The 57148-nt window shown below is 67.3% G+C and carries 53 protein-coding genes and 1 tRNA gene (2 of these 54 cut by a window edge); 19 read left to right on the top strand and 35 right to left on the bottom strand.

Going from position 1 to position 57148, the window contains the following annotated elements:
* Positions 1–852, bottom strand: partial view of an FAD-binding oxidoreductase gene (locus V9K99_RS07645; protein WP_337323098.1) — the 5' portion only. 537 nt of this gene lie to the left of the window's left edge; 852 of the gene's 1389 nt are visible here — the first part of the coding sequence; its start codon is at positions 850–852; its stop codon lies off the left edge, out of view.
* Positions 849–1298 (bottom strand): acyl-CoA thioesterase, encoded by a 450-nt coding sequence (locus tag V9K99_RS07640; protein WP_337323099.1) that lies wholly within the window; start codon positions 1296–1298, stop codon positions 849–851. Before V9K99_RS07640 ends, V9K99_RS07645 begins: the two co-directional genes overlap by 4 nt.
* A 302-nt stretch (positions 1299–1600) precedes the next feature.
* On the opposite strand from V9K99_RS07640, the gene V9K99_RS07635 reads away from it, so the two are divergent.
* The 10 genes from V9K99_RS07635 (at position 1601) to V9K99_RS07590 (ending at position 11733) form a co-directional block, all read left to right on the top strand.
* Complete coding sequence (locus V9K99_RS07635) at positions 1601–2074, top strand: hypothetical protein (protein ID WP_337323100.1); 474 nt, start codon at positions 1601–1603, stop codon at positions 2072–2074.
* Entirely contained in the window at positions 2071–3009 is a 939-nt protein-coding gene (locus V9K99_RS07630; RefSeq protein WP_337323101.1) for an ACP S-malonyltransferase, read from the top strand. Before V9K99_RS07635 ends, V9K99_RS07630 begins: the two co-directional genes overlap by 4 nt.
* Positions 3006–3749: an SDR family oxidoreductase gene (locus V9K99_RS07625; RefSeq protein ID WP_337323102.1), complete on the top strand. Its 744-nt coding sequence runs from the start codon at positions 3006–3008 to the stop codon at positions 3747–3749. Before V9K99_RS07630 ends, V9K99_RS07625 begins: the two co-directional genes overlap by 4 nt.
* 35 nt (positions 3750–3784) lie before the next feature.
* Entirely contained in the window at positions 3785–4069 is a 285-nt protein-coding gene (locus V9K99_RS07620) for a phosphopantetheine-binding protein (RefSeq protein ID WP_337323103.1), read from the top strand.
* The gene (fabZ, locus tag V9K99_RS07615) at positions 4066–4560 is read left to right on the top strand and encodes a 3-hydroxyacyl-ACP dehydratase FabZ (RefSeq protein ID WP_337323104.1); all 495 of its coding nucleotides are present in this window, start codon (positions 4066–4068) and stop codon (positions 4558–4560) included. Before V9K99_RS07620 ends, fabZ begins: the two co-directional genes overlap by 4 nt.
* Positions 4561–4571: 11 nt before the next feature.
* Positions 4572–5594 (top strand): glycine cleavage T C-terminal barrel domain-containing protein, encoded by a 1023-nt coding sequence (locus tag V9K99_RS07610; RefSeq protein WP_337323105.1) that lies wholly within the window; start codon positions 4572–4574, stop codon positions 5592–5594.
* Positions 5595–5617: 23 nt separating this feature from the next.
* The gene (locus V9K99_RS07605) at positions 5618–8044 is read left to right on the top strand and encodes a beta-ketoacyl-[acyl-carrier-protein] synthase family protein (protein ID WP_337323106.1); all 2427 of its coding nucleotides are present in this window, start codon (positions 5618–5620) and stop codon (positions 8042–8044) included.
* Positions 8044–8412 carry a holo-ACP synthase gene (locus V9K99_RS07600; RefSeq protein WP_337323107.1) on the top strand — a complete coding sequence of 123 codons (369 nt, stop codon included), beginning with the start codon at positions 8044–8046 and terminating at the stop codon, positions 8410–8412. The genes V9K99_RS07605 and V9K99_RS07600 overlap by 1 nt, the downstream gene beginning before the upstream one ends.
* Positions 8409–9191 carry an SDR family NAD(P)-dependent oxidoreductase gene (locus V9K99_RS07595; RefSeq protein ID WP_337323108.1) on the top strand — a complete coding sequence of 261 codons (783 nt, stop codon included), beginning with the start codon at positions 8409–8411 and terminating at the stop codon, positions 9189–9191. The genes V9K99_RS07600 and V9K99_RS07595 overlap by 4 nt, the downstream gene beginning before the upstream one ends.
* A gap of 133 nt (positions 9192–9324) precedes the next feature.
* A complete protein-coding gene (locus tag V9K99_RS07590; RefSeq protein ID WP_337323109.1) occupies positions 9325–11733 on the top strand; it encodes a helix-turn-helix transcriptional regulator in 2409 nt (802 codons plus the stop codon).
* Between the two features lie 350 nt (positions 11734–12083).
* Here V9K99_RS07590 and V9K99_RS07585 read toward each other — a convergent pair whose 3' ends face one another.
* The 5 genes from V9K99_RS07585 to V9K99_RS07565 all read right to left on the bottom strand — a co-directional run bounded on the left by V9K99_RS07585 (position 12084) and on the right by V9K99_RS07565 (position 21932).
* Positions 12084–15602 carry a PQQ-dependent sugar dehydrogenase gene (locus V9K99_RS07585; RefSeq protein ID WP_337323110.1) on the bottom strand — a complete coding sequence of 1173 codons (3519 nt, stop codon included), beginning with the start codon at positions 15600–15602 and terminating at the stop codon, positions 12084–12086.
* 388 nt (positions 15603–15990) lie between these two features.
* Positions 15991–17319 carry a UDP-glucose dehydrogenase family protein gene (locus V9K99_RS07580; RefSeq protein ID WP_337323111.1) on the bottom strand — a complete coding sequence of 443 codons (1329 nt, stop codon included), beginning with the start codon at positions 17317–17319 and terminating at the stop codon, positions 15991–15993.
* Between the two features lie 34 nt (positions 17320–17353).
* Positions 17354–18535: a hypothetical protein gene (locus V9K99_RS07575; protein ID WP_337323112.1), complete on the bottom strand. Its 1182-nt coding sequence runs from the start codon at positions 18533–18535 to the stop codon at positions 17354–17356.
* Positions 18532–20577 (bottom strand): right-handed parallel beta-helix repeat-containing protein, encoded by a 2046-nt coding sequence (locus V9K99_RS07570; protein ID WP_337323113.1) that lies wholly within the window; start codon positions 20575–20577, stop codon positions 18532–18534. The genes V9K99_RS07575 and V9K99_RS07570 overlap by 4 nt, the downstream gene beginning before the upstream one ends.
* Positions 20574–21932, bottom strand: a complete 1359-nt coding sequence (locus V9K99_RS07565) for a glycosyltransferase (protein WP_337323114.1) — start codon at positions 21930–21932, stop codon at positions 20574–20576. Before V9K99_RS07565 ends, V9K99_RS07570 begins: the two co-directional genes overlap by 4 nt.
* Before the next feature lie 448 nt (positions 21933–22380).
* On the opposite strand from V9K99_RS07565, the gene V9K99_RS07560 reads away from it, so the two are divergent.
* A complete protein-coding gene (locus tag V9K99_RS07560; protein ID WP_337323115.1) occupies positions 22381–23253 on the top strand; it encodes an OmpA family protein in 873 nt (290 codons plus the stop codon).
* Positions 23254–23318: 65 nt separating this feature from the next.
* Positions 23319–23465, top strand: coding sequence for a hypothetical protein (locus tag V9K99_RS07555; RefSeq protein WP_337323116.1), 147 nt, complete (start codon positions 23319–23321; stop codon positions 23463–23465).
* A gap of 120 nt (positions 23466–23585) precedes the next feature.
* Here the strand turns inward: V9K99_RS07555 and V9K99_RS07550 are convergent, their stop codons facing one another.
* The 13 genes from V9K99_RS07550 to V9K99_RS07490 all read right to left on the bottom strand — a co-directional run bounded on the left by V9K99_RS07550 (position 23586) and on the right by V9K99_RS07490 (position 37800).
* On the bottom strand, positions 23586–24641 hold the full coding sequence (locus V9K99_RS07550; protein WP_337323117.1) for a hypothetical protein: 1056 nt from the start codon (positions 24639–24641) through the stop codon (positions 23586–23588).
* Positions 24642–24948: 307 nt separating this feature from the next.
* On the bottom strand, positions 24949–25962 hold the full coding sequence (gene yjfF / locus V9K99_RS07545; RefSeq protein WP_337323118.1) for a galactofuranose ABC transporter, permease protein YjfF: 1014 nt from the start codon (positions 25960–25962) through the stop codon (positions 24949–24951).
* Positions 25959–27011, bottom strand: coding sequence for an ABC transporter permease (locus tag V9K99_RS07540; protein WP_337323119.1), 1053 nt, complete (start codon positions 27009–27011; stop codon positions 25959–25961). Before V9K99_RS07540 ends, yjfF begins: the two co-directional genes overlap by 4 nt.
* Positions 27008–28519, bottom strand: coding sequence for a sugar ABC transporter ATP-binding protein (locus tag V9K99_RS07535; RefSeq protein WP_337323120.1), 1512 nt, complete (start codon positions 28517–28519; stop codon positions 27008–27010). Before V9K99_RS07535 ends, V9K99_RS07540 begins: the two co-directional genes overlap by 4 nt.
* 64 nt (positions 28520–28583) lie before the next feature.
* The gene (locus V9K99_RS07530) at positions 28584–29570 is read right to left on the bottom strand and encodes an ABC transporter substrate-binding protein (protein WP_337323121.1); all 987 of its coding nucleotides are present in this window, start codon (positions 29568–29570) and stop codon (positions 28584–28586) included.
* A 1102-nt stretch (positions 29571–30672) separates the two neighbouring features.
* Complete coding sequence (locus V9K99_RS07525) at positions 30673–33300, bottom strand: RICIN domain-containing protein (protein WP_337323122.1); 2628 nt, start codon at positions 33298–33300, stop codon at positions 30673–30675.
* Positions 33301–33672: 372 nt separating this feature from the next.
* On the bottom strand, positions 33673–34446 hold the full coding sequence (locus V9K99_RS07520) for a hypothetical protein (protein WP_337323123.1): 774 nt from the start codon (positions 34444–34446) through the stop codon (positions 33673–33675).
* Entirely contained in the window at positions 34443–34973 is a 531-nt protein-coding gene (locus V9K99_RS07515; RefSeq protein WP_337323124.1) for a SigE family RNA polymerase sigma factor, read from the bottom strand. Before V9K99_RS07515 ends, V9K99_RS07520 begins: the two co-directional genes overlap by 4 nt.
* 128 nt (positions 34974–35101) lie before the next feature.
* Entirely contained in the window at positions 35102–36118 is a 1017-nt protein-coding gene (locus V9K99_RS07510; RefSeq protein ID WP_337323125.1) for an expansin EXLX1 family cellulose-binding protein, read from the bottom strand.
* A 209-nt stretch (positions 36119–36327) separates the two neighbouring features.
* Positions 36328–36534, bottom strand: a complete 207-nt coding sequence (locus tag V9K99_RS07505) for a hypothetical protein (protein WP_337323126.1) — start codon at positions 36532–36534, stop codon at positions 36328–36330.
* Between the two features lie 151 nt (positions 36535–36685).
* Positions 36686–36838 (bottom strand): hypothetical protein, encoded by a 153-nt coding sequence (locus V9K99_RS07500; protein ID WP_337323127.1) that lies wholly within the window; start codon positions 36836–36838, stop codon positions 36686–36688.
* Positions 36838–37191 carry a hypothetical protein gene (locus V9K99_RS07495; protein ID WP_337323128.1) on the bottom strand — a complete coding sequence of 118 codons (354 nt, stop codon included), beginning with the start codon at positions 37189–37191 and terminating at the stop codon, positions 36838–36840. The genes V9K99_RS07500 and V9K99_RS07495 overlap by 1 nt, the downstream gene beginning before the upstream one ends.
* Before the next feature lie 177 nt (positions 37192–37368).
* Positions 37369–37800, bottom strand: coding sequence for a hypothetical protein (locus tag V9K99_RS07490; RefSeq protein WP_337323129.1), 432 nt, complete (start codon positions 37798–37800; stop codon positions 37369–37371).
* A 1096-nt stretch (positions 37801–38896) separates the two neighbouring features.
* On the opposite strand from V9K99_RS07490, the gene V9K99_RS07485 reads away from it, so the two are divergent.
* On the top strand, positions 38897–39322 hold the full coding sequence (locus tag V9K99_RS07485; RefSeq protein ID WP_337323130.1) for a hypothetical protein: 426 nt from the start codon (positions 38897–38899) through the stop codon (positions 39320–39322).
* Between the two features lie 509 nt (positions 39323–39831).
* Here V9K99_RS07485 and V9K99_RS07480 read toward each other — a convergent pair.
* Both V9K99_RS07480 and V9K99_RS07475 read right to left on the bottom strand, forming a co-directional pair.
* On the bottom strand, positions 39832–40032 hold the full coding sequence (locus V9K99_RS07480; protein WP_337323131.1) for a hypothetical protein: 201 nt from the start codon (positions 40030–40032) through the stop codon (positions 39832–39834).
* 1267 nt (positions 40033–41299) lie between these two features.
* The gene (locus tag V9K99_RS07475; protein ID WP_337323132.1) at positions 41300–41881 is read right to left on the bottom strand and encodes a hypothetical protein; all 582 of its coding nucleotides are present in this window, start codon (positions 41879–41881) and stop codon (positions 41300–41302) included.
* A gap of 557 nt (positions 41882–42438) precedes the next feature.
* Between V9K99_RS07475 and V9K99_RS07470 the strand changes: the two genes are divergently transcribed.
* Positions 42439–42879, top strand: coding sequence for a hypothetical protein (locus tag V9K99_RS07470; RefSeq protein ID WP_337323133.1), 441 nt, complete (start codon positions 42439–42441; stop codon positions 42877–42879).
* Here V9K99_RS07470 and V9K99_RS07465 read toward each other — a convergent pair.
* The 7 genes from V9K99_RS07465 to tenA form a co-directional block, all read right to left on the bottom strand.
* Positions 42843–43394, bottom strand: coding sequence for a hypothetical protein (locus tag V9K99_RS07465; protein ID WP_337323134.1), 552 nt, complete (start codon positions 43392–43394; stop codon positions 42843–42845). The two genes, V9K99_RS07470 and V9K99_RS07465, sit on opposite strands and share 37 nt — an antisense overlap.
* 199 nt (positions 43395–43593) lie before the next feature.
* Positions 43594–43731, bottom strand: a complete 138-nt coding sequence (locus tag V9K99_RS07460; protein WP_337323135.1) for a hypothetical protein — start codon at positions 43729–43731, stop codon at positions 43594–43596.
* A gap of 28 nt (positions 43732–43759) precedes the next feature.
* Complete coding sequence (locus tag V9K99_RS42715; protein WP_443137117.1) at positions 43760–44239, bottom strand: helix-turn-helix domain-containing protein; 480 nt, start codon at positions 44237–44239, stop codon at positions 43760–43762.
* 165 nt (positions 44240–44404) lie between these two features.
* Positions 44405–44659: a hypothetical protein gene (locus tag V9K99_RS07450; RefSeq protein WP_337323137.1), complete on the bottom strand. Its 255-nt coding sequence runs from the start codon at positions 44657–44659 to the stop codon at positions 44405–44407.
* Positions 44660–44930: 271 nt separating this feature from the next.
* Positions 44931–45003 (bottom strand) — tRNA-Lys (locus V9K99_RS07445).
* A gap of 74 nt (positions 45004–45077) precedes the next feature.
* Positions 45078–46631, bottom strand: coding sequence for a phytoene desaturase family protein (locus V9K99_RS07440; RefSeq protein ID WP_337323138.1), 1554 nt, complete (start codon positions 46629–46631; stop codon positions 45078–45080).
* Positions 46628–47290, bottom strand: a complete 663-nt coding sequence (gene tenA, locus V9K99_RS07435) for a thiaminase II (protein ID WP_337323139.1) — start codon at positions 47288–47290, stop codon at positions 46628–46630. The genes V9K99_RS07440 and tenA overlap by 4 nt, the downstream gene beginning before the upstream one ends.
* A 94-nt stretch (positions 47291–47384) precedes the next feature.
* Between tenA and V9K99_RS07430 the strand changes: the two genes are divergently transcribed.
* Positions 47385–49121, top strand: coding sequence for an aminotransferase class V-fold PLP-dependent enzyme (locus V9K99_RS07430; protein ID WP_337323140.1), 1737 nt, complete (start codon positions 47385–47387; stop codon positions 49119–49121).
* Here the strand turns inward: V9K99_RS07430 and V9K99_RS07425 are convergent.
* Genes V9K99_RS07425 through V9K99_RS07415 form a run of 3 tightly spaced genes read right to left on the bottom strand, consistent with a single transcriptional unit; the run spans position 49077 to position 51447 of the window.
* Positions 49077–49457 carry a VOC family protein gene (locus V9K99_RS07425; RefSeq protein ID WP_337323141.1) on the bottom strand — a complete coding sequence of 127 codons (381 nt, stop codon included), beginning with the start codon at positions 49455–49457 and terminating at the stop codon, positions 49077–49079. The two genes, V9K99_RS07430 and V9K99_RS07425, sit on opposite strands and share 45 nt — an antisense overlap.
* A gap of 11 nt (positions 49458–49468) precedes the next feature.
* Positions 49469–50716 carry an amidase gene (locus V9K99_RS07420; protein ID WP_337323142.1) on the bottom strand — a complete coding sequence of 416 codons (1248 nt, stop codon included), beginning with the start codon at positions 50714–50716 and terminating at the stop codon, positions 49469–49471.
* Positions 50713–51447, bottom strand: a complete 735-nt coding sequence (locus V9K99_RS07415; RefSeq protein WP_337323143.1) for a lipoate--protein ligase family protein — start codon at positions 51445–51447, stop codon at positions 50713–50715. Before V9K99_RS07415 ends, V9K99_RS07420 begins: the two co-directional genes overlap by 4 nt.
* Before the next feature lie 31 nt (positions 51448–51478).
* On the opposite strand from V9K99_RS07415, the gene V9K99_RS07410 reads away from it, so the two are divergent.
* Together V9K99_RS07410 and V9K99_RS07405 are read left to right on the top strand one after the other, a co-directional pair.
* Positions 51479–51742: a hypothetical protein gene (locus V9K99_RS07410; RefSeq protein WP_337323144.1), complete on the top strand. Its 264-nt coding sequence runs from the start codon at positions 51479–51481 to the stop codon at positions 51740–51742.
* Positions 51735–52421, top strand: a complete 687-nt coding sequence (locus tag V9K99_RS07405; RefSeq protein ID WP_337336376.1) for a DUF429 domain-containing protein — start codon at positions 51735–51737, stop codon at positions 52419–52421. The genes V9K99_RS07410 and V9K99_RS07405 overlap by 8 nt, the downstream gene beginning before the upstream one ends.
* Here the strand turns inward: V9K99_RS07405 and V9K99_RS07400 are convergent.
* Together V9K99_RS07400 and V9K99_RS07395 are read right to left on the bottom strand one after the other, a co-directional pair.
* Positions 52418–53506, bottom strand: a complete 1089-nt coding sequence (locus V9K99_RS07400) for an ankyrin repeat domain-containing protein (RefSeq protein ID WP_337323145.1) — start codon at positions 53504–53506, stop codon at positions 52418–52420. The two genes, V9K99_RS07405 and V9K99_RS07400, sit on opposite strands and share 4 nt — an antisense overlap.
* 71 nt (positions 53507–53577) lie before the next feature.
* Positions 53578–54531 carry an SMP-30/gluconolactonase/LRE family protein gene (locus V9K99_RS07395; protein WP_337323146.1) on the bottom strand — a complete coding sequence of 318 codons (954 nt, stop codon included), beginning with the start codon at positions 54529–54531 and terminating at the stop codon, positions 53578–53580.
* Between the two features lie 137 nt (positions 54532–54668).
* Here V9K99_RS07395 and V9K99_RS07390 point away from each other — a divergent pair, with 137 nt between their 5' ends.
* Together V9K99_RS07390 and V9K99_RS07385 are read left to right on the top strand one after the other, a co-directional pair.
* Positions 54669–55856 (top strand): sensor histidine kinase, encoded by a 1188-nt coding sequence (locus V9K99_RS07390; protein WP_337323147.1) that lies wholly within the window; start codon positions 54669–54671, stop codon positions 55854–55856.
* Complete coding sequence (locus V9K99_RS07385; protein ID WP_337323148.1) at positions 55853–56473, top strand: response regulator transcription factor; 621 nt, start codon at positions 55853–55855, stop codon at positions 56471–56473. The genes V9K99_RS07390 and V9K99_RS07385 overlap by 4 nt, the downstream gene beginning before the upstream one ends.
* Positions 56474–56505: 32 nt before the next feature.
* Here V9K99_RS07385 and V9K99_RS07380 read toward each other — a convergent pair whose 3' ends face one another.
* A protein-coding gene (locus V9K99_RS07380) for a hypothetical protein (RefSeq protein WP_337323149.1) crosses the window boundary here: on the bottom strand, positions 56506–57148 show its 3' portion. It continues 137 nt past the right edge of the window; only the last 643 of its 780 coding nucleotides appear in the window; its start codon lies off the right edge, out of view; it ends in the stop codon at positions 56506–56508.

Here is a 57148-nt window from a genome sequence, read left to right as displayed (position 1 = left end):
CACCGGCCGGACCACTGCGGGATCAAGGTCAGAACCGAAGTACCGCAGGAAGATCCCGATCAGCCGTTTGCCGCGGTGTTCTTCCGGGATCACCTCGAGCGGAGGGGCGTACTGGATGACGGCGTCCGCGCTCAAGTCCTCCGGTGAGCCGGCGATGAAGTCCCGCAGAAAGGCCAGCACCTCGGGTGCTTGTTCCACCGGCCAGGCAACCATCCCCGCGAGGATGGTCGGGCCGACCGGATGGCAGCGGAACTCGAACGAGGTCACGACGCCGAAGTTGCCGCCACCGCCACGCAGGGCCCAGAACAGCTCCGGGTGGCTGTCGGCGCTGGCGGTGACAATCGTGCCGTCGGCCGTCACCACATCGGCAGACAACAGGTTGTCGCAGGTCAGGCCGTAGCGACGCTGCAGCATTCCCATGCCGCCGGTCAGTGCAAGTCCTGCGATGCCGGTCATCGAAACCTGGCCGCTCGGCGTGGCCAGGCCGAACAGTTGGGTGTTGGCGTCCAGGTCGCCCAGGGTGGCACCACCCGCGACTCGCACGGTCCGCCCCACCGGGTCGACCCGGACATCGCGCATGCCGGACAGGTCGACCAGCAGGCCGCCGTCGCACGTCCCGTGGCCGGCAACGCTGTGGCCGCCGCCGCGAACCGCGACCGGAAGCGAGTGCTCCGCGGCGAACCGGACAGAGTGCACCACATCGGCAGCGCCCCGGCAGTGTGCGATCACAGCGGGCCGCCGGTCGATCATGCCGTTGTAGACCCGGCGGGCGTGATCGTAGCCGGGATCGCCCGGAGCGATGATCTCACCGCGTAACTGCGCCGCCAGTCGATCGGTCGGGAGTTTATTCATACCTGCGCCTTCCGCTTTTCCAGGAATGTTTCGAACTTCTCGTGCCAGGAATCCGGCCCGCGCAGGCGAAGACCCTTTTTCGGGTCGACCAGTGCATGCTGTGACTTCGCCTCGGCGATCAGTTGACCACCCGGTTTGCGATAAATCTCATAATGGCAGTCGAGCCGGATCTTGAGGGGTGCTGTCCAGGTCCGGATCAGCAATTCGTCCAGGTAATGGGCGGGTGCGTGGAAACGGATGTGGAACTCGGTGGTGGTGACGAGATGGTCCAGGTAGTCGACGCCGGCGGCGAGCGCGAAGGCCTCCCGGCCGAGGTCGCACCAGCTCATGTAGTTGCCGTAGTAGGCGTGGCGCTGCAAGTCACACTCGGACCAGCGCACTCGGACACTCGTCTCGATGTATCCCTGGCGCATGATCCGGGGCGCAGTCTCGACCCAGCGCGGCATAGGCCGTTTCCTTCCGCTCGATTAGAAGATGAAATAATCTTCACATTTACTCGGGTGATGGAGATCTCAACATTTTCGGCCCGCCGGACCGGGTGCGCCCAGACTGCTGTCGGCGCCTCGTGGTGTCAAGCAATCCGGATATGGCTGATTATTGCCATGCCCAGCAGGTATCAGCCACAAGGCGATTCCTTGACAGTTCGGAGAGGCGATTCATAACATCCGTGCTGTCCCGCGCGAACAGTGCTCGGAATTTCATTGCCGAGTTCGGCCGCCCCCTCGAATTAGCGTGTTGGGAGCAATTCATGATTCCTTCTGTTGATGCCTGCCCGGGTGCTGCCGGCCGGCTGTGGGGTGCCGGTGTCGACCTGCTGGATCAGCAGCGGTTCGCGCTCGCGGCACGGCGCACCGGCCCGGCGTGGCTGCGACGGATTTTCGACGACACCGAATGGGCCGCGGCCGCCGTGGCCTCCCCGGCCGGTTCCGAGCAGTTGCCGAGTACGGCGGAGTTGGCGCGGATGGGCAGCTTGTTCGGGATCAAGGAGTGTGTGATCAAGGTGGTCGGCGGTCTGCCGACCGGGGCCCGCTACCGCGACATCGTCGTCGCTGCCGCCGGCCCTGACGGTGTCCGGCCCATCGAGTTGCGGGGAGAGCTTGGCCGCTGGATCCACGATCACCGCGTCGTCATGACCGGAGGCGTGGTGCCTGCCGATGATGCGCTCGGCCCCGGTCTCGACCTGTGCTGGGCGGTCGCGGCCGAGGCGGAGGCGGCCCGATGATCGGCCCCGATCCGGCGTTCGTGTTCCCCGGTCAGGGCAGCCAGCGGCCCGGCATGGGCCGCGAGCTGGCCGGCTGCGCCCCTGCGGCGCGCGAGCTGATCGACCGCGCAGAGCAGCTGACCGGAATCGCCGTCGGCGAGCTGATGACCAGGGCGGACGAGAAGACACTGGCCGATCCCGAGGCCGCCCAGCTCACGATCTTCGTCTGGTCCAGTGTGCTGGCGGCCGAACTGGCCGCCGCCGGCTGCCGGCCGGTCGCGGTGGCCGGGCACAGCCTCGGCGAGTACGCCGCCCTCGTCGCCGCAGGCTGCCTGAGTTGGGAGGACGCACTGGCGATCGTGGCTCGGCGGGGCCGGGCAATGGCAGCGGCCGCCCGGCGTCAGCCGGGCGCGATGGCCGCCATCGCCGGGCTGCTGGAGGAACAGGTGACCGAGCTGTGCCGGCAGTTCTCGGCCGGTCCGGGCATCGTCGTCATGGCCAACCTGAACGCACCCCGGCAGGTCGTCGTCTCCGGGACAAGCGAGGAGGTCTGCCTGGTCGCCGACGCGGCGCAGGCGCTCGGGGCCTTGCGCGTGAAACGGCTGCCGGTCGGTGGTGCCTACCACTCGCCGCTGATGGCCGATGCCGAACGTGAACTTGCGCCGCTGCTCGCGGCGGCTGACTTGCAGGCGCCGCGGATGCCGTTCGTTTCCAGCATGACCGGCGGTGTGGTCCAGGACATCGAGAAGTACCGGCACCAGTTGCTTGGCGGGCAGATCACGCAGCCGGTGCGCTGGGCCGACACCGTTGCAGCGCTCGCCCGTACTGTTCCGCGCACTTTCATCGAGGTAGGCCCGGGCCGGGTGCTGACCGGGCTGGGCCGCAACATGGTCCGGGCCGCCAGGCATCTGGCGGGCTGCGAGGCACTCGGATCGCTTGCGGTGGGCCGGTCATGAGCCCATCCGGACGCGTGGTCCTGGTGACCGGCGCCACCAAGGGAATAGGCCTCGGCATCGCCATGGAGTTGGCAGCCGCCGGCGACCGGGTCCTGCTCAACTATCGCCGCGACCTCGAGCAGGCCAAGCAGGCACTCGAGCAGGTCCGCGAGTGCCGGCCGGAGGCAGAGCTGATCCAGGCCGATGTCGCCGAGCCGGCCGAGGTGGACCAGATGTTCCGCCGCATCCGCGCCGAGTACGGCAGGCTGGACGGTCTTGTCAGCAATGCCGGCATCTCCAACGACGGCTATGCGCTGATGATGGGCGAGCAGAAATGGCGGTCTGTCCTGGACACGAACCTCACCGGGTCGTTTCTGGTCTGCCGTGCGGCGGCGCGCCTGATGGCTGTGCAGCGCACCGGAGCGATTGTCGCGGTGGCCTCCACCAGCGGTGTGAACGCACCGGCCGGGCAGGTGAACTACGCCGCCTCCAAAGCAGGTGTGCTGGCGATGGTCAGGGTACTGGCCAAGGAGCTCGGCAGTTTCGGCGTCCGGGTCAACGCCGTGATCCCAGGTTTCGTCGACACCGCGATGACGCGCTCGATGCCGCAGGACCAGTTGGCCGCCTTCCTCGAGCGGGTGCCGCTGGGCCGCATCGGTACGCCGGCGGACGTGGCCCCCGTGGTTCGGTTCCTGCTCGGTGCCGAGTCGGCCTACGTCACCGGAGCATCCGTTGTCATCGACGGCGGACTGACCTGCTGAATGCCCATCCCCAACAGAGCGACAGGAGAGGTCACATGCTGGCAACACTGGAAGAGACGAAGGCAGCTGCAAAGGCGAGACAGGTCCTGTGCGGTGAGGTCAAACACCTGCTGGTCGACCGGCTCGGTCTCTCGGTGGATCCGGAGATGATCGGCGACGACCAGCCGCTGTTCGGCCGGGGACTCGAGCTCGACTCCATCGACACCCTCGAGCTGGCGATGGCCGTGGAGGAGAAGTTCGGGGTGATGATCACCGACGACGACACCGAGAGCCTGCTCTCGCTCAACCGCCTCGTCGACCACGTCGCAGGCAATCGATGACCGCGGTACCGTCCGCGCGTCCGGGTGGCCTGTCGGCTGACGAGATCGCGCGACTGCTACCGCACCGGTACCCGTTCTTCTTGCTGGACCGGGTGACATCGGTCGAGCCAGGCGTACGGGCGGAGGCGATCAAGAGCATCACCGCCTCCGATCCGGTGCTGTCCGGCCACTTTCCCGGCCGGATGCTGTACCCGGGCGTTCTGCTCGTCGAATGTGTCGCGCAGCTCGCCGCGGTGATCTACGGCAGTGCGGCGGCGGCCCGGAGCACCGGCGAGCTGGTGGCCGACGTGGCAGAGCGGGTCGGCTACCTCGCCGAGATCAAGCAGGCCAAGTTCCTGCGCACCGTGGTGCCTGGCGATCAACTCGTCGTCCGGGCCCAGACCGGTCCCAGGATGAGCGACCTGATGTCGGTGACCGGTCAGGCGTCGGTCGGCCGCGAGGTCGTGATGACGACCCGGCTCGTCGTCACCGAACGCAACGACAGCGAATGAAGGAGAGAATCATGGAGAGCGTCCACTCCGACACCGTCGCCGAGTACGAACTGCTGCGCAGTGCATGCGGTCTGGTCGACTACACCGGTCTCGGCCTGGTCAGGATCGCCGGCAGCGGGGCATCGGCCTTCCTCGGTCAGGTGTCGACCCGCACCGTCGACTTCCTGCTCGAGGGCCAGATCTCTTCGGCGCTGCTGCTGAACTCGGACGGCACGGTGCTGGCCGAGGCCTTGATCCATTGCCGTGGCGCCGACTACCTCGTCGAGATCTGGCCGGCGCAGGCCGCCGCCGCGACCGAGTACCTGGTTGCCGCCGGCAACACCGGGACGTACGACGTGACCGTGCAGGATGTCAGCCACGAGTTCCACGTGTACGGCATCGAGGGCCCGCAGGCTCCGGCGATCGCGCAGAAGTTCCTGCCCTTCCCGATCACGTCGATGTCCTATGGCAGCTTCGTCAAGGCGCCGTGGCCGGCCGGTCCGGAGGTGCTCGTGAGCCGTACCGGCGTCACCGGCGAGTACGGCTACAAGCTGCACGTACCGGTTGCCGCAGGCAACGAGCTGCGCGAGCACCTGGTCGGTCTCGGCGCGCGGCCGGTCAGCGGGGCCGCCGTGGACGTCTGCCGGATGGAGATGAGGTTCGCGAACCTGGAGCGGGAGGCGGACGGCGCGACGCCATTCGAGGTCGGCCTGCAGTGGATGGTCGACTTCGGGCACGAGTTCGTCGGCAAGGATGCGCTCGCGGCGCACTGGGAGGCTGACCCGCCGCGCCGCCCGGTCTGCTGGATCGCCTCCGATCTGCTGCAGGCGATCCCGGAGCCTGGCACCGGGCTGGGCCTCGATGGCGAAGAGTTCGGTGCGGTCACCCACGCGGTGTTCTCGCCGAGGCTCGGCCGGGTGATCGGCACTGCCCAGGTCGACGCCGACGTGGCCGCTGCCGGTCTGACGCTGCTCCTCGAGCAGTTCGGCCGGCCGGTCCAGACGGCCGCTGCACCATTCCTGGTCGCCACCAGTTTCGGCGTACCCCTCGAATGACGGCGAAGGCGACAGGAGAGCACATGAACGCCACAGGTGTAGCCATCACCGGGATCGGGGTGACCTGCGCCCTGGGCACCGGCGCCGAGGCTGTCTGGGCCGGGGTCCGCGACGCTGGGAGCGGAATCGACCGGACCCGGCGCCTCGACACGTCCACGCTGAGCTGCCAGTACTCGGGCGAGGTCGGCGAGATCCCGGACCCGCCCCGAAAGGGCCGGGGCCGGATCGATCGTGCGATCGCCTTGGCGCTGGGTGCCGCGGCCGAGGCCGTAGAGGATGCCAAGGTGGACCTCGGTACGTTCGATCCGTACCGGGTCGGCATCGCGATGGGTACGTCGGTCGGCGGACTCGACGCCGGGGAGCAGTACCACTGGCAACTGCTCCGTAGCGGGGTCGCCGGTGCTTCGAAGCACCATCTGCTGGTGTATCCGCTGTACACGTCGACCGATGCGGTCAGCGCGGCCTTCGGACTGAAGGGGCCGAAGGTCGTGATCTCCAACGCCTGTGCGGCCGGAGCCAACTCGATCGGCTGGGCGCTGGACGCGATCCGGGAAGGCCGAGCCGATGTGATGCTGGCCGGTGGCGTGGACGTCCTCGACATGCTCTCGCTGGCCGGATTCGACAGTCTCAAGGCGCTCGACGATCAGCCGTGCGCGCCGTACTCACGCAGCAGTGGCCTCAACATCGGCGAGGGCGCGGCTTTCCTGGTCCTCGAGTCCGAGCGAGTGGCTCGGTCTCGCGGCGCCCAGGTCCTGGGCTACGTGCTGGGTTACGCGCTGACCAGTGACGCGCACCATGCGACTGCTCCGGATCCCGTGGGCGGCGGTGCGTTGAGAGCGATGCGGCGCGCACTGGAGCAGGCTGGGTGCAGCTCCGAGGACGTCGATTACGTAAACGGACACGGCACTGGGACGCCGGCCAATGACAGTGCTGAGCGCAAGGCGGTGACGGCGCTGTTCGGCGGCCGGACAGCACCGCCGATGAGCAGCACCAAGTCGCAGGTCGGCCACATGCTCGGCGCCGCGGGTGCGCTGGAGGCCGCGGTCTGTGCGCTGGCGTTGCGCGAACAGACGCTGCCGCCCACGGTGAATGTCGACGCTGCGGACGACTGCCCGGCGTACGACGTCGTACCGAACGCATCGCGGCAGGCCGAGCTCGAGCTGGTGGTGTCGAACTCGTTCGCGTTCGGCGGCAACAACTGCTCGCTGGTGCTCGGCCGTACGCTCAGGCCGGCGCCACGGCGGCCGGACCGCCGGGTGGTGATCACCGGTGCCGGCGTGGTGTCGCCGGTCGGCCTGGGACATGACGGTCTGATCACGGCCCTGCGCACAGGCACGGTCGGCATCGCTCGGGCGACCCGGATCGACACGAGCCAAGCGACGACTCGGCTCGCAGCGGAGATCACCGACCAGAACTACCAGCGCTGGATCAACCCCGCGTACGCCCGGCGGCTGGACCAGCTCGGAACGCTGGTGCTCGCTGCGGCCCGGGACGCCTTCTCCGACGCCGAATACCAGATCACCCGGCAGAACGCGACCGACGTCGGAATGGTCTTCGGTACCTGTACCGGTCCACTGGACACAGTGGCGCGATTGACCGAGACGATCGGTACCGAGGGCCCACACCGAGTCAACCCCCGGCTGTTCCCGAACTCGGTCATGAACGCGGCTCCCGGGCACGCCTGCCTGTCGCTGCAGATCAAGGGTCCGTTGTCCACGCTGGCCGTCGGCTGCGCCTCCGGCGTCGCCGGGCTCGGGTACGCGTCGGACCTCATCCGGCGTGGTGAGGCTGAGGTCATGGCTGCGGTGAGCGCGGACGAACTGACCGGCCTACTGCACCTCGGCTACGACCACCTGGGGATACTGGCCCCGGAGGTCGTCCGTCCCTACGACCGCGAGCCCAGCGGCTGCGTCCTCGGTGCAGGCTCGGTGGCCCTCGTCCTGGAGTCACTGGAACACGCGCGACGGCGCGGGGCGACAATCCTTGCCGAGGTCCGCGGGCACGCCAGCACCGGGGACGCCTACCGGGTGGCGGCCAACGACCCGTCGGGAGAGGCCTGGGCACAGTGCCACCGCAACGCGCTGGACGCGGCAGGTCTGACGCCGGCTGACGTCGGAGTCGTGTACGGCGACGCCCGGGGAACCGCCGCACTCGACCTGGCCGAGGCCAGGGCCGTTGCTGCCGTGTTTCCGACGGGTTCGACCAGGCTGGCCAACCTCTCCGGCCAAGTTGGCCACATCCACGCCACCACCGCGCTGATGTCCGTGCTGGCCGCGGCCGAGAGCGTCAGGACCAGTTGGGTTCCACCGATCGCGGGCCTGCGCGACCCGCTGCCTGGACTGGAGCCGTACGTCGCTTCGGACCACGATCCGGCCGGGCGTGCCGCACTGGTCACGGCGGCCAACTGGGGCGGTACCTACGCGTCCGTGGTGCTGACAGCGTGCCCATGATGTCGGCGCCCATCTGCGTCTGTGTCCTCGAGGTATCCACCGATGCTTGTGCGTGGCATGAACTGCTGAGCCCTGCCGAGTTGGCGTACTGCGCGGGGCTCGCCCGCGTCGGCGAGCACCTGGCTGCACGGGTGGCGGCAAAGCACGCGATCGTCGAGGCGCTGCGATGGCCCGGGCCCGTGCCGTGGCGCGAGATCGAGATCCTCCGTACGCCGTCACGGGCGCCCGAGGTCCTGCTGACCGGATCCATCGAACGGTGGTGCCGGCAGTCGAATCTCCTGGTGCCGCGGGTGTCTCTGACCCATGCCGCCGGGTACGCAGCAGCGTTGGCCTGGCTGCCTGGGCCGCGCGACGAGGCCGCAGCGTGATCGCGGGCACGACGCCACTGCGGTCGGGTGCTGGCCTGGCCGGTCGGAGCGCCCTGGTCACCGGCGCGGCCAGCGGTATCGGCCGTGCAGTCGCGGCCGGCTTGGTTGCGGCCGGCGCCGGCGTCGTCCTCGCTGATGTCGATGGTGGACGGTGCGAGGCGGCTGTCGCGGAGATCGAGTCGGCGGGTCTCACCGGGCGGGTCGTGGCGGTCCAGGCCGACGTCACCGACCCCGACGCATGGTCGAGGCTCACCCGGACCGCGCGCAGGTCTTTCGGCTATCCGACCCTGCTCGTGAACAATGCCGGCGTCCTCGGCGGCCATGGCCTCCCCGGTGTCACGGCCGGTGAATGGGATCGTGTTGTCGACGTGAGTCAGCGCGGCACCTGGCTGGGTATGCAGACTGTCCTACCGTGCATGCATCTGGCCGGTGGCGGAGCGATCGTGAACGTGTCGTCGGTTTTCGGGCTGGTCGGCTCCGGCGCCGCATTTGCCTACCACGCGGCCAAGGGTGCTGTCGCCGCAATGACCCGCGCCGCTGCCGTCGAGCTCGCGGCCGCAGGCATCCGGGTGAACGCCGTCTCTCCCGGCATGGTCGAGACACCGATGACCGCGGCGTTGCCGGCACAGTTCGTGGCCGACTTCGTGAGCGCAACGCCGCTGCGCCGGATGGCAGTACCGGGTGAGATCGCCGCCGCAGTCCTGTTTCTGTTGTCCGACGACGCCTCGTTCGTCACCGGGACAGATCTGCTGGTCGACGGTGGCTACGCTGCGCGATGAGGCAGAAATGCCTGCGGGAGTGGGGGTTGTCCACTAGGGCAACGCGACCGGACCGCAGCTACTCTCACCGAGTGTGATGAAACGATCGTTGGAGGCGATGCCCAGAATTTCCAGACACGACCTAGGAGGACTGGTGGCCAGGGGACGCGAGACGGCAGGTCCGGGCCTACCCGGCGGCCCGCAGTTGGGCGGCCATGGTTCCTCGGAACGGATCGGCCCGGCGCCCTGCGGCTGGGCGGCCGACGCGCACCCGCCCCACGAGATGATCGGACGCAACACCGAACGCCTGGCGCTGCGGCAGATCATTCAGGGCGCCGCACGTCTCGTCACCCTGACCGGCCCGGCAGGTACCGGCAAGACCCGGCTGGCGCAGGCGGTGGCCGGCGATCTGCGAGCCGGCTTCCGCGACGGCGTCCGGCTGGTCGACCTCGCTGCGTTGTCCGAGCCCAGCCAGGTCACCGGCGCGGTCACAGCCGCTTGCCGGCAAGTTTTCGGCGGTGCCTCTCCGGAAAACATCCGCGACGGGTTGCGAGATCGCGAACTGCTGCTGGTGCTCGACAACTGCGAGCATGTTGCGGACGGCGTCGCCGACCTGCTGGCAGGCCTGCTGTCGCACTGCCCCGGCCTGAGGGTCCTGACCACGAGTCGTCAGCCGCTGCGGATCTACGGTGAGAGGCTGTACCCGGTCAGGCCACTGCCACTCGTGCACTCGTTGCGCATGCCGTTGGCCGAGATCGCGGTGATCCCGTCGATCGCGCTCTTCGTCCAGCGCGCCCGGGCCGTGGCGCCGGATTTCCTGCTGACCGATGACAACGTGGGCGACGTCGCCGAGATCTGCCGCTTGGCCGACGGGCTGCCGCTGGCCATCGAACTCGCCGCGACGAGGCTCCGGGTGTTCGGTCCAGCAGCGCTGCTGGCCAGGCTGCGTGACGGCATCGACATCCTGCGCCTGGAACTGACCGACGTGCCAAGGCGCCAGCAGACCATGCGGGCAGCAATCCTGTGGAGCTACCAGTTGCTGAGCAAGGATGAGCGCGACTTACTCATCAGGCTCGGCGTTTTCGCGGACGGCTTCACCGTGGCGGCCGCGGTCGATGTCGCCCAGTTGGCTCGGCCTCGCGGTGAGGCACTGCTGGAATCGCTGCTCGACAAGGGGATGTTGACGGCATCCGTCGGTGCTGACGGCGAGCCGAGGTTCTATCAGCTGCACACGATCAGGGCGTTCTGCGTCGAACAACTGCGCAGTACCGAAGACGAGCAGGAGGTGCGCGACCGGCACACCGAGTACGTGCTGCGCCTGGTCGCCGATGCCGAACAGGATCTCCGCGGTGGACAGCAGGCCGCATACATCCGCCGGTTGACGGCGGACCAGGCCAACGCTCGAGCGGCTTATCAGCATCTGCGCGCCCGCGGTGACGCAGGCGCGGCGCTTGCGCTGGCAACGGGGATGTGGCGGTTCATGTTCAGCCGGGGCCGTCTGAGCGAGGGTCTGCAGATGTTGGAGGAGACGCTGGCAGACGGCCTCGTCCTCGCGGGTGACAAGCGCATCGCTGAGGCACTGCATGCGGCCGGCGTGCTGGCGATGGCGCTCGGGGAGTACACCCGCGCGGAGCACTACCAGCGCCGTGCGATTGCGGCGTTCCATGAGTTCGGCGACGCCGCGGGCGAGGCAGCGGCCTTGAACTGCCAGGGGAATCTTGCCCGAGTTCGCGGAGACCTGGATCTGGCCCGGCGGCTGTGCGAGCAGAGCTTGTCGTTGTGGCGGGCAGTCGAGGCGCCGAGGGCGGCGGCGCTGGTGCTCATCGACCTGGCAATGATCTCGATGAGCCATGGCGATGTGTCGATGGTCGACGAGGCGATCGACTTCGCGTTGCCGCTGTTGGAGGAGGATGGTGCCGACTGCAACACTCGCAGCGTCCGCGCGCTGGCGGGCCTGGTCGCCTTCCGGCGCGGCGATCAGCAGGAGGCCGAACGGATCTGCCGGACCGTGGCGTTGGAGGCAGCCGAGACGGACACACATCCGAGCACGCCCTTTGCGCTGGAGGCGCTGGCCCTGGTGCTTGCCGGCCGTCGCCGGCCTGCGACGGACCGGGCAGCGGTTCGCCTGATCGCGGCGGCAAGTGCGATCCGGGCCGAGACGCACAACTACGCCTGCGCGGAGATCCTGATGTACGTCGACCGCGCACTGCAGCACCTGCGCGAACGTGTCGGGGCTGTTGCCTTTGACAACGCCTGCATCGCGGGCAAGACGTTGCCCTTGTCAACATTGCTGGACGAAGGTGCCGGACTGATCGAACAGCCGGCCGCACACACCGAAAGGACACACACGCCGACCGACGCCTTCCACGGCACGTCGCTCACCGCCCGCGAACGGGAAGTCGTTGTCCTCGTCGCCGACGGAATGACCAACCGCCAGATCGCGAACCGCCTCAACATCGCCGAGTGGACAGCGACCAACCATGTCCGCCACGCAATGCGCAAACTCGGCATGCCATCACGCGTCCACGTCGCCCAATGGGTAACCCAACGCCACCTGTCCTGACGAGCTGACGCCCTGGCCGGCGTCGAGCAGTCGCCCAAGCCCAGGAACACGGCGTACTGGGGACGACTCACACGCTGGCCTCCCGACATCACCTGGGTCGCACCCGGCGAGTGCTCGAGCCCCAGCGACTATCCGATCCGGAAGGTAGCTGTCGTGGCCGCGGAACCGATGTGAACTGAACAGACTTAGCTTCACGTCCCGAGCTCAGGTAGCTGCGTGGGTCGTCGAACGGCGTGGAGCCGTCGAACGCTTGCCGAAGGTCCCGAGTGGGGAGTTGCTGCACCGCGCGGGGCACACGGCCAGGCTCAGCTGTGCCTGGCCGTGTCGCCGACGGCTAGAAGGCGACCTGGCTACGAGGTGATGCCTGTGGCCATGTCGGTTTGGATCTCGGTGGGGGTGAGGGCTCGGTTGTAGATGCGGATGTCGTCGATGAGGCCGCGCCAGCGTTCGCTGCCACAGAAGTCGCAGGCGGACTGACCGAATACCAACGGCTGGGTGTTGGGTACGGGTGTCGTGGTCTCGGTCGCGGTCAGGATCGCCACTCCGTTGAGGTAGAGCGTGTAGGTGTTGGCGGCATTGTCGAAGACGGCGGCGAGGTGCGACCACTGATTGAGCGGGATGGTCGGAGCGCTGCCGACGTACTCGCGACAACCGCCGTTGTTGAACCCACTGGCGAGCTTGTTGCCCGTGGTCTGCAACCAGTACCCGCAGCCGCCGAATGACGCCTCCTTGATCAGGACGGTCTGGTAGTCACTCAGTGCCGTCGGGTTGACCCACGCCTCGAGGGTGTAGCTGGAGTTGAGGCCGAGTGAGGTCGAGTGCGGCACGGTGACGGCGCCCGATGAGCCGTTGAACGACAGGGCGGCGCCGTACTTGCCGGCCGCGTTCCAGGTCGCGCCGGCGCCGGCCAGGGTGCCGTTGTTGCTGCTGCCCGACGAGTCACCCACGCTCGTCCCGGCACCTTCGTTGAACCCCCAGGCTCCGACAAGCCCGGTCGGCACCTGCGTCGCAGTGAAGGTGGCGGTGTAACTCTGCGGGGTCGGCGGGGCCGTGATGGTGTGCTGCTGGCCGCCTCCGTCAGACCAGGAGGCGAAGATGTACGACGTGTTGCCGGCAGTCTGGTTGCGTGCCTCGACGGTGTGGCTGAAGCCCACGAGGGTGTCGGCGACGAACGGAGTCGTCTTCGCTATCCCGTCGAAGTACAGGGTGCGGCCTGTGGGCACGGTGTCGAAGCTCAGGTTCACCTTCTGCGGGTAGACCGTGACCGACTTGGTCGAGGTCAGGCCGGTCGAGTCGCGGACCGTCAGGGTGATGCGGTAGCGGGTGTTGCCGCTGTAGTCATGGCCCGATGTCGGAATGGTGAAGCTGCCACTCTTGACCCCGGTGATCGGCGTACCAGGGTGCACATGGCCGTCGTGCAGGAAGTCGATGTTCCAGGTGAACGCGCTGGCGGGTAGCGCTCCGTCGTCGGGGTCGGTGCCGTCACCGCTGTACGTGATGACGTCGCCGGCTTGGAACTGGGCGCCGTCGGTTGGTGTCAGGATCGTCGCCGACGGGACGCTGCCGGCGCTGATGGCGACGGGCGTGGAGATTGAGCTGTTCACTCCGTCGGAGACCGTCAGCCGGACCTGGTAGGCGCCGGCGGTGGTGTAGGTGTGCGTCGGATTCGGCTCAGTGGACGTCGTACCGTCGCCGAAGGCCCAGGAGTAGGTGAGCGGCTGGCCTTCGGGATCGGACGAGCCGGCGCTGGAGAACGACACGTCCAGGGGTGTCGGGCCGGAGGTCGGCGTGGCGGCGGCGTTCACGACCGGCGCCTGGTTGGACTGGACGTACTTGATGCGGCGGATCTTGCTGACGCCAAAGGTGCCGCTGTCGTCGGAGTAGCCCAGGTCGGCGTAGTAGAGGGCGCCGTCCGGGCCTTCGGCCAGGTAGACGATGTCGCCGTACGGGCCGTCCACCGATCCGTCCGCGGGTTCGAAGTTGAAGCTGCCGGTGACGGCGCCGTTGTCGTCGAGCGTGACGCCGCGGATCCAGTTCTGCGCGTAGTCGGCGTAGAAGTAGGCGCCTCGGTAGGCGGCCGGGAAGGCGGTGCCATGGTAGACGAAGCCGCCTGTGACGGCGGCGTCGCGGAAGGCGTGGGGGTAGGAGATCAGTGGGCTGGTGCAGGGTGCCGAGCACGGTCCCTCGCTGTCCGGCCAGCCGAAGTTGGCGCCCGGTGTCCCGAGGTTGACCTCCTCGATGGACGTGGAGGGATCGTTGCCGCCGACATCGCCGACGAAGTACCGGCCTGTTGGGGCGTCGTAGTAGGCCCGGAACGGGTTGCGCAGGCCGCGGGCCCAGATCGTGTCGATGTTCGGCCCGGCCCCGTCGTAGAAGGGGTTGTCGGTCGGCGCGGTGCCGTCGGTGTTGATGCGGTGCACCTTGCCGCGCGGGTTGTTGAGCAGCTGTGAGAGCGGGGGATCGAAGTGCTCGCCGGTGGTGAAGAGCAGTTTCCCGCTGTTGTCGAAGTTCAGTGCGCCGCCGTGGTGCTCGGCGTCCGCGTCCTGCGGGTCCTCGTAGAGCACGAACTCGCTGCCGGCGACCGTGCCGGTCAGAGTTGCGTTGGCGGTGAAGCGGGAGACGCGGTCGTGGTTGGGTGATCCCAGTGTGTAGAAGACGTAGTAATAGCGGTTCGTGGCGAAGTCCGGATCGAGCGCGAGGTCGTAGATGCCCTGCTGGACGCCAGCGGATCCGATGTTGCTGATCTGCAGGAACAGAGTCTGACTCGGTGTGGTGTACGGCGGCGGCAGTACCTTGATCTTGCCCTGCAGTTCACCGACGAGCATGCGTCCGTCGGGCAGGAACTCGAACGTGGTCGGCAGGTCGAGGCCGGTCGCGAGGATCTCGTTCTGGAAGTAGTTCGTGTTGGCGACGTTGAGGTTGACGAGCGCCGAGGTCCTGGTGTTGCCGGCGGCGTCACGTGCTCGGGCCGACAGGGTGTGGGCGCCGTTGGTCACGGTGCGGCTGTCCCAGCTCAGGGCGTACGGCGCGGTGCGGTCCTCAGCGCCATTTGGTACGCCGTCCACGAGGAACTGCACCCCGACAACGCCCGCGTCATCGGTGGCGTTCGCGGTGACCGCCACGATGTCGTTGACGGTGGCACCGTCTGTTGGTGCGGTGATCGCGACCGACGGCGCGGTGGTGTCGGGCGGTGCCGTGTCGGCCTTGAAGGCCACCATGTGCATCACCCAGTCCGAGCCGTTCTGAGTTGCGGTGGCGTTGTGCGCACCAGCGGTGGTGACGAGCTTGTCCTCGGTGCGGTTGCCGAAGTTGGTACGACGGGTGGTGAAGCCGCTGCCGGCAGCTGTCACGGTGCTGGCTGAAGCACCGGCGCCGAAGATCAGATCGCTGGCATTGGTTGTCGTCGCGGTCCCGCTGTTCATCGCATTTCCCGTGCCCACAGCCGCTGCCGAGACATCGAAGGGTGCAGCCTTGTCGACCCCGGAGTACTCGTGGATGTAGATGTCCGCCCAGGCTGTGATCGCCGAGCCGAACGTTGCCCGCACTGTATTGGTGCCAGCGGCAATGTTCTTGGCGTAGAAGATCTGCGAGCTCCAGGTGTTGTTGTGCCAACGTGTCACTGGCGCCGCGGCGGCGTACACATTGCCGTTGGTGTCGGACAAGGTAACCGTCGAGCTGGTGTTCCAGATCAGGTAGACGACGATCAGGTTCCCGGCCGCGTTGGCGTTCGAGAACGCCAGGCTGTTGACCGTGCCGGTGGTGATCTCCTTGGCGCGGCTCTGCACGTGCGCGGGCGTCGCCGCCTCGGCCGGAATCGGCACCGCCAGCAGCCCCACAACGGCGATCGCGACCGCCAACACTATTCCCACCGGCCTGCTGAATCCCCGGCCGAACGAATTCCGAACACAGCGACGTACCATCCCCGTACCCCCCACGCTTCAACAATTCACGCGCCCCCCGCGTGCCCCCACAGAGTCTGCGGTACATCCGAGACCCGCGACAAGGGGCTCGACGGGATTCACTTCGCCCAAGACGCAAGGCGAATGGCATCTGACCGATAACGGGATGCAGGTGGCGGCACCGAGTGCGGGGATGACACCGTTGACGTCGCAGCCACCAAATGCCAATTCGCGCAATCGTTTACTTGCTTGGATGACCAGTCGCGGGGATGCATCGACCGTTTGCAAGACAGCTTGTTCAGCCACATGGCCGGCGTCCGCCAGCCTCTCAAGCGACTGGTGGACGCCGGCCTCGGAGCTAGGCGGCGCGGCCCAATGCTCGGTAGTCCCAGGCGGCAGCGCGCCAGGTTGTGGGCTCGAGGGCGTGGCGCCCGTCGACTATGGCGCGGACGGCGACGAGCTCACCGAGCCATTCGGGATCGATCTCGCGGAACTGGTCCCATTCGGTCAGCAGGGCAACGACCTGGGCGCCGATGGCGGCGTCGGCGACAGTTGAGGCGTAGTGGAGGTCCGGGTAGACCCGGCGGGCGTTGTCCATTGCTTCGGGGTCGTAGACGCGGACGATCGCACCTTCGGCGACGAGCAGGCGGGCGACATCCAAGGCCGGGGCATCGCGGATGTCGTCGGAGTCGGGTTTGAACGCGGCGCCCAGGGCGCAGACGGTGACGCCGGCCAGGGAGCCGCCGGCCTGGTCGCGGATCAGATCGACGGTTCGTTGCCGGCGGCGCTGATTGATCGCGTCGACCTCCCGGAGGAAGGAGACGGCCTGCCCGACGCCGAGTTCGTCGGCGCGGTGGATGAAGGCGCGAATGTCCTTCGGGAGGCAGCCGCCCCCGAAGCCGAGACCCGGGCGAAGGAAGCGTCCGCCGATGCGGGGGTCGTAGGAGAGAGCTTCGGCGAGCTGCTGGACGTCTGCGCCGGTGTTCTCGCAGACCTCGGCCATCGCGTTGATGAAGGAGATCTTCGTGGCCAGGAAGGAATTCGCGGCCACCTTGACCAGTTCTGCGGTCGGTAGATCCGTGACCACGACGGGGACGGATGCCTCGAGCAGCGGAGCGAAGGTGGTCTTCAGCTGAGCCAGTGCCCACCGCGACGATGTTCCGAAAACCAGGCGATCGGGCCGCATCGTATCCTCGACGGCGAAGCCCTCGCGGAGGAACTCGGGGTTCCACGCCAGCTCGACCTGATCTCCGGCGGGCGCGAGCGATTGCAGCATGGTCGCCAGTCGAGCAGCTGTGCCGACCGGCACGGTGGACTTGCCGACCACGAGACAGCGACGCCTGAGGTGACCGGCGAGAGAGGTGACCACCTGATCGACGTACCGGAGGTCGGCCGCGGGCGAGTCCGGCGCCTGGGGTGTTCCAACGCAGATGAAGTGGACGTCGCCGAACTCGGCGGCAAGCGCGATGTCGGTGCTGAAGCGCAGGCGTCCGGAGTCGAGCGCTTTGCGCAGCATCTCCGGGAGTCCAGGTTCGTAGAAGGGGACGCGCCCCTCGGACAGCGCGGCGATCTTCGCCGCGTCGGTGTCGATCCCGAGTACTTCGTAGCCGAGCACCGCCATGCAGATGGCGTGCGTGGCCCCGAGGTAGCCGGTGCCAAGGACTGTGAGACGTGGCCTTGCAGACATGGATATCCCCCCACATCGATGAAACGGTGAGAAATCAGCGGCAGGAAATGTTGCTCAGGCCGCCGCCCGCGCCGGTGACCTTGTTGTCACAAGCAACGACGTTGGCCTCGGGCGGGCGCAGCGCGAAGCCTAGCCCGGGTCCGTCCACGGCAGCGGTGTTGCCGGTGAACAGGTTGTGGTCGCCCCAGCCCTTCAGGATCTGATGGGTCTGGAAGCCGTCCATGGTCGATTTCGTGCCGGTGTTGCCCTTGATCAACCAGTTGTTGCCTTTGACATCCACCCAGGAGTCGGCGCCGCTGAGTGCCGCTCCGTCGAAGGTGTTCCCCTCCAGTAGCCCTCCGGTGGTACCTTCCTTGATGTCGACCGCTTCGGACGTCGTCTCTGAGATCTTGTTGTCCTTGACCACGTTGCGGTCGCTGCGGTCCGGCTTGCAGTCGTTCACGGTGCACCAGTTGCTGACCGCGGAGCCGACGTACACGCCCTCGCCGAACTTCTCCCGGCGCAGGCCTGTCTTTCTGATCGTGTTGCTCAGGACGACGTTGTCCGTGCTGTTGGCGCGCAGGTGGATCGCCTCGTCGCCGATGTCGTGCACGGTCAGTCCCTGGATGACCGAACCGACGGTGGTGTCGGCCATCACGCCCTTCTGGCCATTGGTCACTGTGAAGCCGACAAGCCGCCAAAACTTCGCCCTGTTCAGGTGGAATGCATAGCCGCCTCGGACGTTTTCTCCATCCAGTACGGCGCCCGCACCGCCGCACAACCAGATCGGTTGTGCCGCAGTACCAGATGCTTCGGCGACGAACTTCCCGGCGTACCGGCCATCTGCCAGCGCGATGCTGGCGCCCGGCGCAGCGTTCTTCAGCGCCTCTTTCAGGCCGTTGGCGTCGGAGACCGAGACAGTCGCAGTGGGACAGGTCACCGGTGCGGACGACGGCAACGGGCCTTCACCGGCAGGCGGTGCATCGGCAAGCACTGGCGCGTCCTCGGGCTTGCGCTTGCCGTTCCCCTCCTCTTCCTCCTCGGAGGCAGGCGAGGATGGAGAGTCAGTAGGTTCCAGCGACGTGATGGTCGGTGCCGGCGCCACGGTAGGTATCGACCGGCCCGCACTGGGCGTCTTTGGATCGGAGGTAGGCCACACGGCCGCGACCACTCCGCCGCCGATCAGCAGTGCTGCGGCAGCGGAGGCACCGGCGATGATCATTTCACGTCTCGTCATGGTGCTGTCTGGTTGTCGATCGGTACTTCGGTCGCGGACACCGGTAGTCCGTCACTGACGGACGCTTTGTCAGCGTACGGGTGGACGATACGCCGGATCCGCCGAGTTCCGCGCGCTGCCGTGAAGATCAGCAAGGCGGCCAATGCCAACCACATCGCGGTCAAGGGCTGCAGGAACCGCTTCAGCGTGACCAGGAACGGCGTGGTGTCGTGCCAGTGGTCGTCGTCGTTCTTCCAGCGCCGCATGTTCACGTCGGCGGCCCGCTTGGTGTCGATCGCGCTGGGACCACGCCCGCTGATGGTGTTCTCTGTGACCTTCGTGGCGCTCACTACGCCGACCAGCGAGACCGCGTGCGAGTCTGCGTCGGACAAGGTGTTGCGCTGTACCGAGGCGGCCGAGTCGCGGATGTAGACGCTGGTGCCGCCCCCGCTGACGATGTTGCCGGAGACGACCGACGCCGTCACGCCGTCGCGGACTGCGATGCCTTGCCGGGCGGGTTCGGCGACGCGGTTGCCGACGACCGAGACCTCGCGTGCGCCCCCACGGACCACAATGCCCATGTCGTTACCGTGGAGGTCGTTCGCATTGACGCCGATGTTGGTGCCGCCGACCACCTCCACGCCGTACCGGCCGTTGTCGCTGAGTTTGCTGTTCGACACGGTGTTGTTGCCGTAGCTGCCGACACTCGAACCGGTCGCGCTGGGTCCGTCCGCGAGGGGCAGGCCGGACATGGTCAGCCCGTTGCGATGGTTCCCGGTCGCCTCGACCTCGGACAGGACGATGCCGGTCGTCGCTCGGGAGAGAACGATGCCGTCTCCGGCGTTGCGGTTCGCGGTACTCGAGGCGACGACGGCGTTGGTGACGTAGCGATGCATGACCAGGCCGTCGACGAGGTTCTCATCGAAGCGGCTGTCGCGGATGTCCAGGCCGTTCGCGCTGGCAGTGAACAGGCCGAACGCGTTCCGTTGAATGCTCGTGTTCTGGATCAAGGCGGAGACGTAGCTGTACTCCGGGTCGGCGATGTCCACTTCCGGCAGCGGCAACGCGCCGGCCGGCAGGACCTGGCTGAGTGTGGACTTGCCGGCCCCGTCCAGAGTCGTGGTCTTCTCCTGGTTCTTCTGGGCGGCCTGTGCGGCCGCGCGTTCCCTGGCTGCCTGCTTGCCGACTTGCATGGTCTTGCCGAGTTTGTCGAGGGAGCCACTGTTCGGGCGATCCGTGCCGGTGAGCGACAATCCGCCGGTCCGGCCGCTCCAGAACCCGAGGTCCGAGAGCTCGGCGTACCGGAACCTCACCTGCCCCCCGATCGAGCGGAGGTAGGCGCGGCCGTCGGTGGTCAGCGTGTCCTGGTTCGAGGAGTCGCGGTTCCAGCTGGTGATGATGACCGGTTTGCCCTGTGCTCCTTGGACGTTCAGTACACCGCCGTAGTTGACTATCGATACGAATCCGTCGGGGTCGCTGGCGAGCCGCAGCCTCAGGCCGCCTGCCGATGCGAGGTTCAGCGTGGCGCCTGACTGAATCACGATGTGCTCGGACAGCAGGTACCCGCCGTCCGGCTGACGGATGAACGTCTGCGGGGCGAGCCCGAGCAGGTCCTTGATCGTGTAGACCTCCCGCCGCGGCGTCAGCACCAGCGTGTACGCCGAACCGGTGGCGATCCGGTACGGCGTTTTCAGGGACGTCTTGCTCCATCGCGTCAGCGAGTCGATTGTGCGAACCTCGACAAGCCGCCGGTCCTCGTCGGCGACGTAAGCGGTCTCCGCCTCCGGATCGCCCGGGTAGGGAAGCCGGCCGATCGCTTCGTCATCGTGCGCCGGCGTCTTACCCGGTACCGACGGCTGAGTCGCGTCAGGCGGCGTCGTCGATCGGGCGGACGGCTGAGCGGGAGGCTGAGTGCCGGCCTTTTGCTTGGGACTGGGAGTCGTCGTGGCGGCCTTTGGCTTGGGAGAAGGAGTCGGCGTGGCAGCGAGCGCACCAGGCTGAGCGAGCCCGAGAACCGAGAGCGTCAGCACTCCAGCGACGAGCAACTTTCGACGCTTCTTCATGCGACCTGCTCCGTCTGCAGCGCCGCTGCCGAGCCACTACCGCGCAGCGAGGCCGCGTCCTGCCCCTCGCCTCCGATCATGCTGTCGGACCTGGTCAGCCAACCCTGCTTGTTCATCGTGACGAACGCGTACAACTTGATCGGCAGGGCGATCAGGATGACCGTCAGCGTCACCAGTGGCAGCAACAAGACCTCGAAAGGGTGTCTGCGCAGATGCGAGATTCCGCGGATGCCGCGTGCGATCATCATCCAGGCGGCTGCCAGGGCGGCGCTCTGCCAGGTCGGTTCGAGCCTGCTGAACACCAGATAGCCGATGGTGATGCCCATCGTTACCGGCGTGAGCAGGATCTGCAGCACTGTCACCTTGGTGACCAGCGGCACCCGCCACAGCCAGCCCTTCCAGACGGCGGTCAGGTAGCAGCGATAGGAATTGCGGCTCCACCGGATCCGCTGCTTGGCGAATGCCCGGAAGGACGCCGGGAACATCGACAGCGCCCGGGCAGACGACTGGTGCACGGTCTTGTAGCCGGACGCCAGGACGAGCCACGTCAGTCGTCCGTCGTCGCCCGAGACACACCGCCGGCCAAGGAAGAACTCGTTCTCCAGGTTGTCCAGGACCGGCAGTACGACACTACGACGGTACGCGCCGGTCCGGCCGGAGACGCAGGCGACCGCACCGGCTCGGCCCATCGCCGGCACGTAGTCGTAATACCGCAAATTGACCAGCCAGTCGGCGATCCGCCGCCAGACACTGGTCCTTCGCTCGTACACGTTCTGCTGGGTGCTCACGGCCCCGACATCTGAGTCGGCGAACGGGCGCTGCACCGCCTTCAGCAGGCCGGGTTGCCAACTGGTGTCGGAGTCGGTGAGCACCAGGATGTCGAACTTCGCGGCGCGGATGCCAACGCCGAGCGCAGACCGCTTACCGGCGTGCTTGAACAGGATCGGCGTGACCCGGGGGTCATCCAGGGCGACCAGCCGCTCGTAGGCGTCGGTGTCGGCGACATCCAGAACGATCAGGATCTCGTCCGGCTTCTGCGCCCGCCAGCTTTCCAGGCAGCGCATCAGGATGTCAGGGTCCTCGTGGTACGACGGGACTACCACGGAGGTCGTGGTGGTGAAGTCGTTGACGATGGGTCGTGCCAGCCGGGACAGAACGAACCGGTACAGCCACAAAGTCCACACAATGAAACCGGCCAGCGCCAGCGGAACCAGGCTTCGCCATTGCGACAGATCGTCCGTCGAAAAGCTGATTCCGGTGATTTTGTCCCAGATTTCACTTAAGCTGAGCCGAACCATGGGAATGCCAACAACAATCATCTGTTTCCCCCCACCGCATGCTGCGATCGAATTCATCTGGACCCACCCCTGGGCCTGATGACGTGCCCGGCCGAGAGCCCCTCCTGTCGACCGGAGAACGCAATGTACACAGCCGCTCCCACCGGTTCGACCAGTGGAGCGATTAGCAGATGCTAGCGGCGGACCGACGTCGGATCCAGGTTCTTAGGCCATCATTCGCGAGAGTTCAATTATTGGTAACGCAGATTGCCGGGGCGTTTCGGGAATCTCTCCGGCATGGGAGGCTTGCACAATGCACTCAATGTCACAATCGGTGAGTCAGTCTTTACTGACTCTCTGTATCGGCCTGCTCCTGGTCTCTTGTTCGGGTGGTGGCGAGGCGGCTCCCGGACCCTCGCCGGCCACCGACGGCACATCGACAACCCGATCAGCGACTCCCACGCCGTCGGCTACTACGCCGACTGTGCCCGCAGAGCGACCCGAGTGCGTTGCAGGGCCTGGCCGCGTGATTCGACAGCTCCCGGACATCACTGTGCCGCCGGTGACTGTCGCGCCGGTGAAGTCCGGCGACCGAACGGTGCTCGACGGGTTCACGATTCCGGCGCAGACAATCGACGCCGGCTGTGTGATTCAGTACGACGCTCCCGGCGGCTGCCTTGGCGCCGTCCGGATCACAGGAGCCTCGATCCCCGCCGCGACGATTCCCGAAAGTCGGGTGCAGGGCTCGGACCGAGTGTTCGCCGCAGTCACCGTGCCCGGCGTCGAGGTAGCTGCGGTCAGCTCTCCACAGGTCTGCCAGGTCGAGACGAGCGGCGTACTCCCAACTGTCACCCGCAAAGGCGTCGTACGGCGTGGCGTGTCACGCCCTGGCGCGGCTCGTCCGGGCGGCAGCGAGGACGGCGTACGGGTGGAGACCGTGAAGCTGGAGCCAGTCAGGTTGCCCGACGTGGACGTGGATCCGGCGCGGCTTGAGTCGCGAAAGCTGCCTGGGCAGGACAAGGTCGACGTGTTCACCGGCGAGGGCAAGGTCTCGTACGTCGCGCCGGGCGACGTGCTGTTCGATACCGACCAGGCGACGATCCGCCCGGACGCGGCTCGGGCACTGCACGCGATCGCGGTCAAGATCAGGGCGACCAGCCCGAACGCGCGCCTGCGGGTGGAAGGCCACACCGACGACCGCGGTGACGCGACGTACGGGCTGCGGCTGTCCGAGCGCCGCGCCCAGGCCGTCGCCAACTGGCTGATCCGCACCGAGAAGTTCAATCCGTCCCTGATCACCACCAAGGGCTTCGGCGAGGCCGCTCCCGCCGTACCCAACACCTCCGCCGCCAACCGCCAAAAGAACCGTCGCGTAGTCATCACCGTCGCCGCCCGCTGAGTCACCGAGTTCGTCTGCCGGTGAAGCCGATCGGGAGGACTCGCGCGAGCGGGCCGGCTACCCGGTTGGCGGAGGTACTGAGCTCTGGAGATTTCCGCACCCACAGGGCTGGCGATCAGACCGCTGCTGAATTTGCCCACGCCATGCTTGAGGTGCTGGCGGCGACCTTTCCGATCGACGACGCAAGTAGCGAAATCATCGATCAGGCCTGACATAGCGATCACTGTCGGCGCGGAAACCACTGAAGTTGCATCTACGTGTCGTTGCTCTGGGCAAGCGACCAGATGGGCGTAGGTTTCCTGCGTTCGATGCAGGTTTCCCCACTCAGTTGATCACGATGTGCAGGACCATGTCACAGGACGGGAACGGCCTTGTGCGTCAGCGCTGCTACCCGCGGCAGTGTTGTTGTCCGTGGCCACCGTGGCAGACGTGGAGAAGGGATCGCCGGCAACGAGCGCGGGGAGCTGTTGCTCGTGGTCACCGACCCAGATCACCGCACCGAGGTCGGGATCGAACCCCACCACCGTTCCGTGGACGTTCACCGCGTACGGCGTGGCTTGAACCCCCGGCAAGGCACGTGGCCCGGTCGGTGCCCACACGACCGGGCCTCCCAGGTCCCCGGATCCGCTGGTCAGTACGGCACTACCGGCGATGTAGGGGCCTGCGGCGGCGCGTGCGATCGAGTTGGTGCCGGGAACAGGGCCGGGCAGCGTCGTCAGCCCTTCGCGCACCGTGCCCGCGATGGCCTGCTGCCTGAACTCCTCACCGACCGTCTCGGTCCACCCCACGACGGCGCCCTGCTCGGAGACGTCGGTGAGGTAGGCCGAGCCTGCCACCACACCGAGATCCTGGATTGACTGTGGGGATTTCGCGGACCAGGCGACGGCGTGGCTGTTGTCCTCGCCTGCCGCATAGCCGACGATCAGGCCGGCGTTGTTGATCGCCGTCGGCACGGCGAAGCCGCCGCCGGGCAGCAACGGGAGGTCGATCATCTGGCCACCGCGCCAGAGGACTCCGCGCGTCGAGGTGTCCTCACCGAAAACGACGCCGACCACGTCGCCCTGGCTGTTCACGTCCTGCGCGGTCGCGCCAACGCCGCCCGGAGTGTCGAGCACCGTCACATCGCCGTCGTGCCACACCAGTGGGCGCGTTCTGCCGTCCATATCGACGCCGGAGCCGGCGAACGAGTCGTGGCGGTCGCTGTTGTACACATTCCCGCCACTCCATCCAGCCGGCAAAGGGAGCTCGTTGATCACCCAGATACAGCCGGTGCCATCCAGGGTGCCCAACTGCTCCGCCGCCATTGCCGACGGCGACATCTGCACGACCGTCACCGCTATACCGGCAATGAGACCGGCGAACTTCGGCAAGCATCGAAAGCGTCGCACTGAACGCACCATTTGTCCCCACCCCTCCACGACGGATGCGCCACTATAGCGGCCGACCAACGAGGGAGATGCGTGACTGCCCTGTTTGATCGCACTGGACGCTTCGGGAGTTGACAAGCCCGACATGTGTGAGCAGCAGCGAGACTCGAACCGAGGTCCATCCAGGTGTGATCACCAGCAGTGGTCCTGCTCTCGCGCTGATTCAGGTGCGTAAAGAGGTGCGCAGGAAGCGCTGTGCAGACCAATTGGTGTCGAGTGCCCTGCCTCTCGGTGCAACCCGGCGTAGTAGCCACGGAGCGTGAGCCCTTCACCCGCGACGACGCGCCCCGGGTGAGCGCGGCCCACGACGGCTTGTCACCCGCTGGAGGAGGATGAACGCGAGCAGCAGTAGACCGATGAAAATCTTGGTCCACCACGAGCTGAGCGTCCCCTGGAAACTGATGATCGTCTGGATGAGCCCGAGCACGAGCACCCCGAGAACGCTACCGACCAGGTACCCGGAACCACCTGTGAGCAGCGTGCCCCCGATGACCACCGCGGCGATCGCGTCCAACTCCATTCCCACGGCGTGCAAGCCGTACCCCGACAGCATGTAGAAGGACAGCAGTACGCCACCCAGCGCCGAGCAGAAGCCACTGATCGTGTAGACCGCGATCTTCGTCCTGGCCGCGGGCAGGCCCATCAGCAGTGCCGACTGTTCACTGCCGCCCACCGCGTAGACGTTCCTGCCCAGGCGGGTGTAGTGCAGAACGTAGGCCGCCACCAGCACTGCCGCGACGGCGATGACCACACTGGGCGAGATCCACAGCTCACCGAAAAGGCCCACCTTCGTCTGCGCGAGAGAGGTGAAGACCGGATCGGTGATGGGGATCGAGTCCGTGCCGATGGTGTAGCACAGGCCCCGCGCAAGGAACATGCCGGCGAGTGTGACGATGAAGGGCTGGATCTCGAAGTAGTGGATGATCGCGCCCATCACCAGCCCCAGCACCGACCCGATGACGAGTACGAGCGCTATCGCCACCAACGGCGGCCAGCCGTGATTGGTGACCAGGCTCGCCGACACCATCGTGGACAGCGCGACGACCGCGCCTACCGAGAGGTCGATGCCACCGGTGAGTATCACGAAGGTCAGTCCGACGGCGACGACGAGCAGGAAGGCGTTGTCGACAAAGATGTTGAGGACGACCTGGCCCGAGGCGAAGCCGTCGTACCGGAGGCCGCCCACGACGAACACGGCGACGAACAGGGCGGCGGTCACGACGGTGGGGAGGTACTTCTGTGGAACCGGCATCCGGCTGGTTGCCGAGGTGGTCATCGTCATGCCGGAACCTTCGCCTTCTCCTCGACCGCCGGACCTGGTGCGCCCGCTTCCTTGCGTTGGCGCCGATGAAAGGCCTTCGTGCGGAAGGCCGGAGACTGCAGGAGGCAGACGATCGTCACCACGAGCGCCTTGAACAGCAAGGTCGTCTCCGGAGGCACACCGATCGAGTAGATCGTGGTGGCCAGCGTCTGGATGATGAGAGCGCCCAGCACGGTGCCGCCGAGGGAGAACCTGCCGCCCACCAGGGACGTGCCGCCGATGACGACCGCCAGGATCGCGTCGAGCTCGATCCACAGTCCGGCGTTGTTGCCGTCGGCGCTGGAGACGTTGGAGCTGATCATCAGCCCCGCGATGCCGGCGCACAGGCCGCAGAACGCGTACGCCAGGATGATCAGGCCACGAGATCGGACACCCGCCAGACGGCTGGCCTCGGCGTTTCCGCCGATCGACTCGATCAGCAGACCGAGCGCCAGCCGGCGAGTGAGGAAAGCGGTCAGCCCGAGTAGTGCGACCACCAGGAAGATGCCGAACGGCAGCGTGAGCCAGTACCCCCCGCCGATCAGCTCGTACGGGCTGCTGTTGACGTTGATGATCTGCCCCCCGGTGATCAACTGCGCGAGGCCGCGGCCGGCGACCATCAGGATCAACGTGGCGATGATCGGCTGGATGCCGATCCCGGCGACGAGCAGACCGTTCCAGGCGCCGAGTGCCAGGGAGAGGAGCAGCGCGACCCCCACAGCCGACAGCACGCCGCCGACGGAGTTGGCGTCCTCCAAGCCGCTGATCTGCAGGCAGGCGAGTGCGCCCGAGATCGCGACCACCGAACCGACCGAGAGGTCGATGCCGCTGGTGGCGATGACCAGGGTCATGCCGAGCGCGACGAGGATCAGCGGCGCGCCGAATCGGACGATGTCGATCAGGCTGCCGTAGAGGTGGCCGCCCTTCATCTCGATGGTGAGGAAACTGTCGGTGAAGAGCAGGTTGAGTAGCAGCAGGGCGACCAGGATGACCGCCGGCCAGAACTGCCGGTGCTTCAGCACTGTGCTCATGATCCGCTCCCGCTGGCGATCGTCTCCATCAGTACGTCGGAGGTGAGGTGCTCGTCGTTGGTCAGCTCGGCGATCAGCCGGCGGTCCCGCAGCACCCCGATCTTGTGGCTCAACCGCAGGACCTCCTCCAGCTCCGCCGAGATGAACAGCACGGACATTCCGTCGTCGGACAGCTCGGTGACCAGGCGCTGGATCTCCGCCTTGGCGCCGACGTCGATACCGCGGGTGGGTTCGTCCAAAATGAGAAGGCGCGGCTCGAGAATCAGCCAGCGAGCCAACAACACCTTCTGTTGGTTGCCGCCGCTGAGGTTCTTGATCAGGTGCTCCGGGTTCGCCGGGCGGATGTTCAACGCGGTGATGTACTTGTCGACGAGCTGATCCTGCGTGCGGCGGGGAATCGGCCGGCGCCAGCCGCGTCGCGCCTGCAGGGCGAGCGTGAGGTTCTCCCGGACGGTGAGGTCGGGGATCAGGCCCTCGGTCCGTCGATTCTCCGAGCAGAAGGCGATTCCGTGGCGCGTGGCGGTGCGCGGCGTGCGGATCCCGACCGGCTCACCACCGATACGTACCGAACCGCTGCTCGCGTGGTCGGCACCGAACAGCAGTCTTGCGATCTCGGTGCGTCCCGAGCCGAGCAGGCCGGCGAGGCCGACGACCTCCCCCTCGCGGATGGTGAGGTCGAACGGTTCGATGGCACCCGGCCGGCCGAGGCCCTCGACCTGGACGAGCGGTTCGGAGACGCGCGCGAGGGGCTTCTCCGAGAGTTGCTCCAGCTCGGCCAGTTCACGCCCGATCATCTTGCCGACCAGGTCGACCTGAGGCAGGTCGCGGGTCAGGTACTCACCGATCAACCGGCCGTTGCGCAGGATCGTCAGCCGATCGGAGATCTCGTACACCTGATCGAGGAAGTGGGTGACGAACAGGATCGCCATACCTGAGTCCTTGAGCTGGCGGATCACCTTGAACAGCAGGGCGACCTCGCCGGCGTCCAGGCTGGAGGTCGGTTCGTCCAGGATCAGGACCTTGGCCTCGACGTCCACCGCACGGGCGATCGCCACCATCTGCTGGATCGCCGGCGAGTACTTCGACAGAGGCGCTGAGACGTCGAGGTCGAGATCGAGCCGGGCCAGCAGCTCGGCGGCTCGAGTTCGCAGCTCGCGCCACAGGATCCGGCCGAGCCGGCGGGGCTCGCGGCCGATGAAGATGTTCTCCGCGACCGAGAGGTTCGTGACCAGGTTGACCTCCTGGTACACGGTGCTGACACCGGCCTGCTGCGCGGCCGACGGACTGCCGAAGGCCACCTTCCGTCCGTCGAGCTCGATGTCGCCGGAATCGATGGTGTAGACGCCGGTCAGCACCTTGATCAGCGTCGACTTGCCCGCTCCGTTCTCACCCATCAGGGCGTGGACCTCACCCGGGAACAGCCGGAAGTCCACCCCGTCCAGCGCCTTGACGCCGGGAAACTCTTTGCCGATCCCCTTCATTCGCAGGACCGGGCCGGGTACCACCATGCGGCGACCTTCCTCTTCTCTCCCCGGTCGGGGCCGGCTCCGACGCGCCGGCCCCGACCGCTAATCAGTACTGGCGGCTGGACAGGACCTTCTTGGCCTGTTCCTGCGTGAAGGTGGTCTCCTCGGTCACCACGCGGGCCGGTACCTCTTCGCCCTTGACGACCTTCTTGGCCAGATCCACCAGTTGGGGGCCGAGCAGCGGGCTGCACTCGACGATGTAGTTGATCTTGCCGTCGGCCAATGCCTGGACGCCGTCCTTGACCGCGTCGACCGTGATGATCTTGATGTCCTTGCCCGGGACCTTGCCGGCTCCCTCGATCGCCTCGATGGCGCCCAATCCCATGTCGTCGTTGTGGGCGTACAGCACGTCGATGTCGGGGTTGGACTTCAGGAACGCTTCCATCACCTCTTTGCCCTTGGCACGAGTGAAGTCACCGGTCTGCGAGGCGATCACCTTGAACTTCGGGTCGGCTTTGATGACCTCGGCAAAGCCCGCCTTGCGATCGTTGGCCGGCGCGGAGCCGGTCGTTCCCTGCAGTTCGACGATGTTGACCTGGTCCTTGGAATCCTTGTACTCCTCGACGAGCCACGTACCGGCCTTCTTGCCCTCCTCGACGAAATCGGAGCCGAGGAACGTCTTATAGAGGCTCGTGTCCTGGGAGTCGACGGCCCGGTCGGTGAGGATCACCGGGATCTTGGCGGCCTGCGCCTCCTTGAGCACGGTGTCCCAGCCCGACTCGACGACCGGGGAGAAAGCGATGACATCCACCTTCTGCTGGATGTAGGAGCGGATCGCCTTGATCTGGTTCTCTTGCTTCTGCTGTGCGTCGGAGAACTTCAGCTCGAAGCCCGCGCTCTTCGCCGAGTCCTGGACGGATTTGGTGTTGGCGGTGCGCCAGGCGCTCTCCGCCCCGACCTGGGAGAACCCCATGGTGATCTTGTCGTCACCGCCGCCACCGCTACCGCTGTCGGCGCCCGCGGAGTTTCCGCAGGCGACCATCACCGACGCGATGGCTCCGGCCAGGAGCAGCGCGGAGATCTTCTTCAGCATCGTTCGTCCCTTCTGATGTTAGCGCTAACAATTTTGCCGAGGAGCACCGCTCCCGGATTACTGCCCGTTTCAGTGGATTGGAGCGGTACGGGCGCGGGTGATGAGCCGGGGCGCGACCACCACTGGTTCCCGCATAGCCGCGCCGATCACCTCGATCGCCGCCAGGGCTCCTCGCCTGTACTCAAAGACCATCCGAACCTTCAGACCGGAGCCCTCCGGGTGTCCAAGGCCGTCGGCCACCGTCCGACGGGAGACGTCCGCCATTGCTGGCGGGTGGCGCTCCTTGCTCGACTCCACTGCATTCCCTCCCTGGTCTGGGGAAGACTGTGAACGCTAACAACCGTGTCCGTCAAGGGTCTGCCGGATTACGCTCCGATCACACCGACAGCAGGACGACGTTGTCATGAGATCCGGGGCCGCACGTGAAGATCCCGACGATCTAGGCGCTCAGCCCTCGGTATCACCCCGCAGACGCGGGGTGATACCGAGGCCCGGGGCTCACGGCAGCTATGGACGCGCTTCCCCGCAGACGCGGGGTGACCCTTCAACCGGGACACCGACGCGAGGACCGACGTGTGTATCGGGGTGAACTGCAACTACCGATGCATCTACGGCTACTGGCTGACTGCCTCAGTGCCATGAGCAAGAGTCGCGTGGTGGCCAGCGCATTCCGAGGCTCAATCCCTTACTTGCAAGGCATTCTCGCGATTCTCGTGGATGCGAGTTGGATCCGTTTGAGAGCCGTTCTCATGCGCGGATCGCTCCCAAGTTTCTCCCACTCCCTGACCTTGGCGGAGGCGGGTTCTGGTCAACGTCGCAACACACGATGCGTCGTTGAGGCTAGCAGCGCGGTGAACAGCTTGGCGGGTGGGCGGTCGCCGAGGACGTCGCGGGGGCGGTTGTCGATCTCGTTCTCGACTCGCTCGCTTGTGCTCGACGGTGCGCGCGTTGACGTCTGAACCTCTCTGCTGGAGTCGTTCGGCCACACCGATGTCATCGACCTGGGCGACATCGCCACCGCCCACGGGACCGAGATGATGCTGCCCGTTTGGCTGCGGCTGCTGGGGATACTGGGCACGCCCATGCTCGATGGGTTGTGGGGTCAGGACGGGTCGCCGTACTGCAGACCGCGTCCGTTGGTGCCGATGTAGACGCGGCCGTAGGTGTCGGGGTCACCGGTGACGACGCCGACTCCGCCGATGCTGCCCCACTGGTGGGCGTCGTCGTTGATGCGGACCCAGGTGGCGCCCTTGTCGGTGGTGCGGAAGACTCCGGTGACGTTCTTGACGGTGCCGATCAGGTACAGGGCCTGGTAGTTGGCGCCTGGCGCGGCCTTGCCGAAGCCGAGGGCGGAGGCGGACTGCACCGAGGTGAGCGCGGTGAAGCTGCGGCCCCCGTCGGTGGAGTGCAGCAGCCCCTTGTCGCCGCCGGAGATCCACAGGTCTCCTGCGATGCCGGGGACGGCCGTGAGCCGGCCGGCAGGCAGGTTGCCTGCGCGGGCGGTGAAGGTCGCGCCGCTGTCGGTGCTCGCGTAGAGCGTGCCGCCGGACAGCGAGTAGAAGGTCCTGGCCGACGAGCGGTCGGCGACGACCTCGGCGTCGGTGCCCAGGCCGCCGACCTTCGACCAGGCGGCCCCTAGGTCGGTCGAGCGGTACGGGGCCTGGCCGGCCTCCGTCCAGACGATGGTAGAGCCGTCAGCCGAGAGCGCGACATGGCCGCTCTCGGAGCTGCCCACCGGCTCTGCCTTGAAGCCGTTCCAGCTGCTGCCGCCGTCGGTGGAGTAGGCGCCGTCCTGCGCGCCGCCACGGCCGACACGGACCATCACCGAGGGCTTGGACTGGGCGAAGTCGATGTCGGTGCTGCTGCTCATCAGCGGGTTCGTGAGCCGCCCGGACGGCACTGTGGCCAAGGAGGAGCCGTACCGGAAACCGCCCTGGTCGCCCATGGAGGTGATGAGGGTGGCGCCGCCGGGCGGGGCGATCGCGTCCAACAGCGCGGTCTCCTCAAGACCCCGGGCCCCCGAGGCCCAGTGGCTGGTGCCGCCGCTGTCGTTGGCGGTGACGTCCGTGCTGCGCCAGATGCCGTTGCCGGTCCCGTACAGCACATGCCCGGAGTTGAAGGGGTCGATGGCCAGGGCGGTCATCCAGTGCCCGATGCCGGTGCCGACGTAGGGGGCGCCGGAGGCGTCGCGCACCGACTTGTCGGCCAGTGCCTTCCAGGTCGAGCCGCCGTCGGTGGTCCGGTAGACCTCGTCCTCGGGATACCAGCGGTCGAGGGTGGTGACCATCACCGTGGACGGCTTCTGCGGGTCGACGGCCAGACCGGAGAACCCGTAACCGCCCTGGGACGGTGAGACGTCCTTCCACGCGCCGCCGGCCGGCGTGTACTTCCACACCGAGCCCCCCGTCACGCCGTTGGGTCCAAGGGCGTTGGTGTACGTCAGGTACAGCGAGCCTTCGCCGGAGATCACGCCGTGCTGCGGCAGCTGGCCGGTGGGCTGCCCGGAGACGGCGTGCCAGGTGCTGCCGCCGTCGGTGGAGCGGTACAGAGAGGTGGACTTGTCACCGACGCCGACGTAGACGGTGTTGCTGCCGGCCGGGCCGTACGTCACGAAGGAGATGCCGCCGCCACTGCTCGCCCCGTCCTTGACGGGGAGCGAGGAGACCTGGTCCCATGTCACGCCGTAGTCGGTGCTGCGCCACAGGCCGTTCTTACGGGTGCCGAGGAGCAGGGTGCCGTGGTGCGCGGGGTCGATCACGAGCCGCTCGCCCGCGCCGCGGCCGTCCTCGTTACCGCCGAGCTTGAAGGGCAGGCTGGTGCGCTGGAAGGTGCGGCCGCGATCGGTGGAGCGCAGGATCGCGCCGTTGCCCGCCCAGTCGTTGGTGTACGTACCCGCCGCCAGGTAGAGCCGGTTGGGGTCTACGGGGTCGGTGGCCAGCGAATCGATGCCCAGCAGGTTCCAGTCCTTCTCGCCGACCCAGTCGGTCAGTGGGATCCACTGCTCGGCCGCGGTGTCCCAGCGGTAGGCGCCGCCCATGTCGGTGCGCGCGTATAGCAGGCCCTTCTCGCGCAGGTTGAACACCAGACCGGTGACGTAACCGCCGCCCACCACCTGGGCGTTCTTCCACGCGTACGGTCCGGACCCGGCCGTCTGGGGTTGGGCCAACTTCACCAGCTTCCATTGCTGGTTGGTGCCGCCCGTACCGGGAAACTGGACGACTGCCGCGCCCTGGGCCGTGGAGTTTCCGGAGACGTCCAGGAGCTGGCCGCTCTTGCGGGAGGTGAAGGTGACGGCGTTGGAACCGCTCACCTCGCTGATTTTCCACTCCTGGGAGGCGGAGGAGCTGTCGGTCTGCTGCTCGGCGGCCGCCGCGTTGGCGGTCGAACTGCCCGCTATGCCAAGCACTTTGCCGCTGTTGCGGTTCACCAGCTCGTAGTAGCCGTTCCCGGTGGACCTCAGCTTCCACTGCTGGTTGGCGGTGTGCTGGTCGGTCCACTGCTGGATACGGGTGCCGTCGGCGGTGGAGAAGCCGTTCACGTCGAGCACCTTGCCACTGCGCACGGAAACCAGCTGGTAGTAGGCACTGCCGTCGACCGTCGCGGCCTGCGAGTCCTCCTGCGCGAACAGGAGGCACGGCACGACGATGGCGGGCACGCCGACCAGCAGACCGGTGGCGGTCCAGCGGCCGCGGAAACGCCCGCGGCGCGCGCGGTGAGTGGGGTTGTCCATAGGGGATGTACTCCTTGCATGTCATTCACCGGAGGAAGGCGGATCCAGGCAACGGAGTGGCCTGATCCGCCCCCTAGTGGTCACAGGCACTGCAAAGGGTTGCCGCGGCCCGGGATCTTTTCAGATCCGTATGTCGCCGCCGCCCTGCAGGTTTGTCCGTGATCGGTGACGAGAGGTCGTGCAGCGCCGTTCGTGTGTCTTGATGGGGCGGCGGACATAGCCCACGCCTCGGTCTACTGCGCCCGAGGCGTGAACATCACCATCGACGACGGGCCCGACCCGACCTGGACTCCGCAGGTGCTGCGCTCTCATGTGGCGGCCGAGTTCGTCATCCATCGGCTCGGTCGCGGTACCGCCGGTGCGGGACCGTCCTCACCGGGTCGGGGCGAACCCTCCCCAGACTGCGACGGAACCGCCTGAGCTCTGGGCGTGGACGTGGTAGCTGTCGCGCTTGACCTTGCGGACGCCCGTAGCGTGGTTGTACTGGGCGGCGAACTCGTGCTGTCCGGCCGGCACGGTGCGGCCCGGCTTGAGGGCCCAGCGGTAGAGCAACGCACCGCCGGACTCCTGAACGGTGACAGTGAAGTCGTCGCTCGGCAGGGTCTGCCAGTTGCCGGTGCTCCGCACGTCGCCGGTCTGGGCAATGCGCAGGTCTACGGTGAGTGAGGTGAGCGGCTTGGTGGTCTTGAGGGTCAGGTTGTTCTGGGCCCAGTAGATGGTGCTGTGCACGTCCAGCGAGCCTTCAGACCACAACGGCCCGTCCTTGACCCGGCTGCCGGCCGGCGGAGTTGGGCGCGCGCTGCCCGAGGTGGTGGCCGGGGCTGGACCGGTAGTGGTGGTGCGGGCTGATGGCGTCGGAGCGGACGTGACGATCGGTGACGGGACAGTGGGAGTGGGTGCGGTGGCCGGCGGCGACGGAGCTCCGCCGATGGCGGCGACAGCGACGGCAAGACCACCGGTCGCCAGGGTGGCGGCGGCGACGAGACCGACGATCGCCGCCCGGGGCCATGACCTCGCGATCGAAGGTGTGCGGTGCCGGACACTGGGGTCGGCCGCGCCGCGCTCCACGCGCGCCAGGATCCTTGCGCGGTTGGGCTCGTGAGCCTCGGCGGCCTCTCGCAGCCGTCGGCTGATCTCGTCGTTCACCGGTTCCTCCTTCCTGCCGCCAGTTCGCCGACCGCTTCCGCGCCGAGTAGCCGTTCCAGCTCGGCCATCCCCTTCGAGGTCTGGCTTTTCACCGTACCGACCGAGATGCCCAGCGCAGCGGCGGTGTCCTTCTCCGACAGGTCGAAGGCGTGGCGCAGGACCACGCACGCCCGCTTGCGGAACGGCAGCCGGGTGAGCGCGGCCCGGACGTCCAGCACGACCGCAACATCCGGCCCGTCCACCAGCTCCGTACTGCGGGACCAGAACAGCGCTACTCGCCGTCGCTCGCGGACCCTGCTCCGGATCCATTCCCGAGCCAGATTGGCCACCACGCCGCGGGCATAGGCGACTGGATGTTGCGCTGCCCGCAGCCGATCCCAGCGCTGCCACAGGGCGACCAGCGCATCCGCGGCGAGGTCGTCGGCCGCGTCCTTCTCGCCGGTCAGCAGGTGGGCGAGACGCGCCAGTTCGGCGTAGTGGCGTTCGAAGAAGTCGTGGAACTCTGCGGACGCGTCGTCGACCAGCATCTCCCGCGGTCGCCCTCTCCCTGCGATGTGCGCGTTAACAATCGGCCCGAGCGTAACAGTGCCCCTCACCCGCTGCCGGACGGCGATCGTCCGTGGAGGGGAGTCCTGACGATGGACGGGCGGCACGGTCAATGCCGGGCGAACTGGACCCGGGTCGGCTGCGCGACGTCCGGTTTGAGGGCGATCCCGTCGATGGTCAGCCGCTCACCGTAGATGTCGGTGACCCTGATCGCTCTGCCGCATCCATTGCCGTCGGTGGCGAGGAAGTAGTTGTAGTCCGTGCGGTGCAGCTTTCGCCAGCCTTCGGCGGTCCGGACCTCGAGCGCGGCCACCGGGTTGCGGTGGCCGATCACCTGGACGCCGCACCAGTACGGACTGGACCCGGTCTTGTACCGGATCGAGAGAGGGCCGGACGCGGCGGGGCTCAGCAGCGTCCAGGTGATCGGGAGCCGGCCGACGGAGAGGTTTGCGAGTCTGGCGAACGCCTGTTGGCTGAGGTCGAGTTGCCCGGGTGCGCAGGGCAACGGGCACTCGTTGACTATCCGCACCGTGATGGAGGCCCCGTTCGCGGCGCGGACCAGCACGTACGCTCCGCATGCCTTGGCCGACTCGTAGTCGGTGTGGTTCATCGCCGCGATCATGAGGTCGCCGGACGGGCCGTAGAGGCAGGCACCATTCCCGTCGCCCGCCTCGTACGCGGTCGCGACGCCCCGGTAACGGATGGCGGGCTTGATCCGTCCAGCCAAAGACCCTGTGGACCCCGCGGATTCCGGGCGCGGGGTGCTGGAAGGCGTGCGCGGGCTGTTGGCAGGCGTGCGCGGGCTGCGAGAAGCGACGGGCGGCCTGCTGGCGGCCGACGGCGTCGGGGTACCGCGGGGCGATGGCGGCGGGCTCGTGACCGGCGGCCGCGTCGGTGCCATCGTGGCGTGGGTCGCAACGGTCGGTGAGCCGGAATCGGCCGGGACGGTCGCCGGGGCAGTCGTAACGGACTCGTCGGCGGTACGCCGGGTATCAGCGCTGTCCCCGATGAGGAGCGCGGCCGCCAGGCAGACCACAACGCCGACGGCCAGCAGAGCCAGCGGAATGCCGATGGCCCGCAGGTGCTTGCGCAGCGGCTGCGCCGCGCCGTGCATCGTTGTCCTCATGTCCATCCGTTCGGTAGATCGAGTCGACGTTCCACAGCGCAGTTGCCGCCGGAGCCGAAAAGGTTGCCGTCCGTTGCCCGACATCGCAACCGACATGGGCGGAGCAGCGAGGAACGCCACACCGCCGCGATCGTCACCCGGTCGGTCGTCACCCGGATCCGCGGCACCAAGCGACTCGCTGATCCGCACCGGATGCCCGGGGATTCTGGTTACGACGGGCGGAGGCGGGCGATGAGTGCGTCGTCTCGCCGGACCTGGTAGCCGCGCTCCCGTACGATGGCGACGACGTGGGCTTCATCGGTCGGATCGATGTGTAGGTAGGGGAGGCCCATGAGCGTCTCGACTTGTTCGCCGACGTCGTCCGGTAGCTTGCCTAAAGCAATTGTTGCCGCTTGCAGCGGCCAGTTCCTTCGCAAGCGCGCTTACATCAAGGCTGTCCAGGTCTGGTCGTCTGCCCATCCCGTTTCGCGATCCTCTCTGGTTTGAAGGGCATACCACGCTCCTGATCAGTTTCGTTGCTGACCAGCCGCTGGTCCCCGGCTCTTCTCTCGAAGCGCCCAAGCCGTATCAGCGCCCGAGCAACTTCACGGACCGTGCCACACCGTCGACGAGCTGCGCGGCCCGGATGCAGTCGAGGAAGTCCTCCTCGAAGTAGACCCACCTGTCATGTTCGTCACCGGGACCATGCAGACGGATGACCGGTCCTCTGCTGGCGGCCATCAGAACTGCTCCGCCTGCCGCAGCTCAACCTGCGGGATCCACGTGAACGTGTCCCCCGGTCCCCGGACGCGCCCGATCCAGGTTCCCTGTTCGAAGATCCAGGCGTCCAGGAAGCCCGCCGGTTGCCAGGCCTTCTCCACCGGCTTGGGTGGGTCGACGCGCCGCACCTGGTCGGGTGACCGCGGCCCGTACACGTCGTACTGCAACTCGAGGTCCGCCGCGAGCCGATTCGCGGCCTGCTCGGACAGGCCAGATCCGCGGTTGCCGTTCGCGGCGTTGTCCCAGACCAACCAGTCCTCGTCGCCGTCACCGCTGCGCACATTGAACCGTCCACCATGAGTCCAGGATGGCACACAATCGAAAGTATGTTCCCATGGACTATGAGACCGCAGACTGACCTTGTCCGCGGCGAGCTCAGTCCCAAACCACTGCAGCATCGGCCACAACCCAAGCCAGTCATCCAAACCCAGACGGCGCGCTCTCATGCGCGCCCGCGAGTCATCGGGCCGCGTGGGTCGGCACCTTTGTATTCAGTGCGGCGGTTCCAGCGGGTACGGCGACCGGCCGGTGCGCCGGAAGCGTTGGTCGCCGTATACGAGGCCGTCCTGGCCGCCGAAGTTCGTCAGCAGGAACTGTGTCGACTGCGCGCGGCTGAAGTAGCCGAGTCCGTAGGGGGCGAACGTGGAACCCGCGGCCCAGTAGGGGACTCGGTGCCCGCTGAGATTCACGTGCCGGATCAGCGGCTCGTCGCCGGCGTTGATACGAGCGATGTCGTCGGCACAGGCCGGTAGCTCGCGGGTGCCGCGGCCGGGTTCGGTCCACAGCACGTCGGCGTCGGACGGTCCGTGTTGCGGATTGAAGAAGCACGGCAGCCGACGCTCGGGGTGGTGGCCGACCGGCGAGCGACGAGGTGTACCGCAGTACGGCGTACTGACCGTCGGCAAGCGCCCGGCAGATCGCACTGGCCGAGGCCGGAGCATCCAACAAGAGGTTGTGGGCGGACTCGTAGGCCTTGCCGGCCAGGTAGTAGTCGTCCATGCCAGGCGCGGCGGGTAGTCGTCGGTATTCGGCTTCGAGGAGGGCGAGGTCTTCCGCTATCGCCGTCCGCACCGACTCTAGCTCCTCGGCCGCCGCGCGCTTGCGCAGGTGGTGGCGCCACGCGATTCGCCCGGCAACCACGAGACCGACCACCCCCAGGCTGACGCACAGCCACAGCATCTCTTGACGATACCCCTGAGATCCGGACTGAGGTGGGCGACAGCAGCTGATGGGCGAGCGCATGCTGGTGGCTGTGACCGGCGAGTGGCATTGCGCCAAGTGCGAAGGGGCAGCTGATGTCCCGTTCAAACAAGGATGAATTGCATTTGATGCAACACTGCCCGACTCGTCCGGATCGCCGTTCGCGCTGGTCACGGAGGGGGCGCCGAGAGCGTCGTTTGACCGTCGATCGTGTCTGACCTGCGGTGATCGGGTCGAAGCAACATTGATGCATCTGATACAACAGCGACCCGCGGCAGATCGACTACGCGGTGCCCATTGATCTGGGCGACCTGCACAGGCAAACCGGACCACCTCCCCCCGTGTCAACGGCGCGCATCGGCAGGTGCGACCGGCATCCGAGGCGTGACTCGGGCACATGATCAACTTCTCAGTGATTTCTGGTCATCATGGATGCATGGCGGCCAGAGACTTGGTTTTCCAGCCGGGCGACAGAGTCCGCACCTCCGGCCGTTTCGTCTCCGGCCCGGACGGCGACTGGCTCGACCTGCAACGCGTCCACGATCTGACGATCAAACCGCCCGGCTGGAAGTCGGATCTGTCGATCCGCCTGATCGGTGCCGACGCAGCCGCCGTCCCCTCCGAGTTCGGCCCGAATCAGGTCCCGGGTCACATCACGGTGGTCGGGAGGTGGATGCCCCCGCCCCCGGTGAGCAGGTACGGCTGGGTGACGAGAGCATCGAGGTCGAGACACAGACTCCGGAAGGCCCTCCTCCACGGCTACGTGCGGACAGGACCCACCCACCATGCCCGCCACCTCCCGGGGGCTGGCCACAGAATGTGGTCTGGTACGAGGGCTGGCCACATAGCGCGGTCTCGGATCTGGACCTGGACATCCGCGACCTGGAATCGTCTGGGGCGATGGTCCATCGGGCGATCTTCCGTCCCTCGGAAGACCAGGAAGTCCTCGTCGTAGCCGCCACCGACGTCGAAGCGGTCGCCCGCAGGCTGTCCCCGAGCCTCCCGAATCAGCTCTGCGTAGTCCGAAGCCGCTTCACCCGCGCCCAACTGGACGAGGTCCGCGACGTCCTCCATGCCGATTTCCAGGAGTGGCGCTTGGAGGTCTTCGGCACCGGTAACTCCGACGCCCAAGGCCAACCCTTCGCCACAGCCGAACCCGTCCAAGTCACCCCCGAACTGGCTGCCTGGGCCGACACCCTCCCCAAAGGCCTACTCCTCCTCAGCCCGACAATCACCCCTGCCTGAAATCCAGCAGCCCAACCGACAGGCAGGAGGGTAGGAGCTCCCGGCTGGGGCTCGGGTGACGGTCGGGTGGGTCAGCGGTCCGATGTCGGTGAGGACTGGCCCCGCAGCCTTCGCTCAAGGTGTAGCCGGCGAATAGCGCAGACTTCGAATATGCGCTCGTTGCCAGTCCATCGTTATTGCCTTCACCGCGATCCGCGACTGGCTGTGGATCGAGTGGTGATCGTCGTGTGGCCGAGGTTCGGACACTCTCGTCTGGGGAGCGGTGATGGCACGGCCCGGCGGCGCACTGAGCCGTCCGTACGCGTCCCGCCAGATCTGGCCGGGCCGGTCGAGGTTGCTCTGGCCCGCTCGGCTGACGAGATTCCCGGGCCGCACGCCCTGCCGGGCGGCTCCCGCTACGAGGTGAAGTGGGATGGCTACCTTCACTGAACTTGTCAATCCGGGCAGCTGACGCCCGCGGGGCACTGTGATCTCCGAGGCGGAAACCGTCGCCTTGGGGGTGTTCGGGCTCATTTCCTCGTGATGAGCCCGAACACAAGGCTGACGAGTCCGACTGCGCCGACCGTGGCGCTCGTCGTGACGAACCCTCGAGCGACCACGGAGAACCTCTCGGTGTCGCCTCCTCCGCCGAGGAGGAAGAGCCCCGCCAGCATGACCAGGATGAGGACGGCCAAGGCGAGCAGCACACCTCCGAGGATGAGGCCGGTCATGCTGAGCCGCTTTCGTGAGGACCGGTCGCCGGGTGCCTGGTGGGGGAACGGGTGTTGGTGCAGAGGGACGTTCCCCCGACGTGGGTCGTTGGCCCCTGGATTACCCGGCGTGGACTGTGACATGCCTGGACACTACCTGCCGACAGGCTCTGCGCGCCCGCGCGCCGAGTCAGCTCTCGGGCGTGGAGTAGTGCGCCGTCCACCAGAGAATCGGAGCTGGCTCAGGTGTTGGAGCCAGGGATGCCGGCATCCCTGGCCAGAGGAGATCAGCGGACACTGGGTTCGCGACGCCAAGAAGGTCGAGATCGTGAAGTCAAACCAGTTGTGGTCGTCGAGGTGGCAGCCGACGCCGCCAAACAAGGCGACCACTACCGCCATCCATTGCGATTCCACCGCGTGCGCGCAGACCTTTCAGTGCCCTGCCGCGCACCGTGCGCTCAATCACGGGCACCCTTGCATCCGCTGCCCGATGTCTTGTCGACAATGGTCAGCCGCCGATGGCCTAGACCTCAGTCAATGATGTGGCTTCCAAATAGGCAGTGAGGTCACCGGCCTGGAGCACGTGTCGTACCCAAGCCTCGCGTTCGTGGTTGGTGATCCCCAGCTCCCAGACACATCCAACCGCGTCAGCCGGCAACGGTTCGAGGTCGGCTGGTCGCTCAAGGGGCGCCCGGAAGTAGGCCAGCGACAGGTCGACTGCGGTTGCCCACCAATAGACCAGCACAAAAGCAGGCCGGACGCGCTCGATGAGCGATGATGAAAGCTGCCCTCGACCCGTCACCAGCCGGCAAAGCCTCGGCTGCGATCCGCCGGGCTGCATTGAGCAACTTGCCGCTCAGCTCTCGACGGTCATCTCGTACACCTTTGTCGGCCACCCGTTGACCGACTCAACACCGTAGTGCGTAACGGTCCTCAGCTCATACCCAGTCATCCTCACACCTTGCCCCACCGCGAGGTCGGCACGACGAACGAGACGAAGGCGGATACTGAGTCTGCACCGCCCGCTCCGCACCGACATGTGAGCCGCCACCGCTTCGATCGGATCTCACTCCATCGATTCGCGCAGGCGCCTGGTCGTACTGGCCGCACTGGTCTGACATGTCGGCAAGGGCTGGCCACCTTTTTCCCATGAGGGGACGCCAGGGTCCCGCCCAGTTCCCGACTCGCCCTGGGTTGCTTCAGGGACATTTCGAGAGCTTGGGTACGCATCAGAAGAATCCCGGTCGAAGATCCCGACGGCAATAGCTCGCATGAGCGCAGTGATGCGTCAGCAGGTGCTTGCACGGAACGGCCGCGCGTGCTCTTTCAGCACCAATGTCGTGGTGTCGAAGGCCGATCGGTGGCTGCAGCCGCCGGAGGTCAGTACCTCGACGGAACGCGCATCGACGAACCGGAACTTCGGAATGACGGTTCCGCTGTCGCGGCCGTTGGGGCTGCCTCCGTCGTCGTACCAGACAACGGTGTCCTGCGACAGCAGACCGCGGTCACGCCGCAGGCGCACCTCGGATCCGATGACGCCCCTCACGCGCACGAGTTCGTAGCGGCCGTCCGGTGACGCCACCCGGTCTCGATCCGGCCCCCGCGGCGACAGCTCGGCGGACAGCCACGCCGTACCCCCGGCGAACACCACTCCCACAGAGCCGAGCACGACCGCGGCGATCGTGACGGCACGGCGTCGCCAGACAAGGACTGCCACGGTGGCGGCGGACGCTGCCGCCAGGCCGGTCGACGCGGCGGCCACGAACCCCGCGTACCGAAGGTTGAATGGGTCCCACCAGGTCAGCACGCACGCCGGTACGAGGATCGCAATGGCCACCGCCAGCAACACGATCACCCGTCTACGGGACACGAATCACTCCTCCATGCGGCAGTCTGCGGGGAGCCTCCGCGAAGCGCCAATGGTAGTCAGCGATCGGGTCGCGGTTCGGAGCGCACCCGAAACGCTCACTACAGTCGAACATGCATACGACTATACGGCGAGCCGATGGGGACTGGTAGCTACTGGCATGAGTGAAGGACTCGCTGAAGGTCAGCGGGACGGTGCAGACTTGCTCGGGCCACTGGTCGGCGCCGGGCATGTTCTACGAGAACGTCACCGGCAGCGAACTGATCTCTGCGGCCGGCGTCGTAACTACCGCGTCTGTGAGGAATCCGTATGCAGGCTTCCGCCGGACTCGAACTCTAGGCCCGAGGAATTGCCGGCTACGGAGTCGAACGACGCGCTCCCGACCCTGCCACGACCGGTCATCCCACTTGCCGTCAGCTCGAACTCGTGACCTTGGTCGGCCACTCAAGTGATCCAACGCGCGAGTACGGGTGGAGTACGGGCAGCGGGCCGACCACGGCGGTCCCTAGCATCATGCCGGTCGGACGGGCCGACTCAAGACATCCCTTTCAGGAGGACTGTTGAAGACACGCATTCTGGGCGCCGCGGTGGGCATCGCGGCAGTGGGCGGGTTGCTGACAGCAGTCCCGGCGCAGGCCGAGGGACTGACCTCCGCCCGCGTGGAATGGAGGACCGGCGCCGGGTCCGTCCGCACGACCGTCGACTTCACCAGCCGGACGAGGGTCGTGTTCCGGGACTTCACCGTGCGTGACATCTGTCCCGGCGACAACCTTCCGGTGCGGGCCGAGGTGACGTGGGTGCACACCGACGGATCGTCCGGTGTCGGCAACCGGAAGGCGGACACCAACGGCTGCGGCCCCAACGGCACCAACTTCGGAGACTTCATCCGTACCGGCACCAAGCCCCTCAAGTACGTCTTCGTGAAGGTGTGCATCTACAGAGTGCCGGACGGGGATCTGATCTGTCAGGCCGGCGAGGCCCACAACAACCCGTACACCTGAGCCCGCGACAGGGCGTACAGGCTCTGGGTGATCCTGGCGTGGTCGGTGGTGTCGTCCCACACCGTCTGGTCGGCGCGAGGCCCGGTGGCGCCGTGGTCGCGGTAGGTGGTCACTTCGCGGGACAGGCTGTAGAGGGTGCCGCCGCGGCGTACGAACTGGTGCGGGTTGAACTCTGGCCGCGGCGCCGTACCGGGGTTCACCCAGGGCGCGACCCGGCTGGAACCGAGACCTGTGGCCACCTGGTGGGCGGTGCCGAACACGCCGCCGCGCTGCTTCTCGGGTGCGGCGCGGACGGCTTCGACGGATTCGGCCATCGCGATGTCGCCGTGGTCGCGCAGCAGGTTCTCGGGCTGGGTGTTGTTGGCGTCGGTGAGCCAGGAGTAGACCCGGCTGACCGGTTGCCCGCCGCGCGTGGCGGCGAGGAGGCGTCGGGCGATTAGTTGGAGGCCGGAGCCGTCGAAGTAGGCGTCGACGCTGGCGCCGGTTTCGCGGGACGCGAACGCCACGATCGGCATGATCGCTGCGCTTGCCGGTCATGTTGAGCAGGGCGAGTGGTTGGGCGGGATGGTAGTGGTGATCCCGGCCCGCGCCCGTGCCCATTTTCTGCTCCGTCACTGCTCCGTGGAGAGCTGACAAGAGACGGTCAACGTTGGTGACTGATGCGCTCGTCGCGGGTCTGAGGGCGGATCGGGTTTGAGCCCGATCCGCCATCGACTACTTGATGGAGAAGGCATGTTTGTGCTTGGAGAGCCAGTCTTTGAAGGACTGCAGGGCTGGGTTCCGGGCCCGGACTGCGTCGAGGTTGCGGTCGCCGGTGAAGCGGGCGTGGTCTTCGGCGTAGAACTGGAACATCTTGTCGCCGGGCGACGAGGGTGCGTTCTCAGAGGAGGTGGGGGTCTTCGAAGGCTCGTTGGAGGGCTTCTGCTGCGGCGGGGTTGGCGGCTGCGCGGCCCATGTAGATGTCTGGGGTGATGGGGACTTTGGCTTGGCCTAACTGGTCGGCGATTTGGCGGGCCGTGTGGCCTTGTTGGTCGAGGGCGGTGGCGGTGGTTTTGCGGAGAGCGTGAGAGCGGATCCAGGCCAGCTTGTCCGCCGCGGCTGGTTGGGTCGCGTCGTCGACTTGGGTGAGAAGGCTGGCGGAGTCCTCGAGTTGGATGCCGTAGGTCTTGATGAGGTCGGAGACCAGTTGGTGGTCGATCTTGATGCGGCCGGTTTCGATGAGTTCGATTCTGGTTTGGGGCCAGTTGAGGGTTTCGGCGACCTGTTTGCGGGTCTGGCCGGTTTGGCGGCGGAGGGCTCGGAGGGTGAGGCCTAGGTCGCGGCAGGTTTTGGCTCGTGGGGCGCCGGCTCGTTCGGTGATCGTGGAGATGACGGTGTCGATGCGTTGGGTGGTGGCCTCGCCGATGCGGAGTTCGCCGAGGGCGGGCGGATGTGGTTCTTGATCGCGCCTCGGTAGCTGTCGAGTGAGGTGGCGAGCGTTTCCCGTCGGCGACCCACTGCTCGAACCTCTTCTCCCACAGCTCGATCAGATGGGAGATCTTTGCAACGCGGTCAGCTCGCCGGACTGGTTGGTCTTGGCGCGGTCCTGAAGCTTCCTGAGCAGGGCGCGCTCGGCTGTCGTCTTGTTCTTGCCGAACGCGCTCACCACGCGGATGCGACCGTCGTGGTCGCGGAACTTCGCCTTCGACCGGTAGGCGACGGGCTTTCCCTTGTCGTCGGTTCGTTCGACGCTGGTGGAGATGCTCCCCCAGGTTCCGATGGGCAGCGGTGGCCTCGACATCTCAAGCCTCCAACCTGAACGGTGGTTGGATGCTCAACGCTCGCCGCGGCCGAGAATCGGAGAAGTCGGCAGTGATGCGAACCGATGTGATGTGACGCACAGTCACGGTCAGGTCAAGGTCGAACAGGTGCGGTGGTCGAGTTCGAGGGTGAGCTGCGACAGGGAGAGGGAGAGGGAGCTGCGGCCGAAGCGGAGTTCTGGCAAAGGGGCACGTAAAGGGTCCGTGCCAGACATCAAGAAACCCAGGACACCTGCGTGACCTGGGCTTTTGTGCGCCGCCAGGGACTCGAACCCCGAACCCGCTGATTAAGAGTCAGCTGCTCTGCCAATTGAGCTAGCGGCGCCTGTGTTCTGTTGTCTTGCGTTCGAACGATGAGGATCGTAGCAGGGCTGGGAGGGAGATGCGAAATCGGTTAAATCAGGGGTGCTGGGAGAGCAGGGACATGGCGGCGTTGTGGCCGCCGAGGCCGGAGACGGCGCCGCCGCGGCGGGCGCCGGAACCGCAGATCAGGAGGTTGGCGACGTCGGTCTCGGTGCCCCAGCGGCCGACGTCGGCGTCGTCGGCGGCCCAGGGCCATTGCAGGTCGCCGTGGAAGATGTGGCCGCCGGGCATGCCGACGGATTCCTCGATGTCGTACGGCGTCTTGGCCTCGATGCAGAGGTTGCCGTCGCCGTCGCGGGCGATGCAGTCCTCGAGCGGTTCGGCCAGGTACGACTCCAGCCCGGCCAGCACCCGCCGGACCGCCTCGGCCCGGACCGCATCGTTGTCGGAGGCAAACAACCGGGCGGGGAAGTGGACGCCGAAGACAGTCAGCGTGTGGTGGCCGGAGGCAACCAGCGACGGCGACAGGATCGACGGGTCGGTCAGCGAGTGGCAGTACACCTCCGAGGGCGGCGTCGACGGGAGGACGCCTGAAGAGGCTGACTGGTAAGCCGACTCCAGTTGGCTGTAGTCCTCGTCGATGTGGAACGTCCCGGCGAACGCCCGCCGTGGGTCGTCGCCTGACTTCAGCGCAGGCAGCCGGGAGAGCAGCAGGTTGATCTTGAGCTGCGACCCCTCGGGCTTCGAACCGGCCGGCCGGCCACGCAGCGCGTCCAACGTCGCAGGCGCGACGTTGGCCAACACGTAGGAGCAGTCGACGGACCGCTCTCCGTCACCGCCGAGCCAGGTGACCGAGGCGCTGACCCCATCAGCTTCAACCCTGCTCACGGACGCGTTGGTGATCAGCGATGCGCCGGCACGCCGGGCAGCAGCCGCCAGGGCGTCCGTCACCGCGCCCATGCCGCCGACAGGCACCCGCCACTCACCGGTGCCGTTGCCGATCAGGTGGTAGAGGAAGCATCGGTTCTGGATCAGCGACTCGTCGTGAAGCCCGGCAAAGGTCCCGATCACCGCGTCCGTCGCGACCACGCCGCGGACGGTGTCGTCGGCGAATCGTCGCTCGATGCTCTCGCCGAGAGGGCGTTCGATGAGCTCGTCCCAGAGCGCGGCGTCGACCCGGGAGCGCAGCGCGCTGGCGGATTGCAGCGGTTCAAGGAGCGTAGGAGCGACAGCGGCGGCGAGAGAGCCGACAGCCCCGTAGAAGGCAGTCCAAGCGTCATAGTCCGCGTCGCTGCCAGTCAGCGCGGCAAAGGACGCACGCGTCGCCGCGCCCTCGGGCCGCTCGACCATCAGGCCGACGTAGCGGCCTGAGCGTCGTACCGGCGTGTACGACGCGACGGAGCGCGACCGGAGTTCCAGCGCCAGCCCCAGGTCCGCGACGATCTTGTCCGGGAGCAGACTGACCAGGTACGAGTACCGCGACAGGCGCGCGTCGACCCCCGGGAAGACCTGCTGACTGACCGCGGCGCCGCCCGTGTGGGCCTGTTGCTCCAGCACTAGCGTGGACAGCCCGGCCTGGGCCAGGTAGGAGGCGGCGACGAGGCCGTTGTGGCCGCCGCCGACGATCACGACGTCGTAGAAGTCCTTCATCCGACCGGCCAATCCAGCTGGTTGTACGCGGCGTCCCAGAACATCCATTCGTAGCGGCACGTCGTACTGAAGTGCCTATGGCAACGCTCCCGCTCCGACGCGCTCACGTCCAGCCCGTCGGTCACCGCCAGCACCGACTCGACCACAGCGTCGAACTCGTCCGAGCCGTAGGTCTCGATCCACTGCCGGTAGAGCGGATCCGGTGAGGACCGCTTCAGCAGCTCGCGGCCGACGTCGCGGTAGATCCAATAGCAGGGCAGTACGGCGGCCACGGCCTCGGCATACGTGCCCGTCGCGCACACCGCGGTCAGATAGGACATGTACGCCGTCGTCGTCGGACCGGAGCCGGCTGCGTCGACATCGGCCTCGGTCAGACCGAGTGTGCCGAGCAGAGAGGTGTGCAGCGAGCGCTCGACCGCGATCGCGTTGGCGGCATGCAGGGCGAACATGCTGACCGCGTCCTCGTCGGCCGCGCGGCCGGCGATCAGGGTCAGCGCCCGCGAGTACGAGCGCAGATAGTGACTGTCCTGAACGATGAAGTAGCGGAACGCGTCATGGTCCAGCGTGCCGTCGGTCAGCCCGGTGATGAACGGGTGCCGGACGATCTCGTCGTACACGGGCGCCCCACCGCGGTCCCACAGCTCGCTGGAAAGCGTCATCCCCAACTCCCTCGCCGTCGACTGCGACGACCTTATCCAGAACGCGGCACGACAGCACGAGACGAAAGTCACTCGGCCGCCTTACGCTGACGCCATGACCATCCAGGGGGAGCGGGTTGACGCGACGGTCGGTATGCCGCCCGACACCCCCTTGCTGCGCCGGATCCGGGCCTCGGTGATCGGCGATGACCAGGTCATGCCCGGGCCGTACGGTCCCCGCCGGGTCACGTACGCCGACTACACCGCGTCCGGCCGTGCTCTCACCTTCCTCGAGGACTTCATCCGCGACGAGGTGCTGCCGCGGTACGCGAACACGCACACCGAGTCCAGCGGGACGGGCCTGCAGACCACGCGCCTTCGGGAGGACGCCCGCCGGATCATCCGCGACAGCGTGGGCGGCGATGACGAGACCGCGGTGATCTTCTGCGGATCGGGCGCGACCGGAGCGATCGACAAGCTGATCGGGATCATGGGCCTGCGCATCCCGGCCGAGCTGGACGACACCTATCACTTCACCGACCAGATCCCGCCGGAGCGCCGCCCGGTCGTCTTCATCGGGCCGTACGAGCATCACTCCAACGAGCTTCCGTGGCGCGAGTCGATCGCCGACGTGGTCGTGATCAGCCAGGACCACGACGGCCACATCGACATCGATCAGCTCGAGTCGCGGTTGGTCGAGTACGCCGACCGCCCGCTGAAGATCGGCTCGTTCTCCGCGGCCAGCAACGTCACCGGGATCGTCACCGACACCCGTTGCGTGTCGGCGCTGCTCCATCGGTACGGCGCTTTGTCGTTCTGGGACTGCGCGGCGGCGGCGCCGTACGTGGAGATCGACATGTACGGCGAGGACCGGCTGGAGTACAAGGACGCGATCTTCCTCAGCCCGCACAAGCTGATCGGCGGTCCGGGGACACCCGGCGTACTCGTGGCCCGTCGGGAACTGCTCCACAACCGGGTTCCCGACGTACCGGGCGGTGGGACGGTCGCGTATGTGAACCCGCTCGAGCATCGCTATCTCGACGATCCGGTGCACCGCGAGGAGGGTGGTACGCCGGCGATCATCGGGTCGATCCGCGCCGGGCTCGCGTTCCAGCTCAAGCAGGAGGTCGGGATCGATGTGATCCGCGCGCACGAGGACTGGTATCTGCGGCGTGCGGTCGAGGCGTGGCAGGAGGAGCCGAACATCCAGATCCTCGGCAACCTCGACGCCGAGCGGTTGTCGATCGTGTCGTTCGTGATCAAGGCGCCGTCCGGGCGTTATCTGCACCACAACTTCGTCGTCGCGCTGCTGAACGACCTGTTCGGCATCCAGTCGCGCGGCGGGTGCTCGTGCGCGGGTCCGTACGGGCACGCGCTGCTCGGGATCGACCTGGAGCGGTCGCACGAGTTCGCGGCCGAGATCCTGCACGGGTGCGAGGGGATCAAACCCGGCTGGGTGCGGGTCAACTTCAACTACTTCATCTCGGAAGCCGTTTCCGCGTACGTCGTCGAGGCCGTCAAACTGGTCGCCCGCGACGGCTGGCGGCTGCTCGGCGACTACCGCTTCGACCCGACGAACGGTCTGTGGCGCCACCACCGCGGCCCGGTCGAGCCGCCGCTGCGGCTGTCCCAGGTCGGGTACGACGCCGACGGCACGCTGCGGTACCCACGCCACGACCACACGGCTCCGGAGTCAGCCCTGCAGGGCTACCTGGCCGAGGCCCGCGAACTCCTCTCCACTTGCCAGGAGAACCCTGATCACGAAGGTCATGTGAACGCGGACTTCGACCACCTCCGCTGGTTCGATCTACCTTCCCGCTGCCTGTCGGGCCGACCGGGAGGTCAGTCGTAGGTAGTAGCCGTCGGCATCGAACAGACGGAAGTCCCGCAGGCCCCATTCCTGCAGCTGTACGGCGCCCTCGACCGGCCAGCCGGTGGCGCGCACTCGCTCGTATTCGGCGTCGATGTCGTCGACCTCGAGCACGATCTCGGTTCCGGCCGGCACCCGCCTGAGCGCCGGATCGATCGGCTCCCCGGCGGCGCCGATGCCGATCCGGGCTGAGCCGCGGCCCATCCACAGGTAACGGGGCTGGCGGGACAGTTCCTCGAAGCCGAGTACGTCGCGATAGAACCGGCCGGCCTGGTCGATGTCCTGGGCGAAGACCTCGATCCGCAGTGTCATGTCCATGGCGCAGATTCTCAGACTTCAAGTCTCCTTGAGATCAAATCGGCCGCCGCGATGGCCAGGTCGTTGTCTCTGGCAATCACTTGCAGGCCGATCGGGAGGCCTGTCGTCGGTAGGGGGATCGTGATCGCGGGGTGCTTGGTGAGGTTGGCCAGGCGGGTGTTCTTGAGGAGTTGGGCGCGGACGGCTAGGGCACCGGCCGGATCGTCGACGGCGTCGATCGGTGGGGCGGTGGTGAGGACGGTGGGGGTGATGACGGCGTCGACCTCGTGGAGGAGGTCGGTCATGGCTGCGGTGATCTCGGTTGCCTTGGCGCGTGCTGCGTCGTACCGGGTGCGAGGGACGGCTGCGGCCTCGCGAAGTCGTTCCTGGACGTCGGGTTGGTAGAGGTCGATGTTGCGGCCGGCGTGGTTTGCGGTCGCTTCCGGGCCTTGGATATCGGCGGCGGTGTGGAAGCTTTCGGCCCAGTCGGGGAGGCGGATGTCGGTTGTCGACAATCGGCTGATCGCACGATTCCAGGCGGCGCCGACTTCGGGTGTGTAGTCGAGGTACTCGTCGTTGACGACCACACCGATCCGTGGGGGCGTCCGCTCGGCCTGGGCGGTGCCGGTCAGGGCTGCGATCGCGTACGCCGCGTCCGCGACGGTGGTGGTGAGTACGCCGACGTGATCGAGGCTCTGCGCGAGCGGGAAGACTCCGTCGATGGGCAAGGTGCCGTACGCCGGCTTGAAGCCGACGACTCCACAGAGTGCGGCCGGGATGCGGACCGAGCCGGCCGTGTCGGTGCCGATCGCGAGGGGAACGATCCCTGCCGCGACGGCGGCTCCGGCGCCCGCACTCGAGCCGCCGGTCATCCGTGACGGGTCGTGTGGGTTGCGGCAGGGGCCGACTCGGTTCGACGTACCGGTGCAGCCGTAGGCGAACTCGTGCGTGTGGCTGAGACCGATGATGATCGCGCCGGCTGCGCGGAGCCGAGCGACCACCTCGGCGTCGCGTTGGCCGAGCTCGTCCATCGAGGCGGATCCGCAGCGGAACGGCAGGCCTTCGACCTCGATGATCTCTTTGACCAGAACGGGTACGCCGGCGAGCGCGCCGGTGCGGGGGTGGTCGGCCGCAGCCTTGCGGGCGCCGTCCGCGTCGAGGTGCACCACGGCGTTCAGGTGCTGGTTGTCCTCGGCACGCTGCAGTGCTTGCTCGACCACTTCGACCGGATCGAGTTGGCCGCTTCGCACCTTCGCGGCGGTTTCCTCCAGGCTGATCATGCGTCGACCCGGTGGTCGGCGGCGAGCTCGGCTGCCAGTTCGAGGGTTGCGTCGTCGAGCGGTTGCGAGGTCGTCGCGCCGTACGCGTCGAGGATTTGGCGTTCGACGGTGTCGACGGTCAGCCCTGGCACCTCGGTTGAGAGCGAGCCGACCGACGCCGGGTCGAAGGGGAGCTCCAGGTGGCGGTAGACGTCTGCCAACACAGCTTGGAGACGTACGTCGTCGCCGACCACGGTCAGCGCGCTGAACAGCCAGCCGTTGCGTACGACGCGCTGGCCCGTGCCGACCAGCTTCACCACACCGCGCGCGTTGACGCTGTGCGCACCCGGGCAATACTCACCAGGCACGGCTCCGACCCGCGCGTCGATCCCGAGCTTCTGCAGTACGTCGGCGTACCTCAGACCGAACTCCTTGAACCGGGTCTCCAGCCCTTCCGGTGCCAGGCGTTCATGCTTGACGTGGTCAACCACCACGGCCTCAGTCGTGTAGGCGACCGGCCGCCCACCCACCGCCCGCACCAACGGCTCAAACCCAGCCGCCCTCGCCGCACGCACCGCCGCCCCAAACCCCGGCAGCCGCGTATCCCGCCGCCCGAACACCACCACCGGCGCCCCCGGCCGATACACCCGGAGCGCCTCCATCACCTCGCCACTCGACACCCGCCGTACCAACGCATGCCCAACAGCCAACTCGAGGCCCTCATCGCCAACCCCACCAGAAAACACCAACACCCCGCCATCGTGTCATGTGAAACTGACGCCCATGACGAGGTGGGGAATCGGCACCAGCGAGCGAGCCTGGGCGCATTCGTTCAGGAAGGGCTCGTGGGTGGAGATTCGGGAGTTTCTCGGTGGGATGGCCGCCGACCATCCCGACTTCGGCTATCTGGTCGACGTGGTCGACAGCGTGATCGACTCCGGCGCGGACCAACTCCTGGCCGGCGCCACGTCTATGCACGACCTGATGGTCGTACTTCGCCCGATCGGTGCACCGGTTCGCGACACGGTACGGGCAAGGCATGAGTGAGCCCAGGCGGGTGATGGGAGTCGATGCTTGCCGGAAGGGGTGGGTGGGGATCACTGATGACCTGCGGGGGTACTTCGGGGTGACTATTGGGGAGGTGGTTGCGGCGGCGGAGGGGGATGGGGCTCTGGGGGTGGTGGGTGTGGACATTCCCATTGGGTTGCCGATCACGGGGCCGCGGCAGGCTGATGTGTTGGCGCGAGGGGTGGTGGGGAGGCGGGCGTCGTCGGTGTTTTCGACGCCGGTCAGGGAGGCGTTGATGGCGGCTACGCATGCCGAGGCGTCGACGGTGAATCTGCGGGCCACCGGCAAGGGGCTCAGTCAGCAGGCGTACGCGTTGGCGAGGAAGATCCTGGAAGTCGACGCCTGGGTACCGACGGCCGGTTGTGCGGTGATCGAGGTGCATCCGGAGGTCTGTTTCGCGACGATGGCGGGGCGGCCGTTGGTGCATCCGAAGTCGACCTGGGCAGGCGCGGAGGAACGCCGGCACTTGCTGGCGGGCGTTGGGATGCGTGTGCCCGCTGACATCGGTCGCGCGGGGGAGTTCGCGGCTGTGGACGATGTGCTCGACGCGGCTGCGGCGGCCTGGACAGCCGGACGTTACGCCGAGGGCCGTGCGATCGCCTACCCCGAACCGCCGGAGGTGTTCGGAGCCGGGCCGCCGGCCGCCATCTGGGCTTAGCGGGCGCCGGCGTTGCGTAGGAGGTTGGCGATCTCGTTGTAGTCGCGGTTCTCGGCGTGTTGTAGCGGGGTGGTGCCGTCAGCGTCGGGGAGGGACGGGTTGGCGCCGGCTGTGAGGAGGATGGCGACGATTTGTTGCCATGGCTCGGTGCCTTTGCCGAGGATGATGGCTTCCAGGAGGGCGGTCCAACCGAGGTTGTTGACGTGGTTGACGTTGATGGGGGTTTGCACTACCCGGCGGACGTAGTCGACGTGGCCGCGTTCGCTGGCGGGGATGACGGAGATGCCGCCGTAGCGGTTGCGGAGGTTGAGGTCGGGGTTGGCCGGGAGCAGGGCTTCGAGCATGGCGACGCTGCCTGTGACGCCGGTGACCAGCCAGGGGGAGTCCTGGCGGTCGTCCTGAGCGTCCGGGTCCGCGCCGAGTGCGACCAGGAGTCGCGCCACGTCGACGTGGTCGTTCAGCGAGGCGAGCAGGAGTGCGGTACGGCGGTGGTCGTCCCGTGACTCGAGTGGCGCACGGGCGGCGAGAGCTGCTGCGACACGGTTGGCATCACCGGCTTCGGCTGCTGTGAGCAGTGCCATGGCGGCCTGGTCGCGCGGTGGGAGCTTGGTGCTCAGTACGGCGGCTACCTGACCGCGGGCTGCTTGCACGGGGGTCGTTCCGTCGCGCTCGGCGGGGAGGTTGCGGTTGGCTCCGGCGGCGACGAGTAGGCGGACGGTGTCGACGTACCGAGGGCTGCCGTCGCCGAGCAGGACTGCCTCGTGCAGGGCGGTCCAGCCGAGGCGGTTGACGTGGTCGACGGCTACGCCGGCGCGGAGCAGGCGGCCGACTACTGCGGCGTGGCCGCGTTCGGCTGCGCGGATGAGCGCCGTACCGCGGTAGCTGTCGAGGCTGCGGACATCGGCACCGTGCTGCAGGGTCAGGTCGAGCAGGTCGAGGTAGCCCTCGCTGGCGGCGATCAGAAAGGCGCTCTGGGTGGTGTCGTCGACGGCGTTGACGTTGGCGCCTGCCGCGATCAGCCGGCGAGCGGTGGGTACGTCGTTCTTCCAGGCTGCGGCGATCAGTTGCTGGTCAGCTGTCTGCACAACGGAGGTCCTTGGTGAGGAGGAGCAGGCTGCCGCCACCAGGATGGCGGCAGCCAGGGCGATGAGCCGGGTCATCCGCGTGGCGGGGTCTGAGCGACGACCTGGTACGGCGGTACGGCGACTGGCTCGTCGAACTTGCTGTCAACGAGCAGCAGCCTGCCCTGCGCCAGCTTCGCGGTAGTGAACACCCGGGTCGGGTCAGTAGCGACCGCAGAGACCAGCGACGCCGTACTGCCGTCGTCCGACAGCCGCAGCGTGCTCAGCACCCTGGAGAAGTTCCGCACCACCCAGAGCAGGTCACCGTCCCGCACGAGACCATCCGCGTTGACCAGATCCGCAGTACCCGTGTCGACCCGCGAGACAGCCCCAGTCTCCAAGTCGAACCGCCACAGCTTGCCGACGTTGCCCTGGGCGACGACCAGCGCCCGGCGGTCCGGCGACAGCACGATGCCACCGAGGTTGAACCCGGTCTGGGTCGGGATCGACGCAGTGGCGTCCACCCAGGTCCGGACGGTCCACTGGCCGTGCTGCTCGGTCACCCGGAACACCTGCGGCGCGTTGGAGTTGGTGAAGTACGCCGCTCCGTCAGAGCCGATCACCACGTCGTTGAGGAACGCGTTGGCCACTCCGGTGCGCAGAGCCGCCAGCAGCCGGCCGGAGCTGTCGTACACCCACAGGTCGGGAGCACCGGGGTGATCGATGCCGTTCGGGCCACCGGCGACGTACACCCGTCCCCGCGAGTCGACCGTCACGCCGCGGGCGGTCCAGCGGCCGTCGGTGCCGTCGCCGCGCAACCACTCCGTCGCGGCCGCGGCGCGGAGCTGTCCACGGTGGATCTCACCACCGGTCGTCTCCGACACGTAGAAGTGCTGCGTGCGTACGTCGTACCCGATGCCCTCGAACTTGGACCCGCCGGTGTCACCGGGCAGCTCGTAGCTGGCGGGCCGGGCGGACGCCGTGGGTACGCCGACGCCGAGCAGCACGGCGGACAGCGCCAGGGTCGCAGACAGGGAGCGGACGGACATGAGTACCTCGCTTCGAGAGTGGTGGATGTGTCCAGCCTGCTCCGTGGGTGACGCGGGTACGACGGGCATTCGGGGACGATCGGATAGCCGAACGGATGATTCGGTAGCGGGTCCTTCGGGCCTACCATCGGCTCGACATGACCACTTCACCCACACGGCCCACTGCGCCGGCCTGGGCGGCCGGCATCCTCGGCCGCGCCAACGGGCTGGTGACGGCGCTGCACGCGGCGTTCGTCGTACTCGTGCTGGCGTCTGCCGTGCGCTACCTGTCCGGGCACGGGTTCGGCGACAGGGCGCCGTGGGTGCTCGCCGGGGCCGTGGTCCTGCTGGCGACGTACACGGCGTACCGAGTGCTGCCGGGCCCAGTGTGGCTGGCTCTGCTGGTCGCGGTGTGGTTCGGGCTGGTGCTGGTGGCGCCGTCGTTCGCGTGGTGCGCCGTACCGCTGTCGTTCGTGGCGCTGCGGGTGCTGCCGTTCTGGCCGGCCTGTGCGGTCGTGGCGGGCATGGTCGTGACGACTGTGGTCATGTGGACCCAGATGACCGACCGGCTGGACCCGACGATCGTGCTCGGCCCAGTCTGCGTCGCCGTCCTGGCTGTCAGCGCGTATAGAGCCCTGGAGCGCGACGCACTGGCGCGGCAGGCGTTGTTGGACGACCTGCATGCGGCACAGGGTGACCTGGCCGACGTGCAGCACCAGGCCGGCGTACTGGCTGAGCGGGCGCGGCTGTCGCGAGAGATCCATGACAGCGTCGCTCAGGGCCTGTCCAGCATCAATCTGCTGTTGCAGGCCGCGGAACGCGAGTGGGAGGACCGGCCGGTTGCTGCCCGCGAGCACGCGGCCCAGGCGGCGGCAACCGCCCGCGACGGCTTAGACGAGGTACGACGAGTAGTCCGCGACCTGGCACCAGCGGAGCTCACTACAGACGGCCCAGCGTTGCCTGACGCGCTGCGGCACACGTGTGAGCGTCTGGCAGCGCACAGTGGGGTCGATGTGCAGGTCCAGGTACACGGTACGCCGGTAGCACTCGGTCCGGAGGTGGAGACTGCGTTGCTCCGTACTGCCCGTGGTGCACTGGCCAACGTGCTCGAGCACGCGGCCGCGAGTACTGCCGTGGTCACACTGACCTACCAGCCGGATGCCGTCGTACTAGACGTCCGCGACGACGGACGAGGGCTCGGCACTGCCACACCTGGCCCAGAGCGCGGCCGCGGCCTGGCTGGTATCCGCGAACGGCTCCAAGCACTCGGCGGCACGCTGGTGCTGGAGAGCGAGCCGGGTGAAGGTACGGCGCTTGCAGCCTCAGTACCCCTGGAGCAGTCGTGATTCGGGTAGCGCTGGTCGACGACCACCCTGTGGTGCGTGCTGGGATGCGTGCACTCGTGGACGGCCAGGACGACCTGACTGTGGTCGGAGAGGCGTCTGACGCGCACAGTGCCGAGCAACTGGTCGCGGCTGTGCGTCCGGACGTCGTACTGATGGATCTGAACCTCGGACGCGGACCTGGTGGTGCAGAGGTGACCGCACGGCTGCGTGCCCTGCCGGAACCGCCTCAGGTCTTGGTGCTCACGACGTACGACACCGAGGCAGACATCCTGAGTGCGATCGACGCGGGCGCGTCCGGTTACCTACTGAAGGATGCGCCGCCGGAGGACCTGTTCCGCGCCATCCGCGGGACCGCACGCGGTGAGGTGGTCCTGGCGCCGGCGGTAGCGGCCCGGCTGGTGAAGCGGACCGGGCCGCTCCTCACCGACCGCGAGGTCGAGATCCTCGGCCTCCTCGCCACCGGCCAGTCGAACCGCGAACTCGCCAAACGCCTCTTCGTCAGCGAGGCGACGATCAAGTCCCACCTCTCGCACATCTACACCAAGCTCGAAGTAGACACCCGAGCCGCCGCCGTCGCCCGAGCCATCGAGCAACGCATCATCCGCCCACCGGCCTAGGCCCGGCTGCCGAGTGCAGCCGGGCCCCTGCGCTACTTGGTCTTGCCAATGGCGCCCTTGGAGGGCTTGACCGTGCTGGCGGCCGGGAACTTCCACGTCTTGCTCTCCACGATCGTGGTCAGTTGCGCGGTCGTGAAGAGAGGCTTCGTGCGGGTGTGGGGGGCGCCCTTTTGTGCAGGCGCGTTGTAGCTGGTGATGCCGAGGTGGCGGCCGTCGGGATAGTAGAGGTCGGCGTGGTTGGAGACGACGCCGTCGACGTTGCGGCCTGGCGGGTACTCCGGCGATTCGGTCAACGTGACCAGCACTGAGCCGTCCGCCCGGACCGTGCAGCTACCCGGGTCGAGGCTGGCGCAGCTGGGAGCCTGTGAGCTGCCTTCCACGATCGCCTCGACTCGCGATGCCCCCAGCCCGTCGTTGGCGACGTACGCGACGGCGTTGAAGCCTTCCTTGCCGCCACCCCGTGCCTCCGGCGCGGTCAGAGTCAGTCCTGGCCCCTGGATCAGCGAGCGCAGCGTGGCCAGCGTCTCTTCAGGGGTGACCGGTTTCGCGGTCTGAGCCTTGGCGGACGGTGTCGGCGTCGTACCCGCGACTGCGGCGTCGAATGGGCGGCCGAGCACCTGGGTAGCGCCGACGACGAGACCTGCGGTTGCGAGTACGGCGCCTGCTCCGGTGACC

The organism is Kribbella sp. CCNWLW201 (genome assembly GCF_037203805.1).
GTDB lineage: Bacteria > Actinomycetota > Actinomycetes > Propionibacteriales > Kribbellaceae > Kribbella.
The sequence above is the reverse complement of the archived record's forward strand: the minus strand, read 5'-3'. Positions and strand labels throughout refer to the sequence as shown.

What these genes read in the sequence shown, in the direction of transcription:
- V9K99_RS07640 (WP_337323099.1), bottom strand. Translation starts at nt 1,298, where the DNA reads ATGCCGCGCTGGGTCGAGACTGCGCCCCGGATCATGCGCCAGGGATAC.
- V9K99_RS07635 (WP_337323100.1), top strand. Translation starts at nt 1,601, where the DNA reads ATGATTCCTTCTGTTGATGCCTGCCCGGGTGCTGCCGGCCGGCTGTGG.
- V9K99_RS07630 (WP_337323101.1), top strand. Translation starts at nt 2,071, where the DNA reads ATGATCGGCCCCGATCCGGCGTTCGTGTTCCCCGGTCAGGGCAGCCAG.
- V9K99_RS07625 (WP_337323102.1), top strand. Translation starts at nt 3,006, where the DNA reads ATGAGCCCATCCGGACGCGTGGTCCTGGTGACCGGCGCCACCAAGGGA.
- V9K99_RS07620 (WP_337323103.1), top strand. Translation starts at nt 3,785, where the DNA reads ATGCTGGCAACACTGGAAGAGACGAAGGCAGCTGCAAAGGCGAGACAG.
- fabZ (WP_337323104.1), top strand. Translation starts at nt 4,066, where the DNA reads ATGACCGCGGTACCGTCCGCGCGTCCGGGTGGCCTGTCGGCTGACGAG.
- V9K99_RS07610 (WP_337323105.1), top strand. Translation starts at nt 4,572, where the DNA reads ATGGAGAGCGTCCACTCCGACACCGTCGCCGAGTACGAACTGCTGCGC.
- V9K99_RS07605 (WP_337323106.1), top strand. Translation starts at nt 5,618, where the DNA reads ATGAACGCCACAGGTGTAGCCATCACCGGGATCGGGGTGACCTGCGCC.
- V9K99_RS07600 (WP_337323107.1), top strand. Translation starts at nt 8,044, where the DNA reads ATGTCGGCGCCCATCTGCGTCTGTGTCCTCGAGGTATCCACCGATGCT.
- V9K99_RS07580 (WP_337323111.1), bottom strand. Translation starts at nt 17,319, where the DNA reads ATGTCTGCAAGGCCACGTCTCACAGTCCTTGGCACCGGCTACCTCGGG.
- V9K99_RS07575 (WP_337323112.1), bottom strand. Translation starts at nt 18,535, where the DNA reads ATGACGAGACGTGAAATGATCATCGCCGGTGCCTCCGCTGCCGCAGCA.
- V9K99_RS07570 (WP_337323113.1), bottom strand. Translation starts at nt 20,577, where the DNA reads ATGAAGAAGCGTCGAAAGTTGCTCGTCGCTGGAGTGCTGACGCTCTCG.
- V9K99_RS07565 (WP_337323114.1), bottom strand. Translation starts at nt 21,932, where the DNA reads ATGAATTCGATCGCAGCATGCGGTGGGGGGAAACAGATGATTGTTGTT.
- yjfF (WP_337323118.1), bottom strand. Translation starts at nt 25,962, where the DNA reads ATGACGATGACCACCTCGGCAACCAGCCGGATGCCGGTTCCACAGAAG.
- V9K99_RS07540 (WP_337323119.1), bottom strand. Translation starts at nt 27,011, where the DNA reads ATGAGCACAGTGCTGAAGCACCGGCAGTTCTGGCCGGCGGTCATCCTG.
- V9K99_RS07535 (WP_337323120.1), bottom strand. Translation starts at nt 28,519, where the DNA reads ATGGTGGTACCCGGCCCGGTCCTGCGAATGAAGGGGATCGGCAAAGAG.
- V9K99_RS07530 (WP_337323121.1), bottom strand. Translation starts at nt 29,570, where the DNA reads ATGCTGAAGAAGATCTCCGCGCTGCTCCTGGCCGGAGCCATCGCGTCG.
- V9K99_RS07525 (WP_337323122.1), bottom strand. Translation starts at nt 33,300, where the DNA reads ATGGACAACCCCACTCACCGCGCGCGCCGCGGGCGTTTCCGCGGCCGC.
- V9K99_RS07515 (WP_337323124.1), bottom strand. Translation starts at nt 34,973, where the DNA reads ATGCTGGTCGACGACGCGTCCGCAGAGTTCCACGACTTCTTCGAACGC.
- V9K99_RS07510 (WP_337323125.1), bottom strand. Translation starts at nt 36,118, where the DNA reads ATGAGGACAACGATGCACGGCGCGGCGCAGCCGCTGCGCAAGCACCTG.
- V9K99_RS07500 (WP_337323127.1), bottom strand. Translation starts at nt 36,838, where the DNA reads ATGGCCGCCAGCAGAGGACCGGTCATCCGTCTGCATGGTCCCGGTGAC.
- V9K99_RS07480 (WP_337323131.1), bottom strand. Translation starts at nt 40,032, where the DNA reads ATGACCGGCCTCATCCTCGGAGGTGTGCTGCTCGCCTTGGCCGTCCTC.
- V9K99_RS07465 (WP_337323134.1), bottom strand. Translation starts at nt 43,394, where the DNA reads ATGCCGATCGTGGCGTTCGCGTCCCGCGAAACCGGCGCCAGCGTCGAC.
- V9K99_RS07460 (WP_337323135.1), bottom strand. Translation starts at nt 43,731, where the DNA reads ATGTTCCAGTTCTACGCCGAAGACCACGCCCGCTTCACCGGCGACCGC.
- V9K99_RS07450 (WP_337323137.1), bottom strand. Translation starts at nt 44,659, where the DNA reads ATGTCGAGGCCACCGCTGCCCATCGGAACCTGGGGGAGCATCTCCACC.
- V9K99_RS07440 (WP_337323138.1), bottom strand. Translation starts at nt 46,631, where the DNA reads ATGAAGGACTTCTACGACGTCGTGATCGTCGGCGGCGGCCACAACGGC.
- tenA (WP_337323139.1), bottom strand. Translation starts at nt 47,290, where the DNA reads ATGACGCTTTCCAGCGAGCTGTGGGACCGCGGTGGGGCGCCCGTGTAC.
- V9K99_RS07430 (WP_337323140.1), top strand. Translation starts at nt 47,385, where the DNA reads ATGACCATCCAGGGGGAGCGGGTTGACGCGACGGTCGGTATGCCGCCC.
- V9K99_RS07425 (WP_337323141.1), bottom strand. Translation starts at nt 49,457, where the DNA reads ATGGACATGACACTGCGGATCGAGGTCTTCGCCCAGGACATCGACCAG.
- V9K99_RS07420 (WP_337323142.1), bottom strand. Translation starts at nt 50,716, where the DNA reads ATGATCAGCCTGGAGGAAACCGCCGCGAAGGTGCGAAGCGGCCAACTC.
- V9K99_RS07410 (WP_337323144.1), top strand. Translation starts at nt 51,479, where the DNA reads ATGACGAGGTGGGGAATCGGCACCAGCGAGCGAGCCTGGGCGCATTCG.
- V9K99_RS07405 (WP_337336376.1), top strand. Translation starts at nt 51,735, where the DNA reads ATGAGTGAGCCCAGGCGGGTGATGGGAGTCGATGCTTGCCGGAAGGGG.
- V9K99_RS07395 (WP_337323146.1), bottom strand. Translation starts at nt 54,531, where the DNA reads ATGTCCGTCCGCTCCCTGTCTGCGACCCTGGCGCTGTCCGCCGTGCTG.
- V9K99_RS07390 (WP_337323147.1), top strand. Translation starts at nt 54,669, where the DNA reads ATGACCACTTCACCCACACGGCCCACTGCGCCGGCCTGGGCGGCCGGC.